Annotated in this window: 40 protein-coding genes; 20 read left to right on the plus strand and 20 right to left on the minus strand. The window is 63.4% G+C overall.

What is annotated here, in order from left to right; all coding sequences use genetic code 11:
* Nucleotides 1–180 precede the first annotated feature (180 nt).
* Nucleotides 181–2352 carry a primosomal protein N' gene (locus VNZ93_RS07910; RefSeq protein WP_325702566.1) on the minus strand — a complete coding sequence of 724 codons (2172 nt, stop codon included), beginning with the start codon at nt 2350–2352 and terminating at the stop codon, nt 181–183.
* 69 nt (nt 2353–2421) lie between these two features.
* On the opposite strand from VNZ93_RS07910, the gene VNZ93_RS07915 reads away from it, so the two are divergent.
* From VNZ93_RS07915 to VNZ93_RS07930, 4 genes are all read left to right on the plus strand, one after another.
* Complete coding sequence (locus VNZ93_RS07915) at nt 2422–3375, plus strand: tyrosine recombinase XerC (protein WP_325702568.1); 954 nt, start codon at nt 2422–2424, stop codon at nt 3373–3375.
* Nucleotides 3376–3513: 138 nt separating this feature from the next.
* Nucleotides 3514–4167: a DUF4337 domain-containing protein gene (locus tag VNZ93_RS07920; RefSeq protein WP_325702571.1), complete on the plus strand. Its 654-nt coding sequence runs from the start codon at nt 3514–3516 to the stop codon at nt 4165–4167.
* A gap of 55 nt (nt 4168–4222) precedes the next feature.
* Nucleotides 4223–4675 (plus strand): hypothetical protein, encoded by a 453-nt coding sequence (locus VNZ93_RS07925; protein WP_325702574.1) that lies wholly within the window; start codon nt 4223–4225, stop codon nt 4673–4675.
* A 67-nt stretch (nt 4676–4742) separates the two neighbouring features.
* Nucleotides 4743–4982 carry a hypothetical protein gene (locus VNZ93_RS07930; protein ID WP_325702577.1) on the plus strand — a complete coding sequence of 80 codons (240 nt, stop codon included), beginning with the start codon at nt 4743–4745 and terminating at the stop codon, nt 4980–4982.
* Nucleotides 4983–5022: 40 nt separating this feature from the next.
* Here VNZ93_RS07930 and VNZ93_RS07935 read toward each other — a convergent pair whose 3' ends face one another.
* Complete coding sequence (locus tag VNZ93_RS07935) at nt 5023–5790, minus strand: 3-oxoacyl-ACP reductase family protein (RefSeq protein WP_325702580.1); 768 nt, start codon at nt 5788–5790, stop codon at nt 5023–5025.
* Nucleotides 5791–5849: 59 nt separating this feature from the next.
* Nucleotides 5850–6767 (minus strand): LysR family transcriptional regulator, encoded by a 918-nt coding sequence (locus VNZ93_RS07940; RefSeq protein ID WP_325702667.1) that lies wholly within the window; start codon nt 6765–6767, stop codon nt 5850–5852.
* Nucleotides 6768–6864: 97 nt separating this feature from the next.
* Here VNZ93_RS07940 and VNZ93_RS07945 point away from each other — a divergent pair, with 97 nt between their 5' ends.
* Entirely contained in the window at nt 6865–7491 is a 627-nt protein-coding gene (locus tag VNZ93_RS07945; protein ID WP_325702583.1) for a pyridoxamine 5'-phosphate oxidase family protein, read from the plus strand.
* Between the two features lie 19 nt (nt 7492–7510).
* Here VNZ93_RS07945 and lpdA read toward each other — a convergent pair whose 3' ends face one another.
* The 6 genes from lpdA to mdh form a co-directional block, all read right to left on the minus strand.
* Nucleotides 7511–8911, minus strand: a complete 1401-nt coding sequence (gene lpdA, locus VNZ93_RS07950) for a dihydrolipoyl dehydrogenase (protein ID WP_325702586.1) — start codon at nt 8909–8911, stop codon at nt 7511–7513.
* Between the two features lie 155 nt (nt 8912–9066).
* Nucleotides 9067–10299, minus strand: a complete 1233-nt coding sequence (odhB, locus tag VNZ93_RS07955) for a 2-oxoglutarate dehydrogenase complex dihydrolipoyllysine-residue succinyltransferase (RefSeq protein WP_325702589.1) — start codon at nt 10297–10299, stop codon at nt 9067–9069.
* 143 nt (nt 10300–10442) lie between these two features.
* Complete coding sequence (locus VNZ93_RS07960; RefSeq protein WP_325702592.1) at nt 10443–13403, minus strand: 2-oxoglutarate dehydrogenase E1 component; 2961 nt, start codon at nt 13401–13403, stop codon at nt 10443–10445.
* A gap of 294 nt (nt 13404–13697) precedes the next feature.
* Complete coding sequence (sucD, locus tag VNZ93_RS07965; RefSeq protein ID WP_325702595.1) at nt 13698–14582, minus strand: succinate--CoA ligase subunit alpha; 885 nt, start codon at nt 14580–14582, stop codon at nt 13698–13700.
* Nucleotides 14583–14801: 219 nt separating this feature from the next.
* Complete coding sequence (gene sucC / locus VNZ93_RS07970; protein ID WP_325702598.1) at nt 14802–15974, minus strand: ADP-forming succinate--CoA ligase subunit beta; 1173 nt, start codon at nt 15972–15974, stop codon at nt 14802–14804.
* Between the two features lie 145 nt (nt 15975–16119).
* Nucleotides 16120–17085: a malate dehydrogenase gene (gene mdh / locus VNZ93_RS07975; RefSeq protein WP_325702601.1), complete on the minus strand. Its 966-nt coding sequence runs from the start codon at nt 17083–17085 to the stop codon at nt 16120–16122.
* A gap of 409 nt (nt 17086–17494) precedes the next feature.
* Between mdh and VNZ93_RS07980 the strand changes: the two genes are divergently transcribed.
* On the plus strand, nt 17495–18775 hold the full coding sequence (locus VNZ93_RS07980) for a DUF2254 domain-containing protein (protein ID WP_325702604.1): 1281 nt from the start codon (nt 17495–17497) through the stop codon (nt 18773–18775).
* Complete coding sequence (locus VNZ93_RS07985; RefSeq protein WP_325702669.1) at nt 18775–19464, plus strand: hypothetical protein; 690 nt, start codon at nt 18775–18777, stop codon at nt 19462–19464. Before VNZ93_RS07980 ends, VNZ93_RS07985 begins: the two co-directional genes overlap by 1 nt.
* Before the next feature lie 9 nt (nt 19465–19473).
* Here VNZ93_RS07985 and zapE read toward each other — a convergent pair whose 3' ends face one another.
* Nucleotides 19474–20649, minus strand: coding sequence for a cell division protein ZapE (zapE, locus tag VNZ93_RS07990; RefSeq protein WP_325702607.1), 1176 nt, complete (start codon nt 20647–20649; stop codon nt 19474–19476).
* Between the two features lie 264 nt (nt 20650–20913).
* Between zapE and VNZ93_RS07995 the strand changes: the two genes are divergently transcribed.
* Nucleotides 20914–21495 (plus strand): GNAT family N-acetyltransferase, encoded by a 582-nt coding sequence (locus VNZ93_RS07995; RefSeq protein WP_325702610.1) that lies wholly within the window; start codon nt 20914–20916, stop codon nt 21493–21495.
* 70 nt (nt 21496–21565) lie between these two features.
* Nucleotides 21566–21979 carry a hypothetical protein gene (locus tag VNZ93_RS08000; protein WP_325702613.1) on the plus strand — a complete coding sequence of 138 codons (414 nt, stop codon included), beginning with the start codon at nt 21566–21568 and terminating at the stop codon, nt 21977–21979.
* A gap of 4 nt (nt 21980–21983) precedes the next feature.
* On the opposite strand, the gene thpR is transcribed toward VNZ93_RS08000, so the two are convergent.
* Both thpR and VNZ93_RS08010 read right to left on the minus strand, forming a co-directional pair.
* Complete coding sequence (gene thpR, locus VNZ93_RS08005) at nt 21984–22541, minus strand: RNA 2',3'-cyclic phosphodiesterase (protein WP_325702616.1); 558 nt, start codon at nt 22539–22541, stop codon at nt 21984–21986.
* Between the two features lie 103 nt (nt 22542–22644).
* Nucleotides 22645–23337, minus strand: a complete 693-nt coding sequence (locus VNZ93_RS08010) for an arylesterase (RefSeq protein WP_325702619.1) — start codon at nt 23335–23337, stop codon at nt 22645–22647.
* 25 nt (nt 23338–23362) lie between these two features.
* On the opposite strand from VNZ93_RS08010, the gene VNZ93_RS08015 reads away from it, so the two are divergent.
* From VNZ93_RS08015 to VNZ93_RS08035, 5 genes are all read left to right on the plus strand, one after another.
* Nucleotides 23363–24091: an ABC transporter ATP-binding protein gene (locus VNZ93_RS08015; protein WP_325702622.1), complete on the plus strand. Its 729-nt coding sequence runs from the start codon at nt 23363–23365 to the stop codon at nt 24089–24091.
* Nucleotides 24092–24101: 10 nt separating this feature from the next.
* A complete protein-coding gene (locus tag VNZ93_RS08020) occupies nt 24102–26672 on the plus strand; it encodes an ABC transporter permease (RefSeq protein ID WP_325702625.1) in 2571 nt (856 codons plus the stop codon).
* Between the two features lie 161 nt (nt 26673–26833).
* The gene (locus VNZ93_RS08025; protein WP_325702628.1) at nt 26834–27652 is read left to right on the plus strand and encodes a Bax inhibitor-1/YccA family protein; all 819 of its coding nucleotides are present in this window, start codon (nt 26834–26836) and stop codon (nt 27650–27652) included.
* 186 nt (nt 27653–27838) lie between these two features.
* A complete protein-coding gene (locus tag VNZ93_RS08030) occupies nt 27839–28609 on the plus strand; it encodes a Bax inhibitor-1/YccA family protein (RefSeq protein WP_325702630.1) in 771 nt (256 codons plus the stop codon).
* A gap of 105 nt (nt 28610–28714) precedes the next feature.
* On the plus strand, nt 28715–29242 hold the full coding sequence (locus tag VNZ93_RS08035) for a GNAT family N-acetyltransferase (protein ID WP_325702633.1): 528 nt from the start codon (nt 28715–28717) through the stop codon (nt 29240–29242).
* A 6-nt stretch (nt 29243–29248) separates the two neighbouring features.
* Here the strand turns inward: VNZ93_RS08035 and VNZ93_RS08040 are convergent, their stop codons facing one another.
* The 3 genes from VNZ93_RS08040 to acnA all read right to left on the minus strand — a co-directional run bounded on the left by VNZ93_RS08040 (nt 29249) and on the right by acnA (nt 33662).
* The gene (locus VNZ93_RS08040; protein WP_325702636.1) at nt 29249–29620 is read right to left on the minus strand and encodes a DUF2794 domain-containing protein; all 372 of its coding nucleotides are present in this window, start codon (nt 29618–29620) and stop codon (nt 29249–29251) included.
* 427 nt (nt 29621–30047) lie between these two features.
* Nucleotides 30048–30797 (minus strand): DUF1223 domain-containing protein, encoded by a 750-nt coding sequence (locus VNZ93_RS08045; RefSeq protein ID WP_325702638.1) that lies wholly within the window; start codon nt 30795–30797, stop codon nt 30048–30050.
* Between the two features lie 159 nt (nt 30798–30956).
* On the minus strand, nt 30957–33662 hold the full coding sequence (gene acnA, locus VNZ93_RS08050; protein WP_325702640.1) for an aconitate hydratase AcnA: 2706 nt from the start codon (nt 33660–33662) through the stop codon (nt 30957–30959).
* Between the two features lie 233 nt (nt 33663–33895).
* On the opposite strand from acnA, the gene ccmA reads away from it, so the two are divergent.
* The 5 genes from ccmA to VNZ93_RS08075 all read left to right on the plus strand — a co-directional run bounded on the left by ccmA (nt 33896) and on the right by VNZ93_RS08075 (nt 36816).
* Nucleotides 33896–34498: a heme ABC exporter ATP-binding protein CcmA gene (gene ccmA, locus VNZ93_RS08055; RefSeq protein WP_325702672.1), complete on the plus strand. Its 603-nt coding sequence runs from the start codon at nt 33896–33898 to the stop codon at nt 34496–34498.
* The gene (gene ccmB / locus VNZ93_RS08060) at nt 34495–35163 is read left to right on the plus strand and encodes a heme exporter protein CcmB (protein ID WP_325702643.1); all 669 of its coding nucleotides are present in this window, start codon (nt 34495–34497) and stop codon (nt 35161–35163) included. Before ccmA ends, ccmB begins: the two co-directional genes overlap by 4 nt.
* Nucleotides 35164–35272: 109 nt before the next feature.
* Nucleotides 35273–36007, plus strand: a complete 735-nt coding sequence (locus VNZ93_RS08065; RefSeq protein WP_325702646.1) for a heme ABC transporter permease — start codon at nt 35273–35275, stop codon at nt 36005–36007.
* Nucleotides 36008–36022: 15 nt separating this feature from the next.
* Entirely contained in the window at nt 36023–36226 is a 204-nt protein-coding gene (gene ccmD, locus VNZ93_RS08070) for a heme exporter protein CcmD (RefSeq protein WP_325702649.1), read from the plus strand.
* A gap of 2 nt (nt 36227–36228) precedes the next feature.
* Complete coding sequence (locus VNZ93_RS08075) at nt 36229–36816, plus strand: DsbE family thiol:disulfide interchange protein (protein ID WP_414710017.1); 588 nt, start codon at nt 36229–36231, stop codon at nt 36814–36816.
* A gap of 18 nt (nt 36817–36834) precedes the next feature.
* Here the strand turns inward: VNZ93_RS08075 and VNZ93_RS08080 are convergent, their stop codons facing one another.
* The 3 genes from VNZ93_RS08080 to ftsY form a co-directional block, all read right to left on the minus strand.
* The gene (locus VNZ93_RS08080) at nt 36835–37437 is read right to left on the minus strand and encodes a DJ-1/PfpI family protein (protein ID WP_325702655.1); all 603 of its coding nucleotides are present in this window, start codon (nt 37435–37437) and stop codon (nt 36835–36837) included.
* 113 nt (nt 37438–37550) lie between these two features.
* Nucleotides 37551–38123 carry a septation protein A gene (locus VNZ93_RS08085; RefSeq protein ID WP_414710018.1) on the minus strand — a complete coding sequence of 191 codons (573 nt, stop codon included), beginning with the start codon at nt 38121–38123 and terminating at the stop codon, nt 37551–37553.
* A gap of 53 nt (nt 38124–38176) precedes the next feature.
* A complete protein-coding gene (gene ftsY, locus VNZ93_RS08090) occupies nt 38177–39130 on the minus strand; it encodes a signal recognition particle-docking protein FtsY (RefSeq protein WP_325702661.1) in 954 nt (317 codons plus the stop codon).
* Nucleotides 39131–39155: 25 nt separating this feature from the next.
* On the opposite strand from ftsY, the gene VNZ93_RS08095 reads away from it, so the two are divergent.
* Nucleotides 39156–39911, plus strand: coding sequence for an RNA pseudouridine synthase (locus VNZ93_RS08095; protein ID WP_325702663.1), 756 nt, complete (start codon nt 39156–39158; stop codon nt 39909–39911).
* Here the strand turns inward: VNZ93_RS08095 and VNZ93_RS08100 are convergent.
* On the minus strand, nt 39889–40305 hold the full coding sequence (locus tag VNZ93_RS08100; RefSeq protein WP_325702665.1) for a MaoC family dehydratase: 417 nt from the start codon (nt 40303–40305) through the stop codon (nt 39889–39891). The two genes, VNZ93_RS08095 and VNZ93_RS08100, sit on opposite strands and share 23 nt — an antisense overlap.
* Nucleotides 40306–40309: 4 nt before the next feature.
* A complete protein-coding gene (gene mtaB / locus VNZ93_RS08105; protein WP_325702676.1) occupies nt 40310–41581 on the minus strand; it encodes a tRNA (N(6)-L-threonylcarbamoyladenosine(37)-C(2))-methylthiotransferase MtaB in 1272 nt (423 codons plus the stop codon).
* Between the last annotated feature and the right edge of the window lie 37 nt (nt 41582–41618).

The raw sequence follows: 41618 nt of genomic DNA on the forward strand, positions 1-41618 counted from the left end.
CTCGCCAACGAAAGCAGCGCTCGCAGTCTGTGCGGAAACTAAGTCCATGCTGGGCCTAAGGTCGAGGTTTTTGGGTTTCGTTTTTAGGCCCGGCAAAAATGAAATCATTGGGGAAGTTGTGGTTGGCAAGCGAACAAAGCAGGGCTGGATCGAGGTGAGGTAGCATCGCTACGCGATATCCTAATAAAAACTCTGCGGATCGATATCGACTTCCAGCTTCAAGCTCCCCCGCGTCTTCGGCGCGTGGCTAAGCCAGCCGCGCACATAATGCGACAGGTCGAAACTGCGCGGCGACTTGATCAGCAGACGATAGCGATAGCGCCCGCGCACCACCGCGAGCGGCGCTTCCGCAGGCCCGAGCACGCGCACATGATCGTCGAGCGGCGACATCGCCGCGAGCTTCTTCGCATAGCTTTCGGTTTCGTGCTTGTCGGCGCCGGACACGATCAGCGCGGCCAGCCGGCCGAATGGCGGATAGCCCGTCGCCTCGCGCTGCGCGATCTCGGTGTCGTAGAACGCATCGCGATTGCCGGAAATCAACGCGCGCATCACCGGATGCTCGGGCTGATGCGTCTGCAGGAAGCCGAGCCCCTGGCCGGCTTCGCGGCCGGCACGTCCCGACACCTGATGCAGCAGCTGGAAACTGCGCTCAGCCGCGCGCGGATCGCCATTCGCAAGGCCGAGATCGGCGTCGACAATGCCGACGAGATTGAGCTTCGGGAAGTGATGGCCTTTCGCCACGAGTTGCGTGCCGATGATGATATCGAACTTGCCTTCGGCGACGCCGTCGAGTTCTTCGCGCAGCCGCTCGACCGATTCCATCAGGTCGCTGGAGAGAACGATGGTGCGCGCATTCGGAAACAGCGCCGCCGCTTCTTCCTGCAAGCGCTCGACACCGGGGCCGACGGGGGCGAACGAATCCGCCGTGCTGCATTGCGGGCACACATGCGGCTGCGGCATCGAGAAGCCGCAGTGATGACAGACCAATCGCCGCTTGAACCTGTGATCGACCAGCCAGGCGTCGCAATTCTGGCAGGCGAGCCGGTAGCCGCAGGAGCGGCAGAGCGTGAGCGGCGCGTAGCCCCGCCGGTTCAGGAACAGCAGTGCCTGCTCTTTCTTCTCCAGCGCGAACCTCACGGCTTCCGCGAGCCTCGGCGCGATGAAGCGTCCGCGCGGGGGGCCTTCACGGCGCAGATCAATGGCTTCGACATGCGGCAGGTGCTGACCGCCGAAACGCTCGGGCAATTTCAGCCGGGCATAACGGTTTCTACGAGCATTGACTTCGGTCTCGACCGACGGAGTGGCCGACGACAGGATCACCGGAATTTTTGCGCCATGCGCGCGCACCACGGCCATGTCGCGCGCGTGATAATGCACGCCGTCTTCCTGCTTGTAGGCGGGATCGTGTTCCTCATCGACGATGATCAGACCTAGATCCGGATACGGCAGAAACAGCGCCGAACGCGCGCCGACCACGACAGAGATTTCGCCGGAGCAGAGCGCCGCATAGGTGCGTGCGCGCTTGCGCGGCGGAAGCTGCGAATGCCACTCCGCCGGTCGCACACCGAACCGCTGCTCGAAACGGTTCAGGAATTGCGTCGTCAGCGCGATTTCCGGCATCAAAATCAACGACTGACGACCCTGGCGAATGGTCTCCGCAACCGCCTCGAAATAGACCTCGGTCTTGCCGGAGCCGGTGACGCCATCGACCAGGAAGGCCGAGAAGACGCGGCTTCGCACCGCCTCACGCAGCGCGACCGCGGCCTTCGCCTGAGCCTCCGTCAGTTCGGGCAAAACGAAAGCGGGATCAGGCGGATAGGCGACCGGCTCGGGCGGCAGGACCAGCGTTTCCAGCGTGCCTTCGTCGATCAGCCCGTCGATCACGCCGACAGAGACGCCGGCTTCCTGCGCGAGATCGCTCTTGGCGCGCGCCATCCCGTCTTCGGCCAGCACCCGGAGAACACGCGATCTTGCCGCCGTCATGCGCTGCGGCGGCGGGCCCGCGAGCCGCACGCCGACCTTTTCGCGGCCCGGCCCCTGCGCGCCCATGCGCAGCGCCATGGACAGGACCGTGCCGCGCGCGCCGAGCGTGTGATCCGCCACCCAGTCGATGAAGCGCCGCAATTCCTCCGGCAGCGGCGGTACGTCGAGCTTGGCGTCTACGTCCTTGAGCTTGTTGTGCAATCCGGGCCGGGGGGCGGCCTCGCCCCACACCACGCCGGCATATTCGTTGGGGCCAAGCGGCACGGCCACGACGTCGCCGGCGGCGAGCGTCATGCCGGCCGGCACGCGATAGGTATAGGCCCGGTCCAGCGCGACCGGCACGATCACATCGACGGTTTTCTGCGTCATGAAGGGGCAGACTCACCCGATTCCGGGCGCTTAAGGAAGGGTGAAGGATGGCGGTGAGATAAGGTCACTATGCCCGAACAGGACGATGATCTGCCATTCGCGGCCGACATTCGCGCAGAATTTCTGCGATGGTCGGCGTTTCTCGGCGACCAGAAGCGGATGTCCCGCAAAACCGTCGAGGCCTATCAGCGCGACGTCACCCAGTTCCTGGTATTTATGTCGGAACACCTCGGCGGCCAGCCCTCGCTGGCCGAGCTTGCCGAACTTTCGCCGCAGGACGTCCGCGCCTTTATGGCGGCGCGCAGAGCCAGGGGCATCGGCCCCCGCACCCTGATGCGGCAGCTCGCGGGAACACGAAGCTTCACGCGCTTCCTGGAGCGCAACGGCAAGGGAAAGGTCGGCGCGCTCAACGCGGTGCGGACGCCGAAAATCCCGAAGACGCTGCCGAAGCCGCTGGCCGTGCCGCAGGCCAAGCGTCTCTCCGATACCGATCTGCGCGCGGGCGAGGAGCGCGAGCCCTGGATCTTCGCGCGCGATGCGGCCGTGCTGGCGCTGCTCTACGGCTCGGGGCTTCGTATCGCAGAGGCGCTGAGCCTGAAGCCGCGCGACATCCCCGCTCGGGGCAGGGGCGACACACTCACCGTCATCGGCAAGGGCAACAAGGCCCGCATGGTCCCGGTGCTGCCGGCCGTGGTCGCCATGGTGCACGACTATATCGCGCTCTGCCCCTACGACCTGCCGGACGACGGCCCGCTCTTCGTTGGCGCCAGGGGCGGGCCGCTGTCGCCGCGCATCATTCAGCTCACCATGGAGCGGCTGCGCGGCGCGCTCGGACTGCCCGACACCGCGACGCCGCACGCGCTGCGCCATTCCTTCGCAACGCATCTGCTCTCACGCGGCGGTGACTTGCGCGCAATCCAGGAATTGCTGGGTCACGCTTCGCTTTCGACCACGCAGATTTACACCGCGGTCGATACGGAACGGCTGCTCGACGCCTACAACGCGGCCCATCCGCGCGCCTGAAACTCCCGTTCGAGTCAAGTGACAAACCGGCGTCATCGCAGCGATTTGACGTTGATATGACACCGCTATCCGTCTTCCGAAGACTTGCGAATTAACGCAGTCAGGTTCATCGTCCGGCTCTTTTTTCAGGGGTCTTCCATGAGCCACGGCGTCCACGCGGTCCAGCACGAGGTCGAACACGAGATCAAGCACCAGGACGAACATCACAAGCACGCCGGGGGCGACGGTGATAATGTCCTGTCACAGAATAAGAAGATCGCGCTTCTGATCGCAGTCATCGCGCTGTGTCTTGCCTTTTCCGAAACGCTCGGAAAAAGCGCCCAGACCTCGGCGCTGAACTATCAGATCGAAGCCTCGAACCTGTGGAATTTCTTCCAGGCCAAGACGATCCGTCGCACGAATACGATCGTCGCATCCGAGGCGATGAAGGCCGACCTCGCCGCGACCTCCGACGACACGCGCAAGGCGGCTCTCTCCAAACAGATCCAGGAATGGGAGAAAACCTCCGCGCGATACCGTTCCGAACCGGAAGCCGGAGGCGGCAAGGGCGAGGGGACGATCGAGCTCGCGCGCCGCGCCGTCGAAGAGCAGAAGAAGCGCGATGACGCGCTGGCGAAATATCACCATTACGAAGTGGCGTCGGCAGCCTTCCAGATTGCGATTGTGCTTGCATCGGCGACGGTGATCACCGGCATGTTACTGCTCACCTATATCTCCGTGGGCCTCGCCCTTGTCGGCATTGGCTTTATGGGCATCGGCTTGTTCGCGCCGCACCTGGTCCACCTGTTCTGAAGATTGCAGCAATCCCTGATTGCGTTGGCCAGTATTCCTGCAAAAGGCTATTTCCGTGCGGACCCTCTTCGTCACCCTCCTGTTTCTGCTCGCCGCAAACGCCGCGCAAGCCAGCGCGGGCTTAAGCTGCGAGGCGAGCGACAAGACGGTGAAGCTCGAGCTGGAAGCCGGCATCAGCCGGGGTGTCGGCGAAGGCTTCTTCAGCTTCAAGGGCGAACTCGAAATCCTTGCCCCCGGCGCTCCGAAGGATTTCCGCAAGGTCACCTTCGAGAAGGAACATCTGACCCAGCAATGGCTCGACGGCCGTAACCTGAAACTGCGCGTCTATCGCGAGCGCGACGGCGCACTCCACGGCTACGTCGACCTCGTCATCGAGGCATGGCCCCGAAAGGACGAAGAGGATGCCTATCGCGGCGGCTACGCGCTGACCATTTTCGACGTTCCCAAAGCCGACGCGGACGGCAAGACCACGGTTCTCAAGGGCCGGGTCTCCTGTTCCGCCGGATAAAAAAATCGTGTGGTGCGTGCGAACGACCTTCCCGGTGATTATCTCTGGGTTGGTTGGGAGTCAGCGTATGAAAAACCATGTTGTTGCATTGGCGGAAGCCGTGAGGCTTGCGCGCCAGGAACTCGAAGATCTCGCAGAGCACAAAGCCGCGTCGAAAGAGCGGGCGCTCAAGCGCCTTACTGCGTTGCTCGATAACGAGGACGTGAAAGAGGCCCTGGCGGCGCTCAGCCCGGTCGACGATGCGCCTTCGATGAAGTCCGATCCGCCGGTCGATTTGCGCGTGCCTTATCCGTGGCGGTCGCACTGACCAAGCAGATTTTTGCGCGCCGCGACAGCGTGTGCGCGCACTACACTCTCACCATACCGCCGTCGACGTAGAGCGTCTGGCCGGTCATGAAGGCGGCATCGTTACTGGCCAGGAACGATACGACGCCGGTGAGATCGCCCGGCATCTGAACCCGTCGAATCGGCTGCAACCTCGCGATCTGCTCAAATTCCTCGTCCATGCTCGCACGTCCGGCCCGCGGTGCACGTCCCTCGGTTCCGGGCGTGCGAGTCAGGCTCGGCGAAATGGCATTCACCGTCACCCCATGGTTGCCCATCTCGGTTGCGAGCGCGCGGGTGAAGCCGACGACTCCCCCCTTGCTCGCGATGTAGTGGGTGTAGCCTGACGCCACGGTATTCAGGGTCGACGACGACACGTTGATGATCCGGCCCCAGCCGCGCCGCTTCATTCCGGGCGCGAAAGCCTTCGTCACGAGGAAAACCGCATCGAGATTGAGCGCCATCACGCGCCGCCAATCTGCGAAGGTCACTTCGTCGAAGGGCTGGATCGGATAGATGCCGGCGTTGTTGACGAGGACGTCGCAGCGACCGAAGCGCGCGTCCACTTCCACGGCGAGATAGCCGACGGATTCTTCCGAGGTGATGTCGCATACGACCGCCATCGCCTCGCGACCGGCCTCCTCCACCATCCGGACAGTCTCGTCGCATGGCCTTATATCGACCAGCACGACATGCGCGCCATCGCGCGCGAGCCGTTGTGCGAAAGCCTGACCGAGCCCTCCGGCCGCGCCGGTGACAAGGGCGATCTTTCCGTTGAGATTTGAAGCCATCTTCACGTCCGTCACATGCGACTTTGATGCCTTCCCACTGATGCGGAAGAACAAAGCGACTAAGCCACGCGTTTTTCGATTGCGGCAAGCGTCTTCTTCAGCCGTGGCGCGGCAAACTCGAGGAAGCGGCGCAGCTTGAGCGGCGGATGTGATGCTTGCGCCGGATAAACGAGATGGACCGGCAGAGGCTCCGGCTCGTCATCGGCTAGCACGATCCGCAAACGGCGTTCCGCCACGGCTGACGCCACCTGGTAGGACAAGACACGCACAATTCCGACGCCGCCGATCGCGGCATCGATCGCGGCTTCGGCCGTGTTGACGACGAGCCGCGACCGAACCGGGATCGCGCGTGCACCTCGCCCCTTGGACGAAAAGGTCCAGGCATTCGCCGCAGTCGAGCCGAAGGTGATGCAGGGCAAAGCCGCAAGATCATCGGGCGTTCTGGGCAGACCTCGCGACTTGAGAAAAGCCGGGCTCGCACAAACCACGGACCGTACGACGCCGACGCGCGCCGCGACGAGGCTCGAATCCGCCAGAGGACCGATCCGTACGGCCATGTCGATCTGTTCCTCGATCAGGTCGGCGTTCCGGTCCGAGAGGACGAACTGGATATCAATGTCCGGAAAGTCGGCGAGAAACGCGGTCGCAATCGGCAGCACATGCAGGCGGCCGAACACGATCGGGGCGGCGATTGCAAGATTGCCGCGCGGCGCCAGATACTCGCCCGCGGCGGCACGTTCGGCCTCGGACACCTGCTCCAGTATTTTTCGTGCGGCCGCGAGATACGCTTCGCCCGCGTCGGTGAGTGTCAGCTTCCGCGTCGTGCGGATCAGCAAGCGTGCATTCAGATGCGTTTCGAGATCCGCAATCTTGCGGCTGACCGTCGGCAGCGGCACGCTCAGCCTGCGGCTTGCCGCGGTGAAGCTTCCGGCTTCAACGGCAGCAGACAGGATCGACATCGCTTCGAGACGGTCCAGATCGACCTCTCATAATTCGAGAGAATTATTCTCATTATAGGCCGATTATTTCACAGGCCAATAGGCGCTATCTGGCTAGGGAAATTGGAGCCAGGCCATGCCCTACGGATTTCTGGACATTGCGGTCACCCCCAGCGTTAAGGCCGCGCAGGCGCAAAACGGCAGCGCCCACCTGTGGGAGAACTTCAAGGGTCACCGCACCTTCGACCGCCTGACCGAGAGCGAAGAGGCCTTCATCGGCCAGCGCGACAGCTTCTACATGGCAACGGTGTCGGAGACCGGGTGGCCCTATGTCCAGCATCGTGGCGGGCCGCGCGGATTCCTGCGCGTGATCGACGACCGGACACTGGCGTTCGCGGACTTCGCCGGCAATCGCCAGTATATCAGCCTCGGCAATCTTGCTGCCGAAGGGCGCGTGTCGCTGATCCTGATGGATTACGCGAACCGGCGACGGCTGAAGATCTTCGCCCATGCCGAGGTGAAGAGCCTCGCCGACAATCCTGACCTTGCGGAAAAGCTTTCAACACCGGGATATCGCGGCAAGGCAGAGCGCGCCTTCGTTCTGCATCTCGACGCGTTCGACTGGAATTGTCCGCAACACATCACGCAGCGCTTCGATGCGCCGGATGTCGCGCAGGCGATCGGAGCGCTGCAGCAGCGGATTGAGGCTCTGGAGGCGGAAAACAAACGGCTGCGGGAGCAAGGCTCCGCGCAGCCGGATTAGTCACACAAAGGTGTGCCGATCACATATGGATGGCGCGCTTGTCGACGGCGAGCGCGGCTTCCTTCACCGCCTCCGGAAGTGTCGGATGCGCGTGACATGTGCGCGCGATGTCTTCCGCCGCAGCGCCGAACTCCATCGCGACCGCCGCCTCCGCGATCATGTTGCCGGCATCGGCGCCGACGATATGCACGCCGAGCACGCGATCGTTTTTCGCGTCCGCCAGAATCTTGACGAAGCCCTCGGTCTGCTGATTGGCCTTTGCGCGGCCATTCGCGGTGAACGGAAACTTGCCGACATTATACGCGACGTTCGCGGCCTTCAGCTCTTCCTCGGTTTTGCCGACCGAAGCCACCTCCGGATAGGTGTAAACGACCGCGGGGATCACATCGTAATTCACGTGGCCGGCCTGCCCGGCGAGGATCTCGGCGACGGCCACGCCCTCGTCCTCCGCCTTGTGCGCGAGCATGGGCCCGGCGATCACATCGCCGATCGCGTAGATGCCCGGCACATTGGTCGCGAAATGCGCGTCGGTCTTGACGCGGCTGCGCTCGTCGAGTGCGACGCCAACCTCCGCAAGGCCGAGGCCGTCAATATACGGCACACGGCCGATGGCGACGAGCACGACATCCGCATCGAGGGTCTCGGCATCGCCGCCCTTCGCCGGCTCGACCTTCACCTTGAGCTTCTTGCCTGACGTATCGACGGCGCTGACCTTCGAGCCGAGCTTGAACGCCATGCCCTGCTTCTCGAACAGCCGCTGCGACTGGCGCGCGACTTCCGAATCCATGCCCGGAAGAATGCGATCGAGGAATTCGACCACGGTGACCTGAGCGCCAAGCCGGCGCCAGACCGAGCCGAGCTCGAGCCCGATCACCCCGGCGCCGATGACCAGAAGCTTCTCGGGGACTTTTTCGAGAGTCAAAGCACCCGTGGAAGAGACAACGCGCTTCTCGTCGATCTCGATGCCCTTCAGCCTCGTGACATCGGAGCCGGTCGCGATAACGATGTTCTTCGTTTCCAGCGTCTGAACCTTGCCGTCCGTTGACGTCACCTCGACTTGGCCGGGCGCGGTGATGCGCCCCGCGCCAAACGCGACATCGATCTTGTTCTTCTTCATCAGGAACTCGACGCCCTTGACGTTTCCGTCGACGGCCTCGTCCTTGAAGGTCAGCATCTGCTTCAGATCGAGCTTGGGCTTCGAAACGCCGATGCCCATCTTCGCGAAGCTGTGGCCGGCTTCCTCGAACAGTTCGGACGCATGCAGCAGAGCCTTCGACGGAATGCAGCCGATATTCAGGCAGGTGCCGCCAAGCGTCGCGCGCTTTTCGACCACAGCCACCTTCATGCCGAGCTGAGCCGCGCGGATGGCGCAGACATAGCCGCCGGGGCCGGTGCCGATAACGATGAGATCGTAGGACATGTGAGACTCCAAACTATCGATCGTCATGCCTGGCCACAGCCGTTCGAAGAACGGCGTTTCTACGAAACGCCTATGTACCGGGCATCCACGCCTTCCGTCTTGAGTTCAAAGACGTGGATGGCCGGTACAAGCCCGGCCATGACGGAGGATAAGGACTAAAGATCCAAAATCAGGCGTGCCGGGTCTTCCAGCACTTCCTTCACGCGCACAAGGAAGGTCACAGCCTCGCGGCCGTCGACAATGCGGTGATCGTAGGAGAGCGCGAGATACATCATCGGCCGGATCTCGACCTTGCCGCCGATCGCAACCGGACGCTCCTGGATCTTGTGCATGCCGAGAATGCCGGATTGCGGTGCGTTCAGGATCGGCGTCGACATCAGCGAGCCGTAGACGCCGCCATTCGAAATGGTGAACGTGCCGCCCTGCATCTCTTCGATCTTGAGCTGGCCGTCGCGCGCGCGCTTGCCGGCGTCGGCGATGTCCTTCTCGATCTGCGCCAGCGACTTGTGATCGCAATCGCGGATCACCGGCACGACGAGGCCCTTCTCGGTGCCGACCGCGACGCCGATGTGATAATAGTTCTTGTAGATGATGTCGCCGCCGTCGATCTCGGCATTGACCGCCGGGATGTCCTTCAGCGCCTGCACGCAGGCGCGCACGAAGAAGCCCATGAAGCCGAGCTTCACACCGGTCTTTTTCTCGAAGGCGTCCTTGTAGTGGCTGCGCAGATCCATCACCGCCTTCATGTCGACCTCGTTGAAGGTCGTGAGCATGGCGGCCGTGTTCTGCGCGTCCTTCAGGCGGCGCGCGATGGTGGCGCGCAGCCGCGTCATCTTCACGCGCTCCTCGCGCGCTGCATCGTCGGCGGGCGACGGAGCCCGTACCTGAACGGCGGCGGCGGGTGACGGGACCGGAGTCGGGGCGGAAGCGGCGCGCTCGATCGCGGCCATCATGTCGCCCTTGGTGACGCGACCGTCCTTGCCCGAGCCTGCGACAGTGGCGGGATCAACGCCCGACTCTGCGCTCATCTTGCGGACCGACGGCGCGACCGGCATGTCGCCGGACGGGGCCGCAGCGGGTGCGGGCGCAACCGGGGCGGACTTGACCGGCGCAGCAGCCGGGGCGGCAGCGGGCTTGGCCGCAGGGGCTCCCGCGCCTTCCTTGATCTCCCCGAGCAGCGCGCCAACCGCGACAGTTTCGCCGTCCTTGGCGGCGATATCCGACAGCACGCCCGCAGCCGGCGCAGGCACCTCGATGGTGACCTTGTCGGTCTCGAGCTCGACCAACGGCTCGTCGACCGCAACCGCATCGCCGGGCTTCTTGAACCACTTGCCGATGGTCGCTTCGGTGACGGATTCGCCAAGAGTGGGAACGCGGATTTCAGTCATTGTTTCAGTCTCTCAGATTTTTCCTTCGTCATGGCCGGGCTTATCCCGGCCATCCACGTCCTCGTCTCGACACAAGCATCAAGACGTGGATGCCCGGCACATCGGCGTTTCGGCTATGGCCGGGCATGACGCATGCAAACGGATTAACCCAGCGCCTCGTCGAGGAGCTGCTTCAGCTGCGCATTGTGTTTCGACATCAGACCGGTCGCGGTGGCGGCTGACGCGGGACGGCCCGCATAACGCGCACGCTTATGCTTGGCCTGAATCTGGTTCAGCACCCATTCGATGAAGGTATCGACGAAGAACCAGGCGCCCATGTTGCGCGGCTCTTCCTGACACCACACGATCTCCGCCTGCTTGAAGCGTGACAGGTCGTGGATGAGTGCCTTGGTCGGGAACGGATAGAGCTGTTCGACGCGCAGCAGATAGATGTCGTCGATGCCGCGTTTCTCGCGCTCCTCGTACAGGTCATAATAGACCTTGCCGGAGCACAGGATCACGCGACGCATCTTGTCGTCGGCGACCAGCTTGATCTTCTGATCCTTCAGCACCTGTGCGTCGTCCCACAGCACGCGATGGAACGTCGTGTCAGGGCCGAGTTCCTCGAGGGTCGAGACCGCACGCTTGTGACGCAGCAGGGATTTCGGCGTCATCAGGATGAGAGGCTTGCGGATCTCGCGCCGCAGCTGCCGGCGCAGGATGTGGAAGTAGTTCGCGGGCGTCGTGCAGTTCGCGACCTGCATGTTGTCTTCGGCGCACATCTGCAGATAGCGCTCAAGACGCGCGGACGAATGCTCCGGCCCCTGCCCTTCGTAGCCGTGCGGCAGCAGGCAGACGAGGCCGGACATGCGCAGCCACTTGCGCTCCGCCGACGAGATGAACTGATCGAATACCACCTGCGCGCCGTTCGCGAAGTCGCCGAACTGGGCTTCCCACAACACGAGAGCGTTCGGCTCCGCGGTCGAATAGCCGTATTCGTAACCGAGCACGGCCTCTTCGGAGAGCATCGAGTTCAGCACTTCGTAGCGCGCGGTCTGATTGTCGCTCAGATGATTGAACGGCGTGTAGCGCGCCTCGGTCCGCTGATCGAACAGCACCGAATGGCGCTGCGAGAAGGTGCCGCGCTCGGAGTCCTGGCCGGACAGCCGCACCGGGTGGCCCTCAAGCATGAGCGAGCAGAAAGCCAGCGCTTCGCCGGTCGCCCAGTCGATGCCCTGGCCGGTCTCGATCGCTTTCTTCCGGTTTTCAAGGAAGCGCGCGATCGTGCGGTGGACCTGGAAGTCCTCAGGAACCTTGGTGATCTTTTCGCCGATCTCTCTCAGCTTCGCCAGATCGAGCCCGGTGACGCCGCGGCGCGGATCGTCGATCTCGGTGCCAGCCTTGATGATAGACCAGCGGCCGTCCAGCCAGTCCGCCTTGTTCGGCTTGTAGCCTTGCCCGGCCTCGAACTCGGCTTCGAGCCGCGAGCGCCAGTCGGCCTTCATCTTCTCGACTTCGCCTTCGTTGACGACGCCTTCGCCGATCAGCTTCTTGGCATAGATGTCGAGCGTCGACGGATGCTGACGGATCTTCTGATACATCAGCGGCTGGGTGAACGCCGGCTCGTCGCCTTCGTTGTGACCGAACCGCCGATAGCAGAACATGTCGATCACGACCGGCTTTGCGAAGCGCTGGCGATATTCGATCGCGACCTTGGCCGCGAACACCACCGCCTCCGGATCGTCGCCATTCACATGGAAGATCAGCGCCTCGATCATCTTCGCCACATCCGACGGATAGGGCGACGAGCGCGAGTAGCGCGGATAGGTCGTGAAGCCGATCTGGTTGTTGACGATGAAATGCAGCGAGCCGCCGGTGCGATAGCCCTTCAGCTCCGACAGGCCGAAGCATTCCGCAACCACGCCCTGTCCGGCAAAGGCCGCATCGCCATGGATCAGCAGCGGCAGCGCCATGGTGCGATTGTCAGGAGTCGCACCCAGCTGATCCTGCTTTGCGCGGACCTTTCCAAGCACGACCGGATCGACGATTTCCAGATGCGAGGGGTTCGGCGTCAGCGACAGATGCACCTTGTTGCCGTCGAACTCGCGATCGCTCGATGCGCCTAGGTGATACTTCACGTCGCCCGAGCCTTCGACTTCGTCCGGCGTGGCCGAGCCGCCCTTGAATTCGTGGAACAGCACGCGATGCGGCTTACCCATCACCTGGGTCAGCGTGTTCAGGCGGCCGCGATGCGCCATGCCGAACACGATCTCCTTCACGCCGAGCTGGCCGCCGCGCTTGATGATCTGCTCAAGCGCGGGGATCAACGACTCGCCGCCATCGAGGCCGAAGCGCTTGGTACCGGTGAACTTGACGTCGAGGAATTTCTCGAAGCCTTCGGCTTCGACGAGCTTGTTCAGGATCGCGCGCTTGCCTTCGCGCGTGAAGGTGATTTCCTTGTCCTTGCCTTCGATGCGCTCCTGGATCCACGCCTTCTGCTGCGGATCGGAGATGTGCATGAATTCGACGCCGAGCGTCTGGCAATAGGTGCGGCGCAGGATCGCGATGATCTCGCGCATCGTGCCGAATTCGAGGCCCAGCACCTTGTCGAGATAGATCTTGCGGTCCATGTCGGCTTCGGTGAAGCCGTAGGTGCGCGGATCGAGTTCCTCCTCGTTCTTCTCCGGCTCGAGGTCGAGCGGATCGAGCTTCGCATGGAAGTGGCCGCGGATACGGTACGCACGGATCAGCATCAGCGCGTGCAGCGAATCGCGCGTCGCCTGCAGCACATCCGAGGAAGAGAGTTCGACGCCGGCCTTCTGCGCCCTGCCCTTGATCTTGTCGGAGATGACCTTCTCGGTCTCGGCCCAGTTGCCGTCGAGCGCGGCGACCAGATCGCCGTTGGACAGCTGCGGCCAGCCGGGCTTCTTCCACGACGCGCCTTTCGCGCTTTTCGTGACGCTCGCCGGATCGTCCTTCAGACTCTGGAAGAACGATTGCCACTGCGCATCCACCGACGCCGGGTCGGCTTCGTAGCGTGCATAGAGGTCTTCGATATACGCGGCGTTGGCGCCGTAGAGGAAAGAGGTGAGGGCGAAAGCTGCGTTCGCGTCCTGACGAGACATAACGGGCCGTCCTGGCGTGGATCCGTCGCTTGGATCGATAGCTTGTGAGTGTCTGACCGCCGGCAGCGGCCATTTCGGGTCGATTCGGCTGGAAAATGCGTCCCGGCGGCGACCCTTTTACAGACATAGGGATCGTTCGGCCACGATAAGATGACATTGAAATGAGTTTTGATTCACTTCTTTGCCAGCTTACAGATCTCATTTAAGTGTTTGATTTCAAATAAAAAGGCCCGCGCTGGAGAGCGCGGGCCGCAGTTGACGTTCAAACGCCCGATCAGCTTTTCGCGAGCGGGATTAACCTTTCAATACCTCGACCAAAGTCTTGCCGACGCGGGCGGGTGACGGCGACACCTTGATACCGGCCGATTCCATCGCGGCGATCTTGGATTCCGCATCGCCCTTGCCGCCGGAAATGATCGCGCCGGCATGGCCCATGCGGCGGCCGGGAGGCGCGGTGCGGCCGGCGATGAAGCCGACCATCGGCTTCTTGCGGCCCTTGCGCGCCTCGTCCTTCAGGAACTGCGCGGCGTCCTCTTCGGCCGAACCGCCGATCTCGCCGATCATGATGATCGACTCGGTCTTCGGGTCGCCGAGGAACATCTCCAGCACTTCAATGAATTCCGTGCCCTTGACCGGATCGCCGCCGATACCGACGGCCGTGGTCTGACCGAGACCTTCGCGCGAGGTCTGGAACACCGCTTCGTAAGTCAGCGTGCCGGAGCGCGACACGATGCCGACCGTGCCGGGCTTGAAGATGTTGCCCGGCATGATGCCGATCTTGCATTCGCCGGCCGTCATCACGCCAGGGCAGTTCGGTCCGATCAGGCGCGACTTCGATCCGGAGAGCGAGCGCTTCACCTTGACCATGTCCATCACCGGGATGCCTTCAGTGATGCAGACGATCAGCGGGATCTCCGCATCGATCGCCTCGCAGATCGCGTCGGCCGCACCGGGCGGCGGGACATAGATCACGCTCGCGTCGGCGCCGGTCTTGTCGCGCGCTTCGCGCACCGTGTCGAACACCGGAAGATTGAGATGCGTGGTACCGCCTTTGCCGGGCGACGTCCCGCCGACCATCTTGGTGCCGTAGGCAATCGCCTGTTCCGAATGGAAGGTGCCGTTCTTGCCGGTAAAGCCCTGGCAGATGACCTTGGTGTTCTTGTCGATCAGGATGGACATCAGTACCGGCCTTTCAATGACGCGGAATAAAGATCGTAATGGTGGGTATGCCTGCCGATGTCACGTCGGCACAGACGATGGGAGACGATACATGAACACGGCAGCCACCATAGCGAGGACGCCAAGAGTCCCAAGCGTAACAGCAATCACCGGACGCTCCCCTGACTGCCACTGACATCGGACCTTTTCGCTTTTCGCCACTCAGCCTTTACGGACCTGTTATGCGGCAGCCTTCTTCACAGCGGCGACAATCTTCTGCGCGGCGTCGTCGAGATCGTCAGCCGGCAGCACGTTCAGTCCGGATTCGCGGATGATCTTCTTGCCGAGATCGACGTTCGTGCCTTCGAGACGCACGACCAGCGGAACCTTCAGGCCGACGTCCTTCACGGCTGCGACCACACCTTCGGCGATGATGTCGCACTTCATGATGCCGCCGAAGATGTTGACGAGGATGCCCTTCACCGTCGGATCCGAGGTGATGATCTTGAACGCGGCCGTTACCTTTTCCTTGGTGGCGGAGCCGCCGACATCGAGGAAGTTCGCGGGCTCGGAGCCATAGAGCTTGATGATGTCCATGGTCGCCATCGCAAGGCCCGCGCCGTTGACCATGCAGCCGATCGAGCCGTCGAGCGCGATATAATTGAGATCGTATTTCGAGGCTTCGATTTCCTTCGCGTCCTCTTCTGTCTCATCGCGCAACTCGGCGATGTCGGGATGCCGATAGAGCGCATTGCCGTCGAAGCCGATCTTGGCGTCGAGGCAGAGCAGCTTGTTGTCCTTGGTGACAACCAGCGGATTGATCTCGAGCATGCTCATGTCTTTGTCGACGAAGGCCTTATACAGCTTGGGCAGCAGAGCGCCCATCTGCTTGGCGAGGTCGGCATCGAGGCCCAGGGCCTTCGACACGTTGCGCACGTGATGTGGCATGATGCCGGTGGCGGGATCGATCGTGATGGTGAGGATTTTCTCCGGCGTGTCGTGCGCGACCGCCTCGATGTCCATGCCGCCTTCGGTCGAGGTGACGATCGCGACGCGCGACGTCACGCGATCGACCAGCATCGAGAGGTAGAATTCCTTCGCGATCGCAGAGCCGTCCTCGATATAGAGCCGGTTGACCTGCTTGCCCTTCGGCCCGGTCTGATGCGTAACGAGCGTCGAGCCGAGAATGCGGGTCGATTCCGCCTTCACGTCGTCGAGCGACTTCACGACTTTCACGCCACCCGCCTTGCCGCGGCCGCCGGCATGGATCTGAGCCTTCACCACCCAGACCGGTCCGGGCAGTTCGGCGGCGGCCTTCATCGCCTCGTCGACGGTGAAGGCGGGAATGCCCTTGGGCACCGGAACGCCGAAGTCACGCAGAACGGCCTTGGCCTGATATTCGTGGATGTTCATTCGACGCTCAGCTCCCAACCTCTTCGCCCCCGGGCATCGCGACTGCATCACGATGCGTTGCGGAGCCGGAACACATTCCCCTTCGCGACGCGCTCCGGATCGGCGGTGCGGCGCTTTCCACCGCGCCGCCGCCGGAACACGAGACTTACTTCTTCAAGTCAGGCGCGATGTTCTTGCACGCGTCGACGAGCTGCTGGACCGACAGCGCCGACTTGTCGAACATTTCACGCTCGGACGAGGACAGATCGATTTCGACCACGCGCTCGACGCCCTTGGCGCCAATCACGACCGGCACGCCGACATACATGTCCTTCACGCCGTATTCGCCATTCAGCCAGGCGGCACACGGCAACACGCGTTTCTTGTCCTTCAGATAGCTCTCGGCCATCGCGATGGCGGAGGATGCCGGCGCATAGAAGGCCGAGCCGGTCTTGAGCAGATTGACGATCTCCGCGCCGCCATTGCGGGTGCGGATCACGATCTCGTCCAGCCGCTTCTCGGTCGTCCAGCCCATCTTGATCAGATCGGGCAGCGGAATGCCGGCGACGGTGGAGTAGCGAACCAGCGGCACCATCGTGTCGCCATGACCGCCTAGCACGAACGCGGTCACGTCCTCGACCGAGACGTTGAATTCATCGGCAAGGAAATAGCGGAAGCGTGCGGAATCGAGCACGCCCGCCATGCCGACCACCATGTTCTTCGGCAGGCCCGAATATTTCTGCAGGGCCCACACCATCGCATCGAGCGGATTGGTGATGCAGATGACAAACGCGTTCGGGGCGTATTTCTTGATGCCCGTGCCGACCTGCTCCATCACCTTGAGGTTGATGCCGAGCAGATCGTCGCGGCTCATGCCGGGCTTGCGCGGCACGCCGGCGGTCACGATGCAGACCGAGGCGCCCTCAAGGGCGTCGTAAGAATTGGTGCCCGACATCCGCGCATCGAAGCCGTCGACCGGCGACGACTGCGCAATATCGAGGGATTTGCCCTGCGGAATGCCTTCCGCGATGTCGAACATCACAACGTCGCCGAGCTCACGCAATCCGATGAGGTGGGCGAGCGTTCCGCCGATCTGACCGGAGCCGATCAATGCAATCTTGGGACGCGCCATGAGAAGATGAACCTTTATGCCTGGAGAGGCCGCGGAAGCGCGGCCGCGCGGTGGTTATCGTGTCCCGCCGTTGGCGACAAGGTTGCGAAGGGCGAACAACGCATGGTTCATTCTCGCTGCTGATATACATTATTCCAGCGAACTCGGGCTTGCCAAGGGCCAGGACCGCAAAAGCATACAAAATTCGGCGTTGCGGCGCACCTTAGATGCTGCGCCTGCGAATGATTCAACCAAGGCTGGAAGCGGAACGCGGAGAGCGTCCGCCAGGTCCTGCCCCGCGGACGGCCAGACCGCCCCATAGACCGCCCCATGGACCGCCCCATGGCCATCCCAAAGTATCGGCGGCCTACACCAAGGCACGCGCGACCGGGCCGCGCCCATCTGATGTTAGATCCAGCACGAGGCGCAAATGCATGTGCTGAGGATGCTCCGAAGGCTGGGTCATCGCATCGGATCTTCGATCTGGTTCATCCCGTTCGTCACCATCCCGCTCGAACTGATCGCGGTCCGCGTCGTCCATGAACTCGACGACCGCCTGAGCTGGACGCTGCTCGGCCTCGATGCGTCCGGCGCAAAGGCAATGTACGACGCCATCATCGCGGCGAACCTGTCCTTCCTGGTGTTCACTTTCGGCTCGCTGCTGGTCGCGGTTCAGGTGGCCAGTGCGCAACTCACGCCGCGGATCATTGCGACCACCCTGCTCAGCGACCGCACGATCAAGTACTGCGTCGGCCTGTTCATCTTCACGTTGCTGTTTTCAGTCAGTACCCAGAATCGGGTCGGCGCCTCTGTGCAGCAATTGCCGGCTTTCGTTGCGGCCGCGCTCGGCATTGTGTGTTTTGCCGCGTTCTTCTTCCTGATCGACCATGCATCGCGACTGCTGCGTCCGGTCAGCGTCCTGTCGCATGTCGGCAACAGGGGGCTCGAGGTCCTCGCCGCGGTTTATCCCGAGCGCGGCCATGACGCGGTCACGCCGAAAAGCGCACGGGAAGCACTCGGCGAGCCCAACGCGGTCATCGCTCACCGCGAGAAGTCCGGCATCGTACTGTCGGTGGATACGCCCGTGCTGATGGCCGAAGCCGAGCGCCTCGATGCCGTGATCGAATTCGCTCCGCAGGTCGGAGACTTTGTCGCGGTCGATGAAGATCTGTTCCTGATCTACGGCCGCGGCGCCATCGATGAAACCAGGCTGCGCGATGCGGTCGAGTTCGGATCGGAGCGCACCATGGAACAGGACCCGACCTTCGCGTTCCGCATCGTGGTCGATATCGCGTTGCGGGCGCTTTCGCCGGCGATCAACGATCCCACCACCGCGGTCATCGCGATTGACCAGCTTCATCGCCTGCTCCGGTCGGCAGGCATGAAACATCTTCACACCGACGAACTGCGCGACAGGAACAGCGGGCTGCGCGTCATCGTCCGGACGCCGAACTGGGAAGATCTGGTTCACCTGTCCTTCCGCGAGATTCGGCGTTGCGGCTCCGACAATTTGCAGGTGGTGCGGCGGCTGCGCGCGATGTTCGACAACCTGCTGCGAACTCTTCCGGCACACCGGCTGCCCGCCATCGCATTGGAACTGACGCTGCTCGACCGCGAGATCGAACAGAAATTTCCATATCCGGAAGACCTCGCGCTTGCACGGATCGGCGATCCGCAAGGGCTCGGCGGCCGCTCCGGCGTGGCTACGTGATGCCCGCCCCCACGACCAACGATGCAGCAAAAGCCCCGCCGTCTACTGGCGCTCAGCTGAACACGCCCAAGGCTGCGGCAATCGCCGGAATAGTGTTTGCGATATTGCTCATCGCGATCTTCGTGCTGTTGCGTAGCGCGGTGCCGGGCAGCCCGACCGAAGGCGGCGATTGGCTCGCGGAGGATTGGCGGCGCGCCGCCTTCGCCCTGAACCTCATTCCGTTCGCGGGCATCGCGTTTCTTTGGTTCATCGGTGTGCTGCGGGACCGGCTTGGCGCGAAGGAGGACCGCTTCTTCGCCACCGTCTTTTTCGGAAGCTCGCTGCTGTTTCTCGGAATGTTGTTTACCGCAGCATCGCTTGTCGGCGCTTTGATCCTGGCCGGCGCCGCGATGGGACCACACAACCTCGCCGGAACGCCGACCTTTTATTTCGCCCGCGCGACCGCGTTCATTCTGGTCAATGTCTATGCCGCCAAGGTCGCGACGGTCTTCATGGTGTCGACGTCAACGGTCGTGATCTACACCCGGATCGCGCCGCGATGGATTGCGATCCTCGGCTATGGGCTGGCGGCCGTCCTTCTCGTCGGCAGTTATGTGTCCACATGGACGATCATCGTGCTGCCGCTGTGGGTCCTGACAATCAGCGTCGCGATCCTGATCGACAATTATCGCGGGCCGCCGCGGGCTTGATTGTCGCCCTCACGTATCGATGATCTGCCCGCTCTTGACCGTATCGACGTCGCGGCGCGGGCCGTGCGGAAGCGCGAGGTAGCTCTGCGAGCCCATCTCGATGAGGCGAGAGACCGTGCGCTGGAATTCGAACAGCTCCAGCCCCTCGTCCGCAACATAGAGTTCGTGCGGTGGCGCGTCCGCGGACGCAATCAGCTTCACCGCATTGTCGTAAAGCGAATCGATCAGAAGGATGAAGCGCTTGGCCTCGTTGCGCTGGGCGAAATGCATCACCGGAATGCGGTCGATGACCAGCGTATGATATTCGTGCGCCAGCCGGAGAAAATCTGCCGAGCCGAGCGGCAGAACGCAGAGATCGGGGAACGAGAAGCGCGCCGCGCCGACCGCAGCCAGCGGCACCCGCAGCTTGTGTCCCTTCACCGTCAGCTCCTGCGGCGCGCCTTGCTGTCCGAGCGTGAGGCGCGACCAGGCTTCATCGAGATCGCGATCGGCCTGAGCGTCGGCGGGCACATACCAGACGCGGCCCTTGACCAGCTTTTCCAACCGAAAATCGGTGCGCGCATCGAGACGCACGACATCGACCTTCTCGAGCAGCAGCTTGATAAACGGCAGAAACTGCGCGCGATTGAGCCCACCCTGGTAGAGATCGTCCGGCGCGACGTTCGACGTCGCCACGACGACCGTTCCGCGGTTGAAGAATTGCGTGAACAGGCGACCGAGGATCATCGCGTCGGCAATATCCGTGACGTGAAACTCGTCGAAGCAAAGCAATTCGGCATCGTCCGCGATCGCATTCGCAGTCAGGACGATCGCGTCCTCGTCGGGGATTTCGCCGGCTTTCGCCCTCTTCCGATAGTCGTGGATGCGCTCATGCACCTCCGACATGAATTCGTGGAAGTGCACGCGCCGCTTCTTCGCCGTGCGGCTCGAATCGAAAAACAGATCCATCAGCATGGTCTTGCCGCGCCCAACCTTGCCGTGGATGTACAGACCCTTGAGCGGCGCCCGCTTCTCGCGGTTGCCGAACAGCCAGCCGAGCGAGGAGGATTTTGCCGCGCGCTTGTGGTCGGCAAGCCGGTCCTCCAGGGCAGCAAGCTTTTCGACGGCAGCGGCTTGCGCTGCATCGGTCGAAATGGCGCCGTCCGCGATCAAGGCGGCGTAGCGGTCGCTGATGGATGAAGTCATGCGGTATCAGGCGGGCAAAAGCGGAAGCGAGGCATAACCGCCACGGGGCGCAGCCTGCAAGGCGAGGTGCGTGCGGCTGACGAAGGTTTTAGTGGCCGCGCCGACCCGATCGGCCCCAACTGCCTGAAATTGGGGCTTGGTCCGGTCTTAAAAATGCTGCATCGCAGCATTAAATAGCGTGGCTGCGGGGGCTGGAAAGAGCACCCCGGCGACGTCTTGGGAGGGACGAGAGGAGGGTCTTCGGCACAACTGTCAGGAGACCAGATGACTGCACTCGATCCGCTTCCCGGCGGAGGCCTGATCCGCAAGATGTGGATCGGCGAAGCGTACAAGTACCGGGATCATTTGCTGCGGCTCGATCCGGAAAGCCGCCATCGCCGGTTCGGCGGCGGCGTGTCGGACGCCTACATCCGCAACTATGTCGACACCTCCATGTGGCTCGATGCCATCGTGCACGGCTTCTTCGTCGACGGGAAACTGCGCGGCGCGGCCGAATTGCGCCCCATCGGCGGACGCTTCACCAAAAAGGCGGAGGCCGCCTTCAGCGTCGAGAACGAGTGGCAAGGCCACGGGGTCGGTTCGGCGCTGCTGGAACGCACGCTGCTGACGGCGCGCAATCGCGGAATCGCGCATCTGCACATGGCGTGCCTCGCCAACAACCGCCGGATGCAGCAGCTCGCACAGAAATTCGACGCCGACCTGAGCTTCGACTTCGGCAACGTCGTCGCCGAGGTGGAAGCCCCTCACCCGACGCCATTGTCGGTGGTTCGGGAACTCGTCTCGGACGGACAGGGTTTCGCAACAGCTATCCTGGACGCGCAATCCCGCCTGTTCAAGGCAACCTGACGTTAACCAGCCAGTATCGTTTGCGGGCGCAATCTCAGTCCTCTCTGCCAGCAGCTTCGGGGGATTGGCGATGAACCGGAATGAATACGACATCAGGGTTCTGTCGACCTGCAGCATGGAAGACCATCACGCGCACCTTCTGCGCCTCGACTATCTCGACCGCTGCCTGTTCTTCTCGGACGGCAATGACGATCGTGCCGTCGATGCGCATTGCCTGCGGCTGATGTCGTCACAGGCAATCGTGATCGGCGCGTATGAAGAGGGCCGGATGCGCGCGAGCGTGGAGATCGTTCCCGATCGCGCAGGCCAGCGTGCCGCGGCGACGTTGATCGCGGAGCGCGACTATCAGACCGACGATCTCGCGGACGTCATGATGGCCCGTGCTTGCGACGAGGCCGCGAAGCACCGGCTCGGGCGGCTCGAATTCGTCGGCATGACCGGGACACCGCAGACGATCCGCCAGCAGATGGCGCGCTTCGCCTGAGCGTTCAGATCGCTTGGCGCGCGGGAACAGCCGTCAGCGGATAGGCCTCTTCGACCAGATAAGGCCCGCCGCCAACAGACGCGCGCGACGAATACAGCACGAAGCGTTCGGCGCGGAACGACACCGACCGGAACGAGCCGCGCTCGCTGAGATATTCTGCGACCTGCCCGCTTGAAGACGCACGCAAGCGCGCGAGCGTGACATGCGGCGTATATTTGCGGCCTTCCGGCGCGAGCCCGACGCGTTGCATCAGCCGCTCATGCTCCGCCTGCAGATCCATGAGCGCCTGCGACGGCGCGACATTCGCAAAGACAGCGCGCGGCTTGCGCCCGCCAAACGAGCCTACACCTTCGAGCCGCAGTTCGAACGGAGCACGGTTCACCGTGTCGAGCATCGACGCTACGTCATGCGCGACATGCGCATCGACGTCGCCGATGAAGCGCAGGGTGATGTGATAATTTCCCGGATCGATCCAGCGCGCGCCCGGCAATCCGCCGCGCAGAAATGTCAGCATCTGCGCGACGTGCGCGGGAATCTCGATCGCGGTGAAAATACGCGGCATCGAGAACCTCCCATTTCCATCACGTCTCAGACGTGACAATCGCGTGACAACGCAGGCGGCACATCGCCTACAAGACCGGATTCGCCGATGGTGCGCAAGCGCCTCAGCCTGGCGCGCGCTTCTTCACGCGCGCGACGAGTTCCTCAGCCTTCGGCAGAATGCCTTTGACGATCGTGTCCACGCCGTCCGCGTTCGGATGCATGCCGTCGCGCAAAGCGAGCTTCGATTGCGCCGCGACGCCATCGAGAAAGAACGGGTAGAACACCACGTCGTGCTTTTGCGCGAGGTCAGGAAAGATTGCCTCGAAATCGCGCACATAATCCGATCCCAGATTTGGCGCCCCGCGCATCCCGGCGAGAAGCACCGGAATGTTGCGCGCCTTGAGTTTCGCGAGAATGTCATCCAGCGCCTGCCGCGTGACCTTCGGCTCAACGCCGCGCAGCATGTCGTTCGCGCCGAGTTCGACGATCACCGCGTCGGTGCCGTCCTGGATCGACCAGTCGAGCCGCGACAATCCGCCCGAGGCGGTGTCGCCGGACACGCCGGCATTCTCGATCGCCACATTGTGGCCTTTTGCCTTGAGGGCGCGTTCCAGCCGCGCCGGAAATGCATCCTGCGCCGGCAGGCCGTAACCGGCCGTCAGGGAATCGCCGAATGCCACAATCCTGATCGGGGCGGGATTTTGAGCGGTCGCGGGGCTTGCAAGCACCACCGCAAATCCGGCCAGCGCCAGTACGGTGAGGGTCAGGCTATGGACTAAACTCTTCATCGCACCATATGTCCGTGACTCTGCCATATCGTCCTGCGAATCCAGGATTTCAATGCAGCAAAAGACCCCGCCTGCCGGACCTGCGGTCACGTTGTCCGGCGTCAATCTGTCGCTCGGGAGCGGCGCCGCCCGCGTTCATATCCTCAAGGACATCGATCTCACGATCAACCGCGGCGAGGCGATCGGCCTTGTCGGCCCATCGGGGTCGGGCAAATCGACGCTGCTGATGGTGCTTGCCGGGCTGGAACGCGCCGACACCGGCTCGATCATGGTCGCCGGTGAGGATCTCCGCCGCCTCGATGAGGACGCGCTGGCGCGCTTCCGCGGCCGCAATGTCGGCATTGTCTTTCAGTCCTTTCATCTCATTCCGACCATGACGGCGCTGGAGAATGTCGCCGTGCCGCTGGAGCTTGCGGGTGTCTCCGACGCGCACGAGCGCGCAGCTGCCGAACTTGCGGGCGTCGGCCTGAAGGAGCGGCTGTCGCATTACCCCGCGCAACTCTCGGGCGGCGAACAGCAGCGCGTTGCGCTGGCGCGCGCGCTCGCGCCGAACCCTGCGATCCTCGTCGCCGACGAGCCCACCGGCAATCTCGACGAGCGGACCGGATCGCAGGTGGTAGAGCTTCTGTTCAAGGGCCATGTCGATCGCGGGATGACGCTGATCCTGGTCACGCACGATCCTTCGCTCGCGCGCCGCTGCAGACGTGTCGTGCGCTTGCGCTCCGGCCGCATCGAGTCGGATGAAGCGCCGGAAGCCGTGCGGGAAGTCGCAAGCGCATGAGCAGGGCTCCATGAGTCTCGTCGCGACACCGGCACGTACAAGTAACTGGTCGATCCCGCTGCGCTTCGCCATCCGCCAACTACGTGGCGGCCTGCGCGGCTTTTACGTCCTGATCTTCTGCATCGGCCTTGGCGTGATGGCGATTGCCGGCGTCGGCTCGTTCGCCGAGAGCCTTGCCGGCGGACTTGCGCGCGAAGGCCGGACCATTCTCGGCGGCGACGTATCCTTCGCGCTGTTCCATCGCGAAGCCAGCGCGGACGAACGCGCGCAGCTGGCGCGCTATGGCCGCGTGTCCGATGCCGCGACGCTTCGCGCGATGGCGCGCACGGCAGACAATCGCCAGGCCCTCGTCGAGGTGAAGGCGGTCGACGGCCTTTATCCGCTCTACGGCACCGCTTCGCTCGAACCGGCGATGCCGCTCCCCGATGCGCTGGCCGAGCGCAACGGCGCATTCGGCGCTGCGGTCGATGTTGCACTCCTGACACGGCTCGACCTGAAGGTCGGCGACCGCGTTACTGTGGGGAACGCCCCGATCGAGATCCGCGCGGTACTGCGCAGCGAACCCGACAAGCTGGCCGGTGGCATCGGCTTCGGGCCGCGCCTCCTCGTCAGCACCGACGCGCTCCGCGCCACCGGCCTGCTCCAGCCCGGCAGCCTCGTGCGCTGGCTTTACCGCGTCGCGCTCAACGGTAATGACGCGACCGACAATGCGGTGAAAGCGATGATCGCGGATACCGAAAAGCGGTTTCCGGACGCCGGCTGGGAAATCCGCTCGCGCGACAACGCTTCGCCGCAACTCGAACGCAACATCGAGCGCTTCACACAATTTCTGACGCTGGTCGGACTGACGGCGCTTCTGGTTGGCGGCGTCGGCGTCGCCAATGCGGTGCGCAGCCATCTCGAGCGGCGGCGCGACACGATCGCGACGATGAAGTCGCTCGGCGCGACCGGCGCACGGATCTTTGCGATCTATCTCGTTCAGGTGATGACGATTGCCGCGATCGGCACCGCGGGCGGACTCGTGATCGGGGCAGCCTTGCCGTTCGTTGTCACGTGGTCCTTCGGCACGATCTTGCCGCTGCCGGTCGAACCCGCGCTGCAATGGGCGCAGCTCGCACTCGCGGCGATGTTCGGATTGCTGACGGCGCTGGCTTTCGCGCTGTGGCCGCTCGGGCGCGCACACGACATCCCGGTTTCGGCGCTGTTTCGTGAAGCGGTCAGCGGCCAGTGGAGCCTTCCGCGCAAACCCTACCTTTTCGCCGCAGCCGGTGTGACACTCGCCCTTGCCGCGCTGTCGATCCTGCTGTCCTACGACAAGCGGATCGCGACGGTGTTCGTGGGCGCTTCGGCAGTGACGTTCCTGCTGCTGTATCTGGTCGCCGTGCTGATCATGAAGGTCGCAGCGAAACTGCCGCGGTCGAAGATCACCGCGCTCCGCCTCGCGGTCGCGAATATCCATCGTCCGGGCGCGCTGACGCCCTCAGTCGTGCTCTCGCTCGGGCTTGGTCTCGCCGTCCTCGTCATCGTGGTGCTGATCGATGGCAATCTGCGCCGGCAATTCCAGGAAGCCCTGCCGGAGCGCTCGCCGGCCTTCTTCTTCGTCGACATCCAGAACAATGACGCGCCTCGCTTCGACGAATTCATCCGAAAGGCCGCACCAAGCGCTGCGCTTGAGCGTCAGCCGATGCTGCGCGGACGCATCATTGCTGCGAATGGCGTCAAGGCGGAAGAGCTGAAGCCGACGCCGCAGGCCGCCTGGGCGCTGCAGAGCGATCGCGGCATCACCTATTCGACCGAAATTCCGCCGGGATCGCGGCTGGTCGAAGGCCAATGGTGGCCGGCCGACTATCAGGGGCCGCCGCTGCTCTCGATGGAGAAGCGCATCGCGGAAGGACTCGGCCTGAAGGTCGGGGATACGCTGACCGTCAATGTCCTCGGTCGCAACATCACCGCCCGCATCGCCAATCTGCGCGTGGTCGACTGGCAAAGTCTCGGCATCAATTTCGTTCTCGTCTATTCGCCGAATGCGTTTCGCGGCGCGCCTCACACCCACATCGCCACATTGACGTTTTCCGGTGAGACGACGGCGCAACAGGACGCGGCGATCCTGCGCGACATGGCGACCGCATTCCCGGCGGTAACCACCGTGCGGGTCAAGGACGCCATCCAGGCCGTCGGCTCCGTCGTCGGAAATCTCGTCCTCGGAATTCGCGGCGCGAGTCTCATTACCCTGATTGCAGCGGCGCTGGTGCTGGCGGGCGCGCTGGCGGCAAGCCATCACAACCGCGTGTACGACGCGATCATCCTCAAGACACTCGGCGCCACCCGCGGCCGGCTGATTTCAGCCTACGCGCTCGAATACACGCTGCTTGGCCTTGCTACGGGCGTGTTCGGTGTGCTGGCGGGCTCCGTTGCGGCCTGGTTCGTCGTTACGAAGATCATGAACCTGTCGTTCGTCTGGCTGCCGCTGCCGGCGCTCGCCGCTGCCGCCGCCGCGCTCGCCGTAACAGTCATTTTCGGCCTCGCCGGGACCTTCACCGCGTTGGGGCAAAAGCCCGCCTCGGTCTTGCGGAACCTCTAGAATTTGCGACATTCAGCCGCGTCCGACTGCGCAAAGTGCGACGTTCGGGACAGAGTATTTTTACCGGAATCCCCTGTATCATTGTGGAAGCTTCGCCATATGAGCGTCGAGTCGCGCAGTAAGGCGATGAGTTTTGGGCGACATACTCAGGGAGTTCGATGATGTCGGACTTTAATCGGAACACGGCCACCTACGACAGGGCCACAGGGCGCGCGACACCCGAAGTCATTGACCAGGGTCTGCGGTCCTACATGCTTCACGTCTACAACTATATGATGCTCGGGCTGGCCATCACCGGCTTTGCCGCGCTCGGCATCTACATGCTTTCGGTGACAGGTGACGTCGCGGCGGCCGCGAAGATGATGCGCAACGGCGCTGAAGTGCCGGCTGCGATCCGCGGCGGCATGTTCCTCACCCCGATCGGCTACGCCATCTTCGTCAGTCCGCTGAAGTGGGTGATCATGCTGTCGCCGCTGGCGCTGGTATTCGCACTCAGCTTCGGCCTCGAGCGCATGCGTCCCGCGACGGCGCAAATGCTGTTCTGGGTGTTTGCCGCGCTGATGGGCATCTCGCTCGGTTCGATCTTCATGGTCTACACCCAGACCTCGATCACCCGGGTATTCTTCATCACCGCGGCGACCTTCGGCGCGCTCAGCCTGTGGGGCTACACCACGCAGCGGGATATCTCCGGCTGGGGCTCGTTCCTGTTCATGGGCCTGATCGGCATCATCCTGGGCTCGCTGGTCAACCTGATCTGGCCAAGCGGCATGCTGCAATTCGTGGTGTCGATTGTCGGCGTCCTCGTATTCGCCGGCCTGACCGCCTACGACACGCAGCGGCTGAAGAACGAGTATGTCTACGGGCAGCTCGAAGGCGAGATGCGTGAGCGCTCCGCGATCATGGGCGCGCTCTCGCTCTACCTGAACTTCATCAACCTGTTCACGCTGCTGCTGCAGTTGCTCGGCCAGCGCGAAGAATAGTCGGACGGCGAAATCGACGCTTACCGAACGTTAAGGGGCCCCGGTTTTTCCGGGGCCCCTTTTTTCGTGCCGGCCGCAAGCCGCTGGAAAACCGTTTCTCCGATCTCTACATTACCGCCGTCGGCCGCCCCGTCGGGGTGCGGCCAGCCGGCCCGGCGGTATCCGGGCTTTTGAGAGGGTTTTTCCATGTCCGATTTCGATCGGAATGCAGCAGCCGCCCGCGGCGGCTACGCGGACCGCGCGGTCGCCTATGATGCGGGCCTGCGCGCACACATGATCCGCGTCTACAACTACATGGCCTCGGCTGTCGCGCTGACCGGCGTCGTGGCCTTCCTGACCTTCCAGATGGTGGGCGGCAACGCCATCACTGTCAGCGGCGGCAAGATCGCCGGCCTGACCCCCCTCGGCCAGTTCCTGTTCGGCGGGCCGTTCATGTGGGTGCTGATGCTCGCCCCGCTGGCGATGGTGTTCGTCCTCAGCTTCGGGATCAACCGGCTCTCGGCCGGGACCGCACAGCTGCTCTTCTATCTCTATGCGGGCCTCCTCGGCGTCTCGCTGGCGACCATCTTCATCACCTACACCGCGAACTCGATCGCCAACGTGTTCTTCATCTCGGCGGCCGCGTTCGGCGCGCTGAGCCTCTACGGCTACACCACGCAGCGCGATCTCTCGCCGATCGGCTCGTTCCTGATCATGGGCCTGTTCGGCCTGATCGTCGCTTCGCTGGTGAATATCTGGCTGAAGTCCGACGGGATGTCGTTCGTCATCTCGATCGTCGGCGTCCTTGTCTTCGCCGGCCTGACCGCATGGGACACGCAGAAGATCAAGGAGATGTACAGCGAGGCCGACGACCAGCAGTCGGCTGGCCGCAAGGCCGTGATGGGCGCGCTTGCGCTCTACCTCGACTTCATCAACCTGTTCCTGATGCTGCTGCGCCTGTTCGGCGGCCGCCGCTAGGACGAACAAGCGGTTCTCAAGAACGCGAACGCCCCGGTCTCCGCCGGGGCGTTTTCTTTTGCTAGGCTCGCACGACGACCGTCTGACCCCGCCAGTCTTTCTGCCATGTCCCTATCCATCACAATCCGCCCTGTCACGCCGGAGGACATGCGGGAGATCACCGCGATCTACGCGCATGCCGTCACATACGGGACGGCCTCTTTCGAGCTCGAGCCGCCGAATGAAACAGAAATGGACGCTCGCCGAAGGGCCCTCGAGAATGGCGGCTTTCCCTATCTCGTCGCCGAACTGGCGGGCCGTGTTGCGGGCTACGCCTATGCCGGGCCGTACCGCACTCGCCCGGCCTATCGCTACACCGTTGAGGACAGCGTCTACATCCACCCGGATGCGCATCGGCAAGGGGTAGGCCGCCGCCTGCTCGCCGGACTGATCGCAAAAGCTGAGGCTGGCGGATTTCGTCAGATGATCGCCGTCATCGGCGATTCCGGACAGACGTCCTCGATCGCGCTGCACCGGGCACTGGGCTTCGCGCCGGCCGGGACTTTCACGAATATCGGCTACAAGCACGGCCGCTGGCTGGACACTGTTCTGATGCAGCGCGCACTCGGCGACGGCGCCGGAACGCCGCCATAGCAACGATCAGCCCCCGACGAGACTCAGCTTCTTGTCGAAGACGCGAAGCACGCGATCGAGCTCGTGCCCGCGGCGCATGATCAGTCCAGTGGCGGAGATGACGCTGTAAGCGCCCTGACGGCGCGACAGCTTCGGATTCTTTTCGATGCGATAGATCGGAACTTCGGAGGACCTGCGAAACACGGAAAAGACGGCGCGGTCCTTGAGAAAGTCGATGGCGTAGTCGCGCCACTCGCCGTCGGCCACCATGCGCCCATAAACGCCGAGGATCCGGTCGAGTTCACGGCGTTCGAACCTGACTTCGGCGGGGGCAGATGCCGTGGCGCCGGGCATGCCCCCGTGTCGCTCGCTCGGTTCGGTGTCGCCCGTCAAGCTCATGGGCGCCTCCTTTTCTGTGTCACACCAGGATGATTGCCGTTGCCGCGCCCGGCCGCAAGACCCGCGCACGACCTGCATGTGTGTTGCACCGAAGAAAAGCGCATCGCCGATGAGCGCGTGACCGCGTGTCGCAAGTCACGGCTTCGTGCTGCGGACCACAATAAGGCCCAAATTCGGTCCAGCGCGCGCCCCTATGAATTGAAATATACGAGGCTCAAGACCCGGTCCGGAAGAGCTTCGGATTCCTCAGCCCCCCAGCCCCCCGGGGTTCCAACGGATCGGGTCCATTGTACCGCGTACGGTTCAATCCCCAATGCTTCAGGCCGGCTCGTCGCCGGCCTTTTTTTGTGACGATGGCTGGCAGGGAGTTGTTAAGCGCGAGCTGTGCGGATGATCGCAAGCGTTGCGCGCCGGAAAAAAGCACTCGCTAGTCGAGCGATGCCGTAGCGGCGCCGAGCATGTTGCCTGGCGCGTCCAGTTTGCCGGTCTGCACGAGGATCGCGACGGCGTCGAAGTCGCCCTTTGCGCGAATTTCAGACACGGGCTTCGACAGCACAAGCTGCTCGCCCTTCCACTCGCCGAGCTTGATCCATCCGCGAACCACGTTCGTATAGACGACGCTCTGCCCGCGATTCTCGCCGCGGCCGATTTCGACAGGAACGGACTTCGACAAGGGGCAAAGCCAGACTTCGGCCGGCTGTCCGGGATGCTTGGCTGCCGCGATCTCGACGTTGATCTTGCCGTCGGCGACGGCGACCTGCACCGGGAGACGCGCATGATTGCGCGCGTGCTTCACCGCACGATCGATGGCCGTCCTGTCGCTACCGAGAACATGCGTCGCGCCGTTAACGACGACTTGTGGCGTGTAAACTGCGCGGTCGCCGCGCGCGGCTGCGTAGGCGCGTTGCCGCTTCACATGGCCCGGCAGCGCAAGCGTGTCTTTCCAGCCGAGATAATCCCAGTAATCGACCGACAGGCTGATCGGCAGCACCGAGGGATCGTCCTTCGCCAGCTCTGCCAGCAGCCTGTCCGCGGGCGGGCAGGAGGAGCATCCCTGGCTGGTAAACAATTCGATGACGACTTGTTGCTCCCCGGCCGAAGCCGGACCCTCCACCAACCCAACCCATGCCGTGAGAACGGCTGCAAAAACGGCAATGGCGTTGCGTTGCTGACTCATGCTGACTTTCTGATGTCTTGTCCGGCTGACATCTTCGCCGGTGCGCGCCCCACCTAGCAAGTTGTTGGTGCCCACTTAGCCAGCTATGCGGCGGCGGGCCACTCAATTCGAAGTGACAGGTGCCGCAAGGGCCGGCGCCAGCGGCGCCGGCCCTTAATCTCAGGCCGCGAGTTGCCGCAGAACGTATTGCAGGATGCCACCGTTCTTGAAGTATTCGAGCTCATCGAGCGTGTCGATCCGGCAAATCAGCGGGACATTTATCGTACTACCGTCCGCCATCGTAATTTCTGCGTTCACTTTCTGACGCGGCCGCAAATCTTGCAGACCGCGAATTGTCACGGTCTCACTGCCCTTCAGGCCAAGCGTCTGCCACGACGTTCCTTCCTCGAACACGAGAGGAAGCACGCCCATCCCGACCAGGTTGGAGCGATGAATGCGCTCGAAAGATTGCGTGATTACGGCATGCACGCCCAGCAGAATGGTACCCTTGGCCGCCCAGTCGCGGGATGAGCCGGTGCCGTATTCCTTTCCGGCGAGCACCACGAGCGGCACCTTCTCCTGCTTATAGCGCATAGCCGCATCGTATATCGGCATCTGCTCGCCATCCGGATAGTGAATCGTCACGCCGCCTTCGACGCCGGGCACCATCTGGTTCTTGATGCGGATGTTGGCGAAGGTGCCGCGCATCATCACCTCGTGATTGCCGCGCCGCGTGCCGTACTGGTTGAAGTCGATCGGCTTGACGTTGTGATCGATCAGGTACTTGCCGGCGGGCGAGGCCTGCTTGATCGAACCGGCCGGCGAGATGTGGTCGGTCGTGATCGAATCCAGGAAAAGCCCGAGGATGTGCGCGCCGACAATGTCGGACGGGGGCGTCGGACGCGGCTGCATGCCGACGAAGTATGGCGGGTTCTGCACATAGGTGGAGTTGTTGTCCCAGCTGTATGTGAGACCGCCTGTCACCGCGATCTTGCGCCAGTTGGCGTCACCCTTGAACACATTCGCGTATTTCTTCGCATAGACCTTTTTGGTGACGTTCTTGCGGATGAAGGCGTCGATCTCCTTGGTGGTCGGCCAGATGTCTTTCAGCATCACCTTCTTGCCGGCCTTGTCGAAGCCGATCGGCTCCTTGGCGAGGTCCTTCTGCATCGAACCTGCGATCGCATAGGCAACGACCAGCGGCGGCGAAGCGAGATAGTTGGCGCGCACGTCGGCATTCACGCGGCCTTCGAAATTGCGGTTACCCGAGAGCACCGCCGCAGCCACGAGATCGCTCTCGTTGATGGTCTTCGAAATCTCCTCCGGCAGCGGACCCGAATTGCCGATGCAGGTGGTGCAGCCATAGCCGACGAGATTGAAGCCGAGCTTGTCGAGGTCCTTCTGCAATCCCGACGCGGCGAGATATTCGCCGACGACCTGCGAGCCGGGCGCGAGCGAGGTCTTCACCCACGGTTTCGAGGTCAGACCTTTTGCGGCCGCCTTGCGGGCGAGAATGCCCGCACCGATCATCACGCTCGGATTGGAAGTGTTGGTGCAGGACGTGATCGCAGCGATCACAACGTCGCCGTTGCCGAGATCGTGGTTGCGGCCTTCGACCGGCACGCGCTTGTCGAGTTCGGCGGCCTTCTTGAACTCCTTGTCCATCGCCGCCGCGAATTCCGACTTCACCGCCTTGAGCGGCACGCGATCCTGCGGGCGCTTCGGGCCGGCCAGCGACGGCTCGACCTTGGCGAGATCGAGTTTCAGCACATCGGTGAAGACCGGATCCTTGGTCGCGCGGGTCAGATACATGCCCTGCGCCTTTGCATAGGCCGCGACCAGCTTCACGCGGTCATCCTTGCGGTTGGTGTCGCGCAGATACCTCACGGTCTGCTCGTCGATCGGGAAGAAGCCGCAGGTCGCACCATATTCCGGCGCCATGTTGCCGATGGTGGCGCGGTCCGCGATCGACAGGTCGAGCACGCCGGGACCGAAGAATTCCACGAACTTGCCGACCACGCCGCGCTTGCGCAGCATCTCGACCGCCGTCAGCACGAGGTCGGTCGCCGTGACGCCCTCCTTCAGCTTGCCGGTCAGCTTGAAGCCGATCACATCCGGCAGCAGCATCGATTGAGGCTGGCCGAGCATCGCGGCCTCCGCCTCGATGCCGCCGACGCCCCAGCCGAGCACGGCCATGCCGTTGACCATGGTGGTGTGCGAGTCGGTGCCGACCAGCGTGTCGGGATAGGCGATCTCGGCGGTCACCGGCTTGCCGTTGACCTTCACCTTCGTCTTCTTGCCGGTCCAGACCACCTGCGAGAGATACTCGAGGTTGACCTGGTGGCAGATGCCGGTGCCGGGCGGGACCACGCGGAAATTGTCGAACGCCTTCTGCGCCCATTTCAGGAATTTGTAGCGTTCCTGGTTCTGCTTGTATTCCTCTTGGACGTTGAGCTTGAACGCGGAATTGTTGCCGAAGAAATTGACGATCACCGAATGGTCGATGACGAGGTCGACCGGCACCAGCGGGTTGATCTTCTTCGGGTCGCCGCCGAGCAGCTTCATCGCATCGCGCATCGCGGCGAGATCGACCACCGCCGGAACGCCGGTGAAGTCCTGCATCAGCACGCGCGCCGGCCGGAACGCGATCTCGCGGTCGGACGACTTCTTCTTCAACCAGGCCGCGACCGCCAGGATGTCTTCCTTGGTAACCGTGCGCCCGTCTTCGTTACGCAGCAGGTTCTCCAGCAGCACCTTCATCGAGAAGGGCAGGCGTGAGATCCCCTTCAGACCGTTTTTCTCAGCCACCGGCAGGCTGTAATAGGCGTAAGTCTTGGTGCCGACCTTGAGAGTGCGGCAGCAGTTGAAACTGTCGAGCGAGGTCATGGATGGTCTTCCGTTTGCCTTCCGGCTCTTGCCAAACCCGGCTAACGTGTTGGGAACACGGAGCTTTCCGGGGGCGCCGGCGCGGCCTCAGGGGTTTGCGAGAAGCGGTCTAATCTGCGGGCTTATAAATTCTTTTTCGGCGATCTGCCATATGGACCAAAGGCTTCAACAGCCTGTCGGCGCAAAGATTGCGTCGTCACAGCAGCCGGGACCGCACATAAGTGGCTGAAACGATGATTCTTTCGGCGCAAGCCCTGACCTGCCAGCGGGGCGGACGTTCGATTTTCGAAGGGCTCGGATTTTCTGTCGCAGGCGGCGAAGCCTTGCTGATCACCGGGCGCAACGGCGCCGGCAAGTCATCGCTGCTGCGGATGATCGCAGGACTGCTGCGAATCGCCGGTGGCACCCTGACACTCCAGGGCGGCGATCCCGAACGCAGCATCGGCGAGCAGGCGCATTATCTCGGCCACAGCGACGCCCTGAAGCCCGCCCTCTCGGTCGAAGAGAATCTCGCATTCTGGACGGCATGGCTTGGTGGCACCGGCGAACCTCGCCACGCGCTTGCGGCGGTCGGGCTCGATTCGCTGACGGCGCTGCCCGCGGCCTACCTCTCAGCCGGACAGAAGCGGCGGCTTTCGATCGCGCGGCTGGTCGCGGCGAAGCGTCCGCTCTGGCTCCTGGACGAGCCGACCTCGGCACTCGATACCGCCTCACAGGGCATGCTGCTCGACCTGATGCGCGGACACCTTGCCGGCGGCGGCATTATCGTCGCCGCCACGCATCTCCCGCTCGGGATCGACGGCGCGCGCGAACTGAAGCTGGAGCGCGCCGCATGAGCGCTCTGTCATCCCTGTTCCTGCGCGACATCCGCATTGCAATCCGCGTCGGCGGCGGGGCGATGATCGGCGTCCTGTTCTTCATGTCGGTCGTGACGCTGATCCCGTTTGCGATCGGGCCGGATCTCGCGCTGCTGCAGCGGATCGGACCTGCGATCCTGTGGCTCGGCGCGCTGCTCGCAAGCCTCCTGGCGCTTGATCGCCTGCTCGCCGCCGATCAGGAGGACGGTTCGCTCGATCTTCTGGTGATGGGGTCCGCCCCGCTCGAGCTCGCGGTCGCCGTGAAGGCGCTGGCGCACTGGCTCACGACCGCGCTGCCTCTGGTGATCGTCTCGCCGCTGCTGGCGCTGTTCCTGAACCTCGATCTGAACGCGACCGCCGCCGTCGCGGCCACCCTGCTCGCCGGAACTCCGGCACTGACCTTCATCGGCCTCATCGGCGCGGGCCTGACCGTGACGCTCCGCCGCGGCGGCCTCCTGCTGCCGGTCCTGATCCTGCCGCTTGCGGTTCCGGTGCTGATCTTCGGCGTTTCCGCCTCGAATGCCGCTGTCGTGGGCCCGGTCTCGTTCGGAGCGCCCTTTACGATCCTGTGCGCCCTCACCCTGATGTCGCTCGTGATCGGGCCGTTTGCCGCAGCCGCGGCGCTCAGGGCCGGTCAGGAATAGGTCACGAATCCGTGTTCGATGGCCGCGGATCGCCGTGTCACCGCGACATAAGCGAAAGACAGCTTCCGTCATTCCGGGCGGATTGGATCGTGTATAAATAGCGGACATCATGGCCCTGATCGACCTCGCCAATCCGACCCGCTTCCTGTCGCTGTCCGGGCGCGTCCTGCCCTGGCTCGCGGCAGCGACGGCATTGTGCTTTGCATGGGGCTTCTGGCTGACCGCGGGCGCGCCGGACGACTACCAGCAGGGCGCAACCGTCAAGATCATGTTCTTTCACGTGCCGTCGGCCTGGCTCGCCATGATGGGCTGGACGGTGATGACGATTGCCGCACTCGGCACGCTGGTGTGGCGTCATCCGCTCGCCGACATGGCCGGCAAGGCCGCTGCCCCGATCGGCGCCGCCTTCACACTCATCTGCCTGATCACCGGATCGCTCTGGGGCCGTCCGATGTGGGGCACCTACTGGGTCTGGGATGCGCGGCTGACCTCGGTGTTCGTGCTGTTCCTGATGTATCTCGGCGTGATCGCACTCTGGCGCACCATCGACGATCCGACCCGCGCCGGTCGCGCCGCGGCGATCCTGACCCTTGTCGGCGCCATCAACATCCCGATCATCAAGTTCTCGGTCGATTGGTGGAACACGCTGCATCAGCCCGCCTCGGTGGTGAAGATGAGCGGACCCGCGATCCACCCGAGCATCCTCGTTCCGCTACTGGTGATGGCGATCGCATTCACGCTGCTGTTCTTCACCCTGCATCTCGCAGCCATGCGCAACGAGATCCTCAAGCGCAGAGTCCGCTCCATGCAGATGATGCAGGCGGAAGCCGCGCCCGGACGCTAATTCGAGCAAACGATCATGGACCTCGGACCGCACGCCACTTTCATCATCGCGTCCTACGCCGTGACAGCGTTCATCATCGCGCTGCTGATCGGCTGGATCTTTGCCGAGAATCGCGCCCTCAAGCGCACGCTCAGCGATTTCGAGTCCCGCGGCATCACGCGGCGCTCCGACGATCGCAAGCGCGAGCCGCGCAAATCCGAAGTGCATTCCGTCGCATGAGCATGACGTCCGAAACGGCCGGCGGCGGCATGCGCCGAAAGTTGCTGGTTGCGCTGCCGCTGATCCTGTTCCTCGCGCTGGCGGCATTGTTCCTGTACCGGCTCGGCGCCGGCGATCCTTCGCGCCTTCCATCCGCGCTGATCGGACGCGAAGCGCCGCAGGCCAGCCTGCCGCCGGTTGCCGGTCTCGTTCAGGACGGCAAGCCGACCCCCGGCATCAATGCCGCCGACTTCAAGGGCAATGTCACGCTGGTCAATGTCTGGGCCTCGTGGTGCGTGCCCTGCCATGACGAGGTACCGCAGCTCGAGGAGCTTTCGAAAGACAAGCGCATCCGGCTGGTCGGCATCAACTACAAGGATCAGCCCGACAACGCCCGGCGCTTCATCGGCCGCTACGGCAATCCGTTCGCTGCCGTTGGCGCCGATCCGAACGGGCGCGCCGCGATCGAATGGGGCGTTTACGGCGTGCCGGAAACCTTCGTCATCGGACGCGACGGCCGCATCGCCTACAAGCTCGTCGGTCCGATTACCGAGCAGAATCTGAAAGCGGTGCTGATGCCCGCGATCGAAAAGGCGCTGGCGGCGAAATAACCCGCCGCCGCGACACGATCATCCGCGCCTTGCGTTCAACGCCTGCGCGGCCTGCTCGACGAGCGTTTCCCGCCTTTCACGCCGCGGGCGTCCCATCTCCTTCGCTGCGGCGACGATATGCGGCGGCGACGTGAACGGCGTCCCGCCGGCAAACGGCGGCGCCGGATCGTATTCGAGCAGGAGCTGTATCTGCTGCGCGACATCTTCGCCCTTCACATCGGCGACCACACGGAATGCGGCGTCGATCCCGGACGTCACGCCACCCGACGTGTAGTATTTGCCGTCTATGGTCATGCGCTCGTCCGACGGTATCGCACCGAACTGCGCGAGCAGATCGCGCGCCTGCCAATGACCGCCGGCGCGGCGGCCCGTCAGCAATCCGGCGGCCGCAAGCATGAAAGAGCCGGTGCAAATGCCGAAAACATACTTTGCGCGCTCGGCTTCGCGACGGACATAGGCAAGCCACGCCTCATCCAGCATCGCAGTATCGACCCCGGGGCCGCCCGGAATGACGAGAAGATCGCTCGGCGCCGCGGTTTCGCGCGTCCGCGTCGGAGGATGGTGAGCCCGCGGTCGGTGCGGACCGGCTCCATCGATGCCGCCACAAGATCGAGCGTCCATCCCGGCACCAGCGACAGGACCTGATGCGGGCCCGTAATGTCGAGCTGCACCATATCCGGCACGGCGATGATGTTGACCTGCATAATAGGAAAGACCTTCCCGTACGTTGACGACTAGCCCTGCGACTCGTCCGGCTTCGCTGCGTATTTCTGCAAGACCGGGAATTGCGCGAGCGCAAATACAAAGGTCAGCGGCACGAAACCGAAGGTCTTGAACGCGACCCAGAAATCCGTCGTCTGAGTGCGCCACACGATCTCGTTCACGATCGCCATCACAACGAAGAAGATGATCCAGCGGATGGTCAGGATGCGCCAGCCTTCTTCCGTGAGGTGAAACACGGAATCGAATGCGACCTCGAGGAACGGTTTCTTCAGGATCACGCCTGCGCCCAGCACCGTCGCGAACAGAAGATAGATGATCGTGGTCTTCATCTTCACGAAGATATCGTTCTGCAGAACGATGGTGAGCGTGCCGAACACGATAACGATGAACGCCGTCACCAGTGTCATCACCGGAAAGCGCCTGATCAGCGCATAGGACACCAGGATCGCGACAATGACCGCGGCCATGAATACGCCGGTAGCCCAGAAGATCCCGGCGCGACCGTTCACGATGAAGAACAGGATCAACGGCCCGAAATCGAGCGCGAGCTTCACGAACGGATTGAGCTGGGCTTTCTCGGTCATGGCCGTCATGTACCCTATCCCGTGCGATCAGTCATCGCCGGCATGACGGACGACTACTCTTCCAATCCCGCCATCGCCCGTGCGAAATCGCGCGCCGTGAATGGCTGCAGATCGTCGATCCCCTCGCCGACGCCGATGAAATGCACCGGCAGCTTAAATTTCTCCGCGATCGCAACGAGAATGCCGCCCCGCGCCGTGCCGTCGAGCTTGGTCATGACGAGGCCGGTCACGCCCGCGATCTTGCCGAACACCTCGACCTGCGAGATCGCGTTCTGTCCAACGGTGGCATCGAGCACCAGCAGCACGGCATGCGGCGCCGAGGCATCGACCTTCTTCATCACGCGAACGATCTTCTCGAGTTCGGTCATCAGCTCGGTGCGATTCTGCAGCCGGCCCGCCGTATCGATCAGCAGCACGTCGACACCGTCGGCCTTTGCCTCGCTCACGGCATCGAACGCGATGCCGGCAGCGTCCGAGCCCTGCTCGCGCGCGATGACTTTCGCGCCAACGCGGCCGCCCCAGATCTTGAGCTGCTCGATCGCCGCGGCGCGGAACGTGTCGCCCGCCGCCAGCATCACCTTGCGACCCTCTTGCGTGAATTTCGACGCCAGCTTGCCGATGGTCGTGGTCTTTCCGGACCCGTTGACGCCGGCAACCAGGATGACGAACGGCTTCGCGCCTTCGATCTTGAGCGGGTGCGCAACCGGCATCAGCACTTTCTCGACCTCGCCGGCGATAATGGCCTTGAGGGCATTCTCGTCCGGATTCTGGGCATAGCGGCCCTGCCCGATCACGTCGCTGATCCGCGCCGCCGTGGCGACACCCAGATCGGCGCGGATCATCGCCGCCTCGATCTCGTCCAGCGCCTCATTGTCGAGCCTGCGCTTGCTGACGAGGTCGGTGATCGCGGTGCCGATCGAACTGGAACTGCGCTTCAGGCCGGAACTGAGCCGCTTCCACCAGCTGCCGCGCTTTTCTTCGGGGGTATCGTGGGTGCTGTCATTCATTGGTGGCCGTGATAGCGGTTTACGCATGACACCGGAAGAGATGGTAGCGCGGCTTCTCTACCGCGACGGAATGTTGCTGGTCATCGACAAGCCGGCCGGATTGCCCGTGCATCGCGGGCCAAGGGGCGCCGCGACCAAGGCGGCGGGCATTGAAGGCGCATTGCAGGACCATTTCGACGCGCTCCGCTTCGGCCTGCCGCGTCCACCGGAACTTGCGCATCGCCTGGACCGGGAGACCGCGGGTTGTCTCGTGCTGGGCCGGCACCGCAAGGCGCTGGCTACGCTGGGCGACATGTTCAAGGATGGCCGGGTCGGCAAGATCTATTGGGCCGTGGTCGAGGGTGGGCCCGAGGAGAATGAGGGCACGATCGACCTGCCGCTCGGAAAACAGAACCAAAGTCGCGGCTGGTGGATGAAGGTCGATCCGGCCGGTATGCCGAGCGTGACAACGTGGAAGGTGCTGGGGCGCGCTCAGGGTCCGGACGGGCGGCCCCTCACCTGGCTCGCGCTCGAACCTGTCACCGGACGCACGCATCAGCTGCGCGTTCACTGCAAGGCGATGGGCTGGCCAATCATCGGCGACACGATCTACGGCAACGCACCACGTTTCGGCGGACCCGGACTTCACCTGCTGTCGCGCGAGATCGTGGTGCCGATGTACAAGAACAAGGACCCGATCCGGGCGACGGCTCCGGTGCCGCCGCATATGCGCGACATGCTGATGGCTTGCGGATGGACGGGCAAAGAGGACGCCGCCGCTACAGCTTCTCCGCCACCATGATGCGGCCGGTGGCGGCAACCGCCAGCTCGCCATTCTGGTTGGTCACCCGGCCCTTCAGGTCGACGACATCCCGGCCGGCCGCGGTCGGTTTCACGTCGACGACCTCCCAGCTCAGCGTGATCGTCTCGTCGGCGTAGATCGGCTTGTGAAAGCGGAGCGAGAAATCGAGGCCGACCGCCTCGCCACGCGCGGTGAAATGCGTCGCGGTGAGCGCCATCAGATGCGCGGCCATCTGCGTGCCGCTCACGATCAGCTTTTTGTAGCGGCTACTCGCGGCCGCCTTTTCATCAAGGTGCAGAGGATTGAAGTCCCGCGCAGCGCGAGAGAAGGCCTTGGCCTCCTCGGGCGTCATGGTCAGCGTCTCGGAAAAGGTCTCGCCGACGCGAACGCGCATCGGGTCACGCCGCGATCAGATGGCGGCCGTCATGGCCCGCAATGCTGACGTCCAGGATGTGTCCGGACGGGGCACGGCCAGCCACGCGTACCGGCGTGAACTGCGCGGTCCGTCCGATCTCCTCGTTCTCGACCAGCACAGCACGGACATGGCCGATTTCGCTCTCGAGATGCCGGCGCAGCGCCGCCTCACCTTTTTCCCGCAGACGCCGTGCACGATCCTTGACGACATCGCGCGCAAGCTGAGGCATGCGCGCGGCCGGCGTGCCCGGGCGCGGCGAGAACGGAAACACATGCAAATGTGTGAGGCTGCATTCATCCACGATGTCGAGTGAACGCGCGAACATCGCCTCGGTTTCCGTCGGGAAGCCGGCGATGATGTCGGCGCCGAACACGATGTCCGGCCGCAACCGGCGCACCCGATCGCAGAAACGGATGGCGTCGTCGCGCAGATGGCGCCGCTTCATCCGTTTCAGGATCATGTCGTCGCCGGCCTGAAGCGAGAGATGCAGATGCGGCATCAGCCGCGACTCAGAGGCCAGCGCATCGAGCAGGTCAGCGTCGGCTTCGACCGAATCGATGGATGACAGGCGCAGCCGCTCGAGTTCGGGCACGTGCTTGAGGATCTGCTTCACAAGTGCGCCCAGCTTCGGCGCGCCGGGGAGATTCTGGCCGTAGCTCGTGATGTCGACGCCGGTCAGCACGACCTCGCGGTAGCCGTTCTCGACGAGCTTGCGCACCTGGGTGACGATCTCGCCCATCGGCACCGAACGCGAATTGCCGCGCCCGTACGGAATGATGCAGAAGGTGCAGCGATGATCGCAACCGTTCTGGATCTGCACGGTCGCGCGGGCGCGACCTTCGATGCCTTCAATCAGATGCAGCGCGGTCTCACGCACCGCCATGATGTCGTTGACGACGACCTTCTCTTCCGCATCAATGCCAAACGCGTCGCGGTCGAACGCTGCACGCGTCTCGTTCCAGGCCGCAACATCGAACTTCTCGGTATTGCCGACGACGCGGTCGACTTCGGGCATCGCGGCGAATGTCGCGGGCTCGGTCTGCGCCGCGCAGCCGGTCACTACGATACGCGTGTCGGGCTTTTCCCGCCGCAGCTTGCGAATGGTCTGGCGCGCCTGCCGCACCGCTTCCGCCGTGACCGCGCAGGTATTGACCACGACCGCATCGGTCAGCCCGGCCTCGTGCGCCTTGTTGCGCATGATTTCGGATTCATGCGTGTTGAGCCGGCACCCGAACGTGACGATCTCCACGCTCATGCTGACGCCTTCTGAGCAAACAGCGCAGGATCGAAGC

Source organism: Pseudorhodoplanes sp., from assembly GCF_035565795.1.
In the GTDB taxonomy this organism is placed as follows: Bacteria; Pseudomonadota; Alphaproteobacteria; order Rhizobiales; family Xanthobacteraceae; genus Pseudorhodoplanes.

Coding starts and splice junctions, on each gene's coding strand:
- VNZ93_RS08020 (WP_325702625.1), top strand. CDS start 24,102: ATGAGTCTCGTCGCGACACCGGCACGTACAAGTAACTGGTCGATCCCG.
- ftsY (WP_325702661.1), bottom strand. CDS start 39,130: ATGAATGACAGCACCCACGATACCCCCGAAGAAAAGCGCGGCAGCTGG.
- VNZ93_RS07960 (WP_325702592.1), bottom strand. CDS start 13,403: ATGTCTCGTCAGGACGCGAACGCAGCTTTCGCCCTCACCTCTTTCCTC.
- VNZ93_RS07995 (WP_325702610.1), top strand. CDS start 20,914: ATGACTGCACTCGATCCGCTTCCCGGCGGAGGCCTGATCCGCAAGATG.
- ccmD (WP_325702649.1), top strand. CDS start 36,023: ATGGACCTCGGACCGCACGCCACTTTCATCATCGCGTCCTACGCCGTG.
- mdh (WP_325702601.1), bottom strand. CDS start 17,085: ATGGCGCGTCCCAAGATTGCATTGATCGGCTCCGGTCAGATCGGCGGA.
- VNZ93_RS08030 (WP_325702630.1), top strand. CDS start 27,839: ATGTCCGATTTCGATCGGAATGCAGCAGCCGCCCGCGGCGGCTACGCG.
- VNZ93_RS08075 (WP_414710017.1), top strand. CDS start 36,229: ATGACGTCCGAAACGGCCGGCGGCGGCATGCGCCGAAAGTTGCTGGTT.
- sucD (WP_325702595.1), bottom strand. CDS start 14,582: ATGTCCATCCTGATCGACAAGAACACCAAGGTCATCTGCCAGGGCTTT.
- VNZ93_RS08035 (WP_325702633.1), top strand. CDS start 28,715: ATGTCCCTATCCATCACAATCCGCCCTGTCACGCCGGAGGACATGCGG.
- VNZ93_RS08080 (WP_325702655.1), bottom strand. CDS start 37,437: ATGGACGCTCGATCTTGTGGCGGCATCGATGGAGCCGGTCCGCACCGA.
- mtaB (WP_325702676.1), bottom strand. CDS start 41,581: ATGAGCGTGGAGATCGTCACGTTCGGGTGCCGGCTCAACACGCATGAA.
- VNZ93_RS08000 (WP_325702613.1), top strand. CDS start 21,566: ATGAACCGGAATGAATACGACATCAGGGTTCTGTCGACCTGCAGCATG.
- acnA (WP_325702640.1), bottom strand. CDS start 33,662: ATGACCTCGCTCGACAGTTTCAACTGCTGCCGCACTCTCAAGGTCGGC.
- VNZ93_RS08045 (WP_325702638.1), bottom strand. CDS start 30,797: ATGAGTCAGCAACGCAACGCCATTGCCGTTTTTGCAGCCGTTCTCACG.
- ccmB (WP_325702643.1), top strand. CDS start 34,495: ATGAGCGCTCTGTCATCCCTGTTCCTGCGCGACATCCGCATTGCAATC.
- VNZ93_RS08095 (WP_325702663.1), top strand. CDS start 39,156: ATGACACCGGAAGAGATGGTAGCGCGGCTTCTCTACCGCGACGGAATG.
- VNZ93_RS07980 (WP_325702604.1), top strand. CDS start 17,495: ATGCATGTGCTGAGGATGCTCCGAAGGCTGGGTCATCGCATCGGATCT.
- VNZ93_RS07935 (WP_325702580.1), bottom strand. CDS start 5,790: ATGGCTTCAAATCTCAACGGAAAGATCGCCCTTGTCACCGGCGCGGCC.
- VNZ93_RS08015 (WP_325702622.1), top strand. CDS start 23,363: ATGCAGCAAAAGACCCCGCCTGCCGGACCTGCGGTCACGTTGTCCGGC.
- zapE (WP_325702607.1), bottom strand. CDS start 20,649: ATGACTTCATCCATCAGCGACCGCTACGCCGCCTTGATCGCGGACGGC.
- ccmA (WP_325702672.1), top strand. CDS start 33,896: ATGATTCTTTCGGCGCAAGCCCTGACCTGCCAGCGGGGCGGACGTTCG.
- VNZ93_RS07910 (WP_325702566.1), bottom strand. CDS start 2,352: ATGACGCAGAAAACCGTCGATGTGATCGTGCCGGTCGCGCTGGACCGG.
- VNZ93_RS07945 (WP_325702583.1), top strand. CDS start 6,865: ATGCCCTACGGATTTCTGGACATTGCGGTCACCCCCAGCGTTAAGGCC.
- sucC (WP_325702598.1), bottom strand. CDS start 15,974: ATGAACATCCACGAATATCAGGCCAAGGCCGTTCTGCGTGACTTCGGC.
- VNZ93_RS08100 (WP_325702665.1), bottom strand. CDS start 40,305: ATGCGCGTTCGCGTCGGCGAGACCTTTTCCGAGACGCTGACCATGACG.
- VNZ93_RS08065 (WP_325702646.1), top strand. CDS start 35,273: ATGGCCCTGATCGACCTCGCCAATCCGACCCGCTTCCTGTCGCTGTCC.
- odhB (WP_325702589.1), bottom strand. CDS start 10,299: ATGACTGAAATCCGCGTTCCCACTCTTGGCGAATCCGTCACCGAAGCG.
- VNZ93_RS07915 (WP_325702568.1), top strand. CDS start 2,422: ATGCCCGAACAGGACGATGATCTGCCATTCGCGGCCGACATTCGCGCA.
- VNZ93_RS07930 (WP_325702577.1), top strand. CDS start 4,743: ATGAAAAACCATGTTGTTGCATTGGCGGAAGCCGTGAGGCTTGCGCGC.
- VNZ93_RS08010 (WP_325702619.1), bottom strand. CDS start 23,337: ATGGCAGAGTCACGGACATATGGTGCGATGAAGAGTTTAGTCCATAGC.
- VNZ93_RS07985 (WP_325702669.1), top strand. CDS start 18,775: ATGCCCGCCCCCACGACCAACGATGCAGCAAAAGCCCCGCCGTCTACT.
- VNZ93_RS08085 (WP_414710018.1), bottom strand. CDS start 38,123: ATGACCGAGAAAGCCCAGCTCAATCCGTTCGTGAAGCTCGCGCTCGAT.
- lpdA (WP_325702586.1), bottom strand. CDS start 8,911: ATGTCCTACGATCTCATCGTTATCGGCACCGGCCCCGGCGGCTATGTC.
- VNZ93_RS08040 (WP_325702636.1), bottom strand. CDS start 29,620: ATGAGCTTGACGGGCGACACCGAACCGAGCGAGCGACACGGGGGCATG.
- VNZ93_RS07920 (WP_325702571.1), top strand. CDS start 3,514: ATGAGCCACGGCGTCCACGCGGTCCAGCACGAGGTCGAACACGAGATC.
- VNZ93_RS08025 (WP_325702628.1), top strand. CDS start 26,834: ATGTCGGACTTTAATCGGAACACGGCCACCTACGACAGGGCCACAGGG.
- thpR (WP_325702616.1), bottom strand. CDS start 22,541: ATGCCGCGTATTTTCACCGCGATCGAGATTCCCGCGCACGTCGCGCAG.